Consider the following 57,671-nt stretch of genomic DNA (forward strand, 5'->3'; position numbering starts at 1 on the left):
TCCATTATTGGGGTCCCCACCAATTCTGCCTGCCTGCTTATTGAAAATTGTACCACTGGTAACCCCGTCCAGGCGTGAGAGGACATCCGTACTAACACTTCGGTTAAGTAGTTTGTTGTCGATATAGGTAAAGGAGCCGGTCGCCCGCTCTTTGGGAATTTTCTGATATCCTGTAGATACAATTTCTACTTCCTTTAACTCATTTGGATCGGTGGCAAGTGTGACTTGTATCTGGCTATTTCCATTGGTGGGTATTTCCTTGTTATAGTAGCCGGTAAAAGAAACTTGTATAATGGATTGGGGCGGTAGATTAGACAGTGTAAAGTTTCCGGAAGCATCTGAGGTTGTTCCCATATTTGATCCTTTGAGCTTAACGGTGGCCCCAGGTAAAGGTTCTCCTTTGGAGTCAGTTATCCTTCCTCTTAGAATTGTAGGGTCCAGGGTATCCTTATGTTCTGTTACTACAGGTCTGCTGGAGATGGGGTTCCCCCTGCTGCTGATTTTAATAAACTTTCCACTTTCATCTAAACGCCAGCTGTATTTTTTACTGTCTAATAATAAAGATAGTGCCTGTTCAATGGAGACATTATTTACTTTAATGGTTCTCTTTTCATCTACATTTAATAAATTATTACTGTAGAAGAATGTAAGCCCTGTCTGTTTTTGCATACTTTGGAAAATCTCCCGCAGTTCTACATTGATAAAGCTTAGTGAAACGAGTTTGGTTGATATTGCTTCTTTCTTTTGAAAGGCAAGTGTAGGTCCTGCCATAATGAAGCATACTATAGCAATAACGGCTATACGATATTGAGATCTGGACATAAGAGTTACATTGGGTGCTTGAAAAATTCCACCTGCATGTCAATTTGAAATATTTCAGTCAAGTTTGCTAATTGTGTTCACTTCTGGGGAAAAAAAGCTGAAATGGACAAATCTTTCTGTTATAACACTTGTATGTTATAATTCTTAAGTCAAAATGAAAGTACTTATATAAATTTGATATTCCTGTTTTGGAAAAATCGTTAATGGTGGCGAATTGAGAAGGGGAATCTCAGTTTGTTAACGGCTCGTTAATACCTAGTGGTTGATTAATCTTCCTGATTTTGGGATAACAGTTTCAGTGAATACTTATCTATGGTCTGGGCGGAAACCTTGATTAATACAGAACTTTTCAGAATTGTTATACTTTATAAATCCACTTGCTTTTTTTTCTCGTAAATACAATTTGAACGACTGTTTGTATTTGAAAAATAGTCAGCTTGTTTGCAATTAATCTCGTATTTTGGGGTGATTTATTTTAAGAATTATTGATACCTGAATTGGTTACCTTTTTTTGTTAGTTTACTGTCGATAACCTATTGGTCAGTCTGGCCAATGCTTTGCCTCCCTCAGAGTACCACTTACCGGCTTACCAAATTACTTGTGATGTAAGATTGTTATTTATAGAATATGCGAGAGGATAGTTTTGAGATTCAACCATTAGATGCGCAGGAAACAGACCTGAGAGCTTTTAAGATGCTTTACGAGAAATATCGTAAAGCACTGCTCGTGTATGCAATGAAATATATAAAAGATGAGTCAGTCTGTTTGGAGCTGGTACAGGATGCTTTTATTTACTTATGGGAAAAACGCTTGGATGTTAAGGACCAAAATATTGGTTCCTATCTCTACTTATTTATCAAATCCAGGTCGCTGAATTATCTTCGTGATAACATCCGGTACATTGATTTATCAAACTCCAAGGAACGGGTTGAACATCCAGACTATGAGTTATCTGAGCAGGCCGATAGCTCTAACTTACTAAAGGAAGCACTTGCCAATATTCCCGCTAAAGTAACCCGTCGTGTTTTAGAACTGCGCTTTCTGCATGAGATGTCCTACAAAGAAATAGCCCAGGCGATGTCTATTAGCCTTAATGCCACTTACGTACACGTTAATGCGGGCCTTAAAATCTTGCGGAAAAGATTTAAAAAGTAGCACACATCCTTAAGATTTAAAAGAATTATGTGTTATATGGATATGGAAGAATTAAATATTCCAGGGTTGGATGATCTGGAGTGGTATTTTGCCCAAAAGTTGGTTGGTTCACTTAACGATAAAGATCTACAATATATTGATACGTTAATTGAACACAATGAGCAGGTTGGTGACTGGTGGCATGCCTACTGCAAAGAATTCAATCCCGATGATATCAACAATCAGTTTGCCAGGCTAGACCAGGTATCCTGGAAGCCCATTGGGGAATCAAGGTCCTCTGTGAGGTTGCAGCCAAAGATAGGGATGTCCGGTAAGAAACGCCTGGCTATCTATATTGCAGCTGCAATCGCCTTGTCGATCTTTCTCATTAAAGACCCAGCAGGTCTATTAATACCCAAAAGAGTAAATCCATCCATTCGCAGTCAGCTGTTAGAAGACAGGGTTGTTTTAGAACTTGCTGAGGGTCGTGTCATCGACCTCAGCAAGTTTCCTGAAAGCGACCTTAAAGGCATAACCTATGACAGCTTGGAAAATGTACTCACCTTTAACGCTATTGGAGCTTACGGTGGGCAGAGCATCGTAAAAGTTCCAGCCACCAAAAGTTTAACGGTGCTTTTATCTGATGGCAGTAAAATGCTCATCAACTCCGGGAGTGAAGTTAAGTTTCCTGCGGTATTCCCAATTGGAAAGAGGGAAATGCATGTTAAAGGGGAGATTTATTTAAGTGTAGCTAAAGACGAAAAAAGACCTTTTAAAGTGATAACGGATGCTGGTGAAGTACAGGTTTTGGGAACTGAGTTTAACCTGAACTCTTATAATCCGGAAGAGATGAAAGTTTCCCTGGTGAAAGGATCAATAAGAGTAGTGACTGGAGATCAGCAGAAGGTTATTAAACCAGGCACAACGGCAATGGCGAGAAAGGATGCGATTGATGTTCAAGTGGATAGCGACGGACGCCAAATAAGTTGGAAGGAAGGTTTATATTATTTTCAGGAATCGGATTTAAATGAGCTGCAAAATCTATTGAAAAGATGGTATAATGTAACGGTATATATAGATAACCACGGTCTTTCCAATCAGAAGATTACCGGGGTCATCGATAGAAATAAAGCCCTTAATGTCTTTCTGGATAACTTAACCGAAGTTACAACGATCAAATATGCGATTGATGCTGACCACAATGTTCATTTGCGTTGATTTTAAATAATTATGCCCTTTTATTGTAGGTCGCCGTTGGTCATAAACATAATCAGTTATGATAGACAAGCAACTCCTATCCCTCCTGAGAAGCGTCAGTATCGAAGAAGCTGCCGATTTTCAGGTTCCGCCTGCGCTCATCGATGTAATTCTAGTAAAGCAGGTTTTTAAATCTAGTAAACGATGTCTGGTAGAAGACTACCTTCAAAGTGGTGCCTTGTTCAGGTTTTTGAAAAACACCTACGGCCCGTTTGCTGTGCTGACAGATTTGGATCAACCAACGGTATGTTTTTCCAATGGTAGTTATATTGGAAGCGAGTTCTGTGATATAAGAGTTAGGATATGCCGTTGGGATGGGCTTATTTATCGGTGCGTCCACGGGATGGTCCCGGGGTTTAGAGATAAGCTCACTAAGGTATTATCCGAACGAATTTTATCCATCCTTGAGCCTTGTTATGCTTAATATACTGCTTTAGCTTCCGTTTGTTACTAAATAGATCCGTCATGACTCTTGAAAATACCATTGCCACCTGTAAGCTGATTTGTTACGAAGAAGCTGATCACTTTAAAGTTCCTCCTGCCCTTATTGAAATTTACCTGGTCCGTCAGCTTTATGCCCGGAAAAAGAAACGATTTATTGTAGATCCATTTCTCAAAGATGGCCCTTTGTTTAAGCTTTTAATGCAATGGGGCGGGCCATTTGTGGTTTTACAGGATAGACGCCTTCCTACACTATTATTTGAGGATGGCAGTCTTGTGGAGGTGAGCGGCCGGAGAAATCGAAATCCGCAGTACAATTGGGATGACTTTATACAAAACAGTTATATGGTTGTTCAGACGGAAACCAAAAGGCAAATTGAAAACCAGCTAAAGAAAAGAATAGATTCCCTTGATTTTGCTGAACAGGAATAATGGAATAGGAAGGTAAACCTATCTTTTTTTGAGATAATATGTCAATGTGAGTAAAGCGAAGTACTTCAAGGCGGTTGTTTGCGTGTCTTCAATAAATGTGTCTCCAACACTTCTTATGGTATTAACATTGCGGTTTAACAGATCAAAGACCTGTATTTTAAGCTGCCCTCTTTCTTCTTTTAGGAAAGATTTTGCCAGCATGCTATTAAGAATAAGCATTTCAGTGTTATACCCTTGCCCTCTGCCGGAGAGCTTATTATAAGCTAAATAGGCCCCTATTTTAAAACCTAAAGGAAGATTTAAGGTTCCGCTTACTGAAAACGAGTAATCAAAGTACCCGTATCGGCTGCTTTGATATGAATAATACATGTTAGTGTAAGTAGCATCAGCCTGGGCCATCAGTTCAAATAAATCATTCCGGGTATAGTTAAAGCCTAAACTTTGACGGAATATTCGTTTATGTATGATACCTGCCTGGCCATTAGTGAGTGCTATATCCCGTGTCAAATTGATTGAAGAACTGGTATTAACTGCAGTTTTTAAAGGTTTTATAGGAAGGCTTGTACTGAGATAAAGGCTGGTATATCTTGTTCCATTGACGTTAATCGGGCGCGATATCTGTTTTCCGGTAGAATCAAAGCTAATATCCTGACCGATCTGATTATGGAGTAATCCCTGGCTGGCGTAAAGGTTCAAACTCAATAAAGTGGTAGGATTAAAATAAGTCATGCTGATATTGAAATAATCCTGGGAACTGGCCTTTAGACCGGGATTCCCTTGCCGTATTAATAAGGGATTGGAGTTATCAGGCAGTGGCAATAAAGCATTAGGATCAGGAGGCTGTACATTGTGGCTATAGTCAAAATGGAGTCTGAAATATTGAGCTATCTGATAGTTTAAGACTGCTGTAGGAAAGAAATTAAAGAGATTTCTCCTTAATTCGGAAGGGCCAGGATTGATATGTGTAAAAAGTTGATTTTGTATGATGCCAATACCAAAAGAATAGTCCATTTTTTGTTTTTGGGTACGAAAACTCAGGTTGCCATAATGTGATACGACAGAACTTTTATATCCCCCGGACAAGGTATCTATCAACTGGTTATAACTCTCTTTTGGATCGCGAGCCCCAAAAACATTTTTCTGTGTCTTATTCCCCGACCAGGTGTACACATAAGAAACATCAAGAAATCGGTCGGGAGATATAGGCTGGGCATAGTTGATGGTAAACTGAAATGTACCATTGTTATTATGCTGGTGTACGAGTTGATACATACTATCTTTATGCGCCAGTCCATTTACATTGTGATAATTCGTTAATGAGTTGTTATAAGCCATCTGTGGATCAGAACCCCGGCTATAGTTGAACCCAGTTGTTAGGATCTGCCCCGGCCTTTTAAACTTTCTGATATAGGTCCAGTTGGTTAAGGCGTACCAAGGTTTTTGATTATTCTGGTTATTGACAGTGCCTGAATTAATCAGCATACCTTGTGCTGAGGCAGTTAGGAAACCATTATCTAAGTCCTGGTCTTTGATACTATAGGAGATGCGGTTAAGTACTGCTATGCTTGAAACAGAGTCAATGGTATATTTCAGCCTGATATCCACTGTATGGACTGTAGCTTTAATTTTGGAGAAAGCAGACTGCTCATTGTTAAAAGAAGAGTCTTTTAAGAAATTTTGCCTAGTCGATGTTGTTTTTATTGTGGTATTCTCTCCGGATAATAGGTAGCTGGCGGATACAGAAAGTTTAGGGTTAATATCTAAGTTGTAATTAAGGCCACCATTCCAGGAGGTAGTTTGGTTATTCCCATTTAGGAGTCTTATATTTTGATCAAAACTGGTAATATTGTCGGCTCCGGCAATGAAGGAAATTTGCTGGTGAGGCTCAAACTTGTTTAAAGAGGTCCTGCCTGTGAAGCGGCCCGAAGTACCGTAACCGGCAGTAACGAAACCTGTAACGGAGCTGTATAAGTCCTTTTTCAAGCTAAGGTTAATGGCCTTTTGGCTGGCCTGGTAGCCGGTAGTACTAATTTCTTCAGGGTCTTTACGGTCAATGAGCTGGATTTTCTCAATGGCGCCAGCAAGGATATTGTTAATCTTTGTAAGATCATTTCCAAAATAGGGCTTTCCATCGATCATGATCTGTTTTACGGCTACACCATTTACCGATATGGCCCCTTCAGGAGTAATTTGAACACCTGGAATTTTCCTAAGCAGCTCGGTTACTGGAGAAGTAGCGTTAGTTTTGTAATATCCTGCACTAAATTCCGTAGTGTCCTTTTTTAGCGATACTGGGGACCTACTTTCAATAATTTCGACCTGGGAAAGTTCAATACTCTTCCTTTTAAGATAGATTTCGGGCCATCGGGTCCCTTCAACGGTAACCTTGCATACAGCAGAGGACAGGTACCTAGGGTATCCAAGGGCTACGACAAAGATTTTATAGTCTCTTCCCGTTTCGGCCATCATATGAAAATCCCCCATTTCGGTAGTAAAATCAATATAGGGGGTCTTTGAGGAATCCTGGGCTAAAATTAAACCAATGGTAGCCCCTTGAACAGGTTTATGGGTATCCACATCCAATACACGACCGTGAAGCATTGCTTTTTGCTGCGGCCAGGCGGTAACAGACCACAAAATGGCTATTAAGAGCGTTGACAAGGTTTTCATTCCGAGAGCTTAGTCTGTTAAGATCGGAAAAGTGGTTGCAGCAGCATAGCAGTGCTGCCCTTGTCTCTATGAAAAGAAAATTTAAACTAAGGAAGTTGCTGAACAGGGTAAATCAATGACTTTTTAATCGTTAGCCATACTACTTTCTAGCCTATACCCATCAATTTTTTGGGATACCCTGCCACCACATTAGATTTAACTCGTAGAATGCGGCTCTTCTCATTTTACCAGGGAAGTTAAAATTGGAATATATATCTACAAGTTTATCTCTGGCTTGGGTAGCAAGCATTGTTATTGGAATTAATCTGCGTATAGATTTTCTAGGGTTCTTTATCTTTCTTTTATAAAATTTCATGATATGATTTTCAGAGAAGTAATTTAGGGGATTATAAGGAAACAAAAAAATATGGCTTACTGTTAAAGTAAGCCATTGATGGAATTGTTATCCAGTAGTTCTACAGTGCTTCTATAGCCCGGATGATAAGAGGGAGTATATTTTATGTACCCGAATTCCTGGAGTTGCTTGAAGTATTTATGGTAAGTCGGAGAAGTTTCAATATGTGAGACTGCCATGAGTTTACTCCTGCTCACCCGGATTATTGTACTTTCATTCTGTGTATAGGCCAACTGAACCAGTGCATGTAAAAGTGCTAGGTGCCAGACATTGAGTCTTACGTCTTTGGTGATATGGTTTAGAAAAACCATCCACCTTTCTGTGTTATCGTTTCTCATCTTCAAAAAGTTTTACCAGGTCCTTTCTGTTGTAGTAGTATGATCCCATCACTTTTCGAAAACGAATTTTTCCAGAAACCCGAAGATTCTGAATAGTAGCCGGTGAGATATTCAGAATGTTTCGGATAGATTTACTTCTAAGCCATTCCTGCTGCAGTTCCTGTGGTTTATCATTGGACTGTATTTGAACTTTCTTTTCTATAAGCATTTCAATGTCGTGTAGTAATTGCATACTGAATTGCCGTAGATCATCTTTTGTAATTGGTTCCATTTCTAATTGTTTTAATTAGAATAAATGTAGTCGTAAGAAAAGGCGAATGAGGATATCGGTCCGGCTGTGTCGCGGAAAGGCAGTCTATGGCTAAGAATCGGTGTAATGAAGGCTAAAAACCAATACTATTAGGTATCACATTAGCGATTCGCTGATATTGGAGAAATGGATTGCTTACAAAGTAATTTATTAGTATTTTTGAAAGACGGCCCGGATTGTATAATCCAGGCTCTGAATTTTCCTTCTGCAAAGAAATAATTTAATAGTCTAAGAATCGATGAGTGGAGCAATAGGTGCTTTTGATACGATCGTAATTGTGGGTGTCATACAAGGAATAGTGGCAGCCGCTGTAGTCGGATTCCATCCCTCAGGATCGGCAGGTAAGAAATTATTATCCGCCATATTAATAACATTGGCACTATTAAATATCAAAATCTTACTGCATACTCTTGGTCTATGGCAATATCCAGGATGGCATTATTTCCCACTGGCTATTGATACGCTGGTTCAGCCCTTGTTTTACTTGTATACCTGCTCCCTTACCGTAAAGAATTTTTCAATCAACCGCAGGCAATTCTGGCATTTTGCACCGGTGATAGTGTTTCAACTCCACGCTGTTATAGTCTACATGATCAGCCTTTCACAGCCGGGTATTAAAGATCTTGGTTCTGAACGATACCTGTTTTATAATGCGGTTAAATGGATGGAAGATGTAGCCGCTCTTTTTTCTGCAGGTATTTATTGGTATCTGAGTTTCAAAAAAACGCAAACCTATCGCAGATGGTTATTTTCAAGTCAGTCCGCGACCCAATACTTAGAGCTTACGTGGCTTAGAAACCTTTTAATTGGCACTGGTATATTAGTAGCCGCATTATTCTTATCCTCACTGCCATCTAATATTCTGGGACGTACAGATTCATTTGCTTATCTGGAATTTTTCTACATCTATATTACCGTGCTGATTTATTTTCTTTCATTTCGTGGCTACAGGATTATATTGACTTCCGAAGTGCAGGTTGTAAGGCTTTCAGGGGAAGGAGTTGCAGAACAGAGAGAATCGGAAGACCTTCCCGATATCGTTGAAAAAGATATTGAAGTCGAAAAGGACTTTTCAGATATTCAGCAAGCATTAACAGAGGTCATGGAGAAGCAGCTTTTATTTCTGGAACCGGAGTTAAGTCTGAAGGACATTGCCAAAACAATAGGTTTTCCTGTAGGAGAGGTTTCCGCAGCCATCAATGCCGGATTCGGACTCAATTTCCGGACTTGGGTGAATGGTTATAGGGTGAGCGAAGTTAAAAAAAGGCTCGATGATCCGGAGTATAAACACCTTAGTCTTACCGGTATTGCTTTTGAATGCGGTTTTAATTCTGAAGCCAGCTTTTATCGTATTTTCAGACAACATACAGGCCACTCTCCTAAATCCTTCCTACAGGAAATTAAACGTAAGCATTAAAAAACTCTCAAAAGATGTTCTGAGTGGGTTTATTTGCACTCAATAATGTTCTGAGTGGGGCAGGCTTTGCGGATATTGTTTATTTGCACCCAATAAATAATATTCCTATGAAATTAATACCGTTATTATCCGCGATCTTTTTGATGATCTGTAATACAGGATATTCCCAGATTAGTGCAGAGCAAATTCCTGCGCAACAACCTGTGATGTTGAAAGCCTCCTTTTTACTGAAGACCAACTGGGACCAATGGGGGACTTATACCAAGTATACCCCGGAAAGACATGTTCTGGGCTGCTGGAGTACTGCCTTATCACAGATCCTTTATTACCACCGCTTAAAACCTTACGGCGTAGTTACCTATAGCTGCTCTAAAGGATATGTTATTAAAGATACATTATCAAGCTATCCACTTTCCTGGAAGAATTTTTCGCCCAGTATAGATGACCAAAGTCCTATGGAAACGATAGATGCCGTGGCTCGCTATTCTTATCTTACGGCTCTTGCTATTCGTAAGGATTTTGGCACTTCAAAATATTTGGAAATGGTGAACCCTGCTCCTTTTGTGACCAGGCACTTTGCCTGCAAGGCTACTTTCTATGGCAGCTTCACCGGGGATATTCCTTTTTCGGCGGAGCAAATGAAGGGTATTGCCCAAAAAGAACAAATAGAGCATCTCATTGGCAAAGACCGTATCATGCTTTTGATTCAAAATGAGATCAGAAATAAAAGACCAGTATATTTTCATATGGGAAATTTCACCAGCTATGGTCACTCGACGGTAATAGATGGATATTTGAAGAAAGATGATATATTTTATGTGCATATCAATTATGGTGCGGGTGGTTTCCGCACCGGCTGGTATAATTTGTTTAAGCCTATTGATGTGGAAGATGATATCCGTCTACGGGCATTCATAACGATTGAGCCACTGCAAAAGAAAAATACCTAAAAACAAAATGCATTGAACACCTGATTAAATTGAGTATTGCATTAGCTTTCATCTATAAAATAACAAAATGAAATGATCTTCACGGACCTATATACACATTATGCTTTGACTTAGATCCATAGATTCAGTGAAGATCTTTTTTCTCTCTTTTAGGTGGAGGAGGATGACTGTTTTAGCCTTATTCTTAGCTTTTTTTGGTTGAGATCGGATATTCTGTTAAATCTGGCACTAATAGAGTGAAAGATGACATAAATTAACCGATGCTATAATAATTGTCGGGGACAGAGGATATTAGAAGCGGCAAAAGATCTCTCGTACCAGCTCTGCTCAAAGATAGGCCCATAGAAATTGCATTTTATTAAATTCACTAGTATGTGAATAATTTATTTCAAAATGAAACATTAACAATAATAAATGACCCTATATGTTTGCATAACCCATTAAATTAAGATCCATGAAACCTATATTCAGAAATACGCTACAAACTTTGAAGGACGAAGAAGCTAGAATTACCTTAGCCCCTGAGCGCGTGGTAACGGAATCCAGGAGTATGGTTAGTATTCTGACCGAGCATCTTGAAAAGTTGAAAGAACATGTACTTAAACATGGTTTTGAGGAGCCTGGTGATGAAATTAAATTCTTCAGGAGTATTAAACCTTCGCTTTTGGGAAAACTGTTTTATTATAATAAGATCTTTAAGATTGAATCTGGCCGGCCAATCGAGGTGGGTAATGTTTCCCGGAAGTACTTTAAGAATAAACTAGAGAAATTGGAATCTTACTATATAGAGGAAGTTACAGGAACTGATTTTTATAAGTATTATCGCTCGGAGAGTTCAGAAAAAGACGGATTGTTCTTTGTGCGAGGGCAACTTGATTTGCTTCCAGGTACATGCAGTCGTTTCTTTGACGCTGACCATCGTTTTTCAACCTATTATGATTATCAGGCAGCTAGAATCATAGAATGTGAATTATTGTATGAATATCTCCATCTACGTTTTTCCGGGCTGTACGACCAATCTGGTAATCTACCGCCGGAAGGTCCTTGGGATAATAAAATTGTTTGGACTGAATCCAAGAATGCACTCATTGAGCTCATCTATGCTCTTCAGGCATCCCGCTCGGTCGGATATGGCAAAATTAGTATCCGTCAATTGGTATCAGTTTTTCAAATGTTATTTAATATTCAATTGGGGGATGCTCATCATGCCTTTCATCGTATGAAATTTCGCAGCGATAACACTTCGTATCTGGATCGTTTGAAATCAAGCTTTAAGTCCCAGTTAGATAAGGATTTATAATTGGAATATTCGATTTCTTGTGATGTCATCATTTTTCAGTGCTGTGCCTATCCTGTATATTCAATTGACATCCCATTCTGTTTCTTTCCCTTATTCTTTCCCAAATATTTTCTGTCAAACTTGTTATTGCGTTATATCAATACTGCTGTAGGAGATTTTTATTTTCAGTAATGATCTATGCATTACGTTTGACCATTCTTGACAACGAACTGTAGGAGATGTTGAGGGATGGTGAGAAATAAACCCTTTATTCATACCGATTTACAAGAAATGAAATTTAACATATAAAAAGAATGTACAATTAATAGGGTGTATATTCTGGCGGTACAGTTAAATTATTTTCTCCCATAACTTGGTCATTAAGTTGGGGTAAACTTGGTTTTAAACGGTATGGATTACTGGGAATTTTGCTATAAGTAAACCCCGTAATCATGAACATTGACAAAATGGAATTTGTAGCTTGGATGGAAAGGATTTTAACCCGCCTTGACATCCTGGCAGAGCAGCTAAGATCCTCTGATAAGCGGTACCATTTAATAGATGGCGAAGAGCTTTTGGATAATCAGGATGTACTTCAGATCCTTAAGATAAGCAGCCGGTCCTTGCAGCGCTACCGCGCTTCAGGCAAGCTTCCTTATTACAGAATGAGTGGCAAACCCTATTACAAGCTTTCCGATGTACACCAATTTATCAGAGATGGGCTTTCGCATTCTGTAGGAAAGGCTTCCACATGACTATAACTCCTGGACTGAATATTACGTTGCACATCATTTGAGAGATTGCTTTGTACCTATTCACCCTAACTAATATAAAGAACTTATGAAAAAAAAATCCCTACAAAAAGAGCTGAAGGCCATAGCGCAACAGCTGCAAGAAATACGTTTGGTACTTGAAAAAGGAGAAAAACCGACTGTAGTCGGGAATTCCCCCAAAGGTGCAAAAGATAATCGTTCTGAAAATCGGAAATATATCATCGATGATGAGCCTCTTTTGAATAATCAGGAAGCCTGCAATATTCTTCAGATCAGCGGGCGCTCATTACAACGGTACCGAATCTCCGGAAAGCTTATGTATTATATACTTGGCGGCAGCGCTTATTACAAGGTATCCGATGTGCAGCAGTTTATGAAACAGAGATACTCCCATAATAAAGAAGATTGTCCACCATCGACCCTTTAAGCGCCTTTTCCGGACAAAAGTAGACAACACATCTAAGGAGATCCTCATCCAGATTACATTCGTGTCAAAATCGTGAAATAATGGAAGACGAAAATTTAGAAGAAAGGACTCCGGATATATCCGGTCAATTAAATGAGATCCTTTTGGTTCTTGATAAAATTGAGAAAAAGATCTCAGCTGTTAAGGAAATAGACAAGGATGGTGGGCTGAAAAAAAGCAATGTGGAGAAGAAGAACCAGGCTGAATTTATGCGTGTGGATATGAACGGGGATGCATTCACCAATTTCTTTACAAACTTTTTGCGGCAGCTTAAAGACCCAACGCGTTTTTCCTTCTTAAAAGTTCCTTTGAACTCAGTTTTTGAAGTTGCGGAGAAATTACAGGCACATATTCATACTCCAACAAAAGAAGGAGAAGAGCTTTTCAATAAATATCAGGCGAAAGAAACACAGGAACATCAACAAAAAAAAGTCAATACAATGGAAACAACCACAACAACCACAACAGAAGCTAAAGTAACAGCCCCGGAACCAGGCGGATACCGCTATAAAGCCGAAGACATCGATTGGAGTTCACTCACGAATCTTGGCTGGACCAGGGAGGAACTGGAGGAAACTAATCTTCTGAATTCCCTTTTAAGGGGATACAAAACGAATGATCTGCTTCCGATAACCATAAAAGTCGGAGAGCATGAAATTGAGACTGACGCAAAGCTCTGGCTTGAAGCCAAAAATGATGGCCGGGCAGAATTTAAATTTCTTTGTAAGAAAAATGAAATCGACTTAGATACAAAGTTCTTGGGTCATGATTTCACGCAGGAAGACAAAGCGAATTTATTGGAAAGGGGAAATATGGGGAGGATCGTCAATTTATTAACAGAAGGCAATAAAGAAGTTCCTCATCTGATAAGCCTGGATGAGAAAACAAATCAGTTAGTCTCATTTCCTGTTTCCCATATACAAATTGATGATGTCATCAAAGGGGTAACCCTTTCAGCGGAGCAAAAAAATACTCTTTTAGAAGGAAAGCCAATTTACCTTGAGGGAATGATGTCAAAAAGAGATAACCTTTTCGATGGGGAAATTCAGTTTAACGCATTTAAAGGACATCTGGAATTTTTCTTTGACAAGAATCAGTCCCACAGAGAAAAGCAGGGAAATACTCAGGCTGATAATCAGCAAATTCCTAAGTCCTATAGAAGAAAAGAGTTTACCTATGACCAGTATAATAAACTTGCAGCCGGTCAGACCGTTTATATACCAGATTTTAAAGATGCTGGTGGCCAGGCATATCCTGGGTTTGTAAGTTTTAATAAAGAAACTGGACAAATGGATTTTTCATTTAAAGATCCCGATAAATTTAAACGTCAGGCAGCGACTAACAAGCTTCAGGAGCCGTTGAAACCGGGCCAGCAAACCCCTCAAGATGCAAACCAGAAGCAGGAAAAACCTGAAAAGAAATCCAGAGGTAGGAAGGTGTAATAACCCATTAAAGAGAAATTGTATGAAGGCAGTGATTGCGGAAAAGCCAAGTGTAGCCAGAGAGATTGCTGCACTTTTAGGGGCTACCGAAAAAAAAGAGGGTTATTTTGAAGGAGGGGGCTATCTGGTCACCTGGGCATTGGGGCACCTGGTCGCCCTGGGTATGCCGGAAGATTATGGGGTTACAGGTTTCAGGCAGGGATCTTTACCGATCCTGCCTGATCCTTTTGTACTGACCGTAAGGAAAGTAAGGAAGAATAAAGCCTATGAGCCGGATGGAGCAGCTTTAAAGCAGCTCAAGGTTATCGAAAAGGTGACTAAAAGCTGTGACAGTATTATTGTTGCCACGGATGCGGGAAGAGAAGGTGAGCTGATCTTTCGCTATATTTACCAGTATCTGAAATGCACCAAACCGTTTGAACGGCTTTGGATAAGTTCCTTGACGGAGAGAGCGATCAGACAGGGTTTTGAGAATCTTAAACCTGGTAGTGATTTCGATGGTCTTTATCATGCGGGACGAGCCAGAAGCCATGCCGATTGGCTTGTTGGGCTCAATGCTTCTCAGGCATTGACCATTGCGGCAGGCAGCGGAATATACTCATTAGGTCGGGTGCAGACACCAACCCTTGCCCTGATTTGTACTCGTTATCTGGAAAACAAAAATTTTCAGGTCCACAAATACTGGCAGCTTCAGCTGCTGCACCGCAAGGAGTTCATGGACTTTAAGAGCCTATCAGTTAATAAATGGGACGATGTAAAGAAGGCAGAAGATGTGCTGAAGGCAGTAATACGTAATGGAGTTGCAACGGTTAATAAAGTTGACAAGAAAACGGTCACTGAACAGCCTCCATTGCTTTTTGACCTTACCGGGCTCCAGAAGGAGGCTAATAAAATCCTGGGCCTTTCTGCTGAAGAAACCCTGAATATTGCGCAGGACCTGTATGAGAATAAATTCATCACTTATCCCCGTACCGGAAGTAAATATATTCCTGAAGACGTTTGGCCACAGATTCGTGCCATGATCAGAGCCCTGGAAGAAAAGCCAACCTTAAAAGAAGCCGTTAAAAAGGTCAATTGGGGAGCTTTTAATAAACGTATCGTAAATGATGTAAAAGTTACGGACCATCATGGGTTACTGGTTACGGAGAAAGTCCCTGTTGAGTTACCTGCAAAAGAGAATGCTATTTATGACCTGATTGCTCTTCGCTTGCTGGAAGCCATTGGTCAAAGCTGTCAGAAGGAAATAACCGATGTTACGCTGCAGGTGCTGCATTATGATTTTGCTGTGAAAGGCTGCCGGGTAACAGAACCAGGCTGGCGCAGCATTAAAGGGAGTTTTACAGATGAAGAAAATGATCCGATCGACCAGCTCCCGGAACTTCATATTGGGGACGAACTTAAAATCGGACGTGCCGGTGTGTTGGAAAAGAAAACAAAGCCACCTGTACTTTATACTGAATCAAGCCTGCTTTCGGCAATGGAGAATGCAGGCAGGGAAATAGAAAATGAAGATGAACGTAAGGCGCTACAAGGCATTGGTATTGGAACACCTGCCACCCGCGCAGCAATTATTGAAACGCTTTTTGATCGTGGATATATGGTTAGGGAAAAGAAGTCACTGATCCCGACAGATAAAGGTTTGCAGGTATATGGCTGGGTAAAGGACAAAAAAATTGCTGACGTTTCAATGACAGCGGAATGGGAATTGGTTTTGTCCAAGATTGAAAATAAAGAAGCCGATGGACAGGTTTTCGAAAAAGAGATGAAGACCTATGCCGGGACTATTACTGGTGAGCTGTTGGCTTTATCAGCTTCTATAGAAAAGCCATCGAATCTTCTGTGCCCCAAGTGTAAAAAAGAGCATCTTCTCGTGCGGGATCACCTGGTAAAATGTCCTGATGAATCCTGCAAATGGATTCAGTTCCGAAAGATCTGCGGGGTAGTAATATCTAACACAGATATTGAAAACCTCGTTACCAAAGGAAAAACAGGGCTGATTAAGGGGATGAAGAATAAGACAGGGAAAAAATTTGATGCGTATCTTGTCTTAAATGATAAAGGAGAATCTTCATTTGAGTTTGAAAAAAGAATGTCATAAAAAATGACATACGGCAGAATTGCCAAGAAAGACCAAAATAAATAGAAATGATAAAGGTTCTTAATCTCTATGCGGGCATCGGTGGTAACCGGAAGCTATGGAAGGATGTAGAAATTAAATGAGTCATTTATTCTCTCTTGAAATATAATTTTTCTTTATTCGAAGAAGAAATATATCTATATTAATATTCATTTTGGAGCCACCCTTATGGGTGGCTTTTCATTTTATTGAAAACTATCCATGTATCAGGATAAATAAAAATGCTCCCAATAAATTGTTAGGGAGCATTATATTACTTTGTCTTAGCTTCTTCCATTGATACTTTGCGGAAATCCTTCATCAGCTTTTCTAGTGACAGAGAAGCTTTACGCGCCCTCATACCTGCTGCCTTGTTTCCGTTTTCAGCTTGAGCTGTTGAATCCGTTTTAAATGCTTCAAACTCTGCATTGATTTTTCCGATTAATTCTTTCATGTAGAAAAATAATTATATGATTAGAGGGCTAATGTAAGATTTTCCCATCTATTGTACAATAGAAGTTCGCCAAATATTGCCTTTGGAGTACCAATTCGTGCCATCATTTCACTTCCCTTTTCTGGTCTCTATACATTGGTTAAAAAACTAAATAATAATGAATAGAACAGAAAAAGACTTATCCTATTAAGGAGGTAGATGTCACGGAAGGTAATTCTAAATTACCTATTGCAGATGAAGGACGTCTGTTGTTTTATCAACTATTGACTTTTATTTTATTAGCAGCTGTTGATGTATATATTGTTCCACCTGGACAAAAGTATGGAACCAGAAAATCTCCTGAGAGGTTGTTAAATGAGGAGAAATTCCCGTTTACTATTATAAATAGTAACTGGAATAAAATAAGTATTAACATAGAAGGATTTCCTGTGTGTGGTGAATCTGGTTTGGGCTTTCCTCGCAAACAGGCATGTGGCCCAGGTTGGAAAGATCGGAAGTTAATTTGGATTGAACCATACAATAAATCCGGATATGTGTTAGGGGCAAAAAAATAAAGGATTAGGAGAATTGATTAAAATTCATTTTGCAATAGGTAATAGACCCAACATGGGCTAATATTCCTTATAAATCTACAGATAAATTCTGGCTCAGGTAATGATTGATACTACGGATTACTGTTTGACCAAATGTTGTAAGCCTGGATCATTTTTAATCCGATCATTTTCTTTGTCAATAATCAATGTAATATCCAGTTTGACCTGCCTGTAGTTTTCCTGAATTTCCTTTTTCATGGTATCTTCTCCTTGAGCATTCAGAAAGGATGTGATTTGCGGCATTTTCTGATATGTTTTGGTTTCAGAGGCAACTTTGGCATTATCAACAACGATTTCGCTGTGGAATATCTTCTGGTCAATGCGCTCGTCAAAATTATCCGATACTGCGCCTACGAACATTCCCTGAGTCAAAGTAGAAATTTTGGAGGCTGGTATGAGGCTGTCTAATTGGGTTGATATGGAGGTTGATGTATCATTCCTATTAATAGAGATACTTTGTCGTTTCTGTAGAACTTTGCCAAAACGTTCGGATAGGTTTTTGGCTGTTTCGCCAACGACCTGGCCGCTGAAGATGTTACCTACTGTGTTTTGTATTACCTTGGCTTCTTTATCCCCATAATCTCTTGTAAGCTGGGAAAAATCCTGAAATCCCAGACAAACGGCTACCTTATTGCTGCGGGCGGTGGCAATAAGGTTATCCAGTCCCCTGAAGTAAATTGTTGGGAGCTCGTCAATAATAACAGAACTTTTCAGCTGCCCTTTTTTATTGATGAGTTTTACAATACGGGAATTGTATAGTCCTAGTGCTGCGGAGTAAATACTTTGACGATCTGGGTTATTTCCAACACAAAGGATCTTAGGCTCTTCGGGATTATTAATATCCAGGGAAAAGTCGTCACCGGTCATTACCCAATAGAGTTGGGGAGAGATCATCCTTGACAAGGGAATTTTGGCAGATGCGATTTGTCCCTGCAGCTGATCTTGGGCGCCTCCCTCCCATGCATCCATGAAGGGTGATAGATAATTTTCCAGTTCCGGATATGACGTAAGAATGGTAAAAACATCTGCGTACTTCTTATTCAGAAGTTCTATCGCATGGGGGAACGTGCAGTATCTACCGTTTTCATAGATTTTTAAAAACCAGATAATGGCTGCCAGTAAGATAATTGGCGAGTCCACGAAAAAATCACCTTGTTTGGTTATCCACGACTTGTTTAAGTTGAGCATGATGGTATACGCTGATTCGTAGGCATCAGAAATATCGGTCATGAAGTTTGGGTTGATAGGATTACAGCGGTGGCTGCGGCGGGGATCATCAAAGTTGATTACATAGAACTTGGGCTTTACTTTGTATTTATCAACATGCTTTAAGAGATGGTTGTAAGCAATGGTGGAAAGATCATCGAATTTGAAGTCATAGATATACATTGAAAATCCTTTTTCAATGTGCTGCTTTATGTAATTGTTGACAACCGCATAGGACTTTCCCGATCCTGGAGTGCCTAGTACAATGGTAGCCCTGAAGGGGTTTACCACATTAATCCAGCCATCGTTCCATTTTCCCTTATAGTAAAATCTTGTAGGAAGATTAACTGAAAATTCGTTTTGCATCAACCTCGTTTCCTGCTGGAAGCTTTCATTTTCATTATTGAAAACATCCTCCATCAGGCTATTTTTGAGCAGTCGGCTCATCCACAGGCCAGAAACCATCAGGGCGATATAACCCACTGCAGTGGTCAGGATGTACAATAGTGTTGCCTGAGCGGTAGAAAGTTTCAGTAATGGGGTGTTCAGAAAGAAAAACAGAAGACCAATTGTAAGAACCATTAAAATTCTGCGCCAGTTGATCTTTTCATTCTTCACTCCTTTGGTTCCCAAACAGCTGAGGGCAAGGAGTACCAGGGCAAATGCTTTAGTGTAGAATGGAGTGGCAAATAAGCTGGCCGTTCTATTGAAATTGATAAGGATCTTTCCTATAACCTCCAACGTCCACCCATGCTCGACAAAGAATTCATAACAGAACCAATAAAAGTGCATCAGTACCAAAAGGATACTTACTGCCCGCATAAAGGCCATGATCTTGGCCAATCCTCTCAAATCATCTTCTCCTTGCATATTTTTAGCATTTATTTTCAGGAGAAGAAATTAGATGGTATCAGTACTGATGCTATTGTAATGGCTAGGGATGTCTAGCTGTGGCAGCTTTTTGCAAGCGTTAAGCGAAAATTTATGCTCGTAAAAAATTCATTACTTTTCCATGGAGGATGGATCTTTTAACTTGTAGAGAGTGTAAGGCGAGTATTATCCATGTGGAATACCTAAGATATATTGTATGAAATGTAGAAAAGGTGGTATTTTATTATACTTTTCCTTCAGATATCAAATCAGGATGTTGTTTTTCCTAAGAAGTATATAAAGCAGTAGGCATTTTGAGCAGTATCTGTCATGCTTTCCTTTAAAACTATGACTGATTCAAGATAAGAATATTAGAAATATCAGTATATTTATATCGTTACTAAGCCTTTGAAAAGCATACGTGCTGATCAATGGCTTTTTTTGCCTCTAACCCGATGCTTTATAAATTTTTATAAAGCATGAGACAATATATTAAAATTACGATCCTGCATAATAGCAGGGAATATAAGCTTCATATCCTCCAAACGACTGATGTGCGGGGAGATTTTATAACGTATAAGGTTCTTGAATCTTCCATGGCCTCTGAATTGCGTCTTCCCTGGGGTATGGAGATCTACCAGGTTAAAAAGACTCAGGAAATCCAGTTGGATTATAACTGCAGAAAGGTCTACCAGATTGCATTAACGCTGAAAATTTTTGAAGCCATACAGCAGGAACTGCGAAAAATTGGAAAGGAACCTCTGGTAGAATGCCAGGTTACGTTAAGCTCGTCAATTCCTACTGTTACCCAAATAAAAGGTAATAGTGAGCGTAGAAGCACTATAATTTGTAATTTATATAAAAATCCACTTTATGTGCTACGACAACTCCCTAAAAAAGACAGTTAAGCAAATTGAAGGTGCTGTCCCTTTTCCGTTAATTGTAAAAGAGAGTATATCCTGGGAGCCGACATTCCACAAAATTGGAATGTCTTATCCTGCCTGGCCGGTTATTTTTAATCACCATGGTGCGCGCTTAGAGGATTTTATATGGGGTCCAATACCCGAATCACTGGACACGATCGAAAAGATAAAAAATGAACGTCAGTTTTTCCTTAATGCCCGTAGTGAGAAGGTTCTAAAGAAAGGTACGCTTTGGAATGACATTAAACATCAACGCTGCCTTATTCCATCAGCCGCTTTTTTCGAATATCGATATCCTTTTAAAGATAAACCCAAGGAAGGATACTGCTATGCTATTAATCAGGGCGCCGACAAGATCTTTTTTATAGCCGGGCTTTGGAGCCTATCAAATTCCTGGGATGTAGATAAACCAGAGCCCATACCTACCTTTACGCTCCTTACACGGGATGCAAACAAAATCATGAGACAGATTCATAATGGAGGGAAAAACCCATTTCGGATGCCATTAATGCTTGCAGAGGATATGCTGGAACAGTGGCTGCAACCTGATCTGTCAGATGATAAGTTAAAAGAATTCCTCGATTTTTCCTTCCCGTCCGAAAGGCTGGAATACTGGCCGGTGAGTTCTGTACGGAAGCGCCATGAGGATAATGAAAGTGTATTGGAAAAGGTTGAATATTTAGGATTGCCTCCCATAGAAGCTTAAAGCTAGTGATCCGTGTGTCTTACCCAATGACTAATTATGAGCTTAGTTGTAGCCATTAACAGAAGATTCCAGTCCTATAAAGAGTACTGTTGTATTTTATGTTTTTTATGTTTTTGATTATCAGTTATTAATGTGTATTTTTTATTAATATTTAAAATATTTTTTCTAAATTTATAGTAGTGAAAATCATTTGCTTATCTCATTTGTTTGAGTAATCAACATTAAAAAAGCAGTGCTATGGACTGGAATAATCCCGATGCTTTCCCTGGGGAAAGTGAAGAAGAATATAATGCCCGGATAAGAGAAGAAAGTAAATCGGCCATGGGATTAATGTTTGTGATCTTAGGTATTTTTGTTTTTCTCTTAAAGATAGCATCCATTTTTGGGGTGTTCTTTTATGCCGGATTTTTACTGTCGCAAAGCTTTTGGGGTGAAGAAGCGGACAAAATTAAAATTTGGTCTTTTTCCATATTGTTTACCTACCTCATCTTCTGCATCATCTATTTCTTTAAAGGAACCATCATTGGGCTGCGGGCAAGAGAGCGGAAATTGTGGATATTTCCATGGACAGTCTGCGTGTTAATATGCTGTATTATTCCTGCATTTATAGTAAAATCGTTGATATCTGGACTGTTCAGTGTAACAGAAAGGTTCGGTGTATGGTGTATAGTACTTAGCTGGGGTGCATTTATACTTTTTTCATTGTACACCTATGGCCTGTATCAATTCAAAACACCTGCTGCACCAAAGATCCTGTACTGGAGCTATGCTTTGGGACTAAAAATATCCTTGTAATTGGGAGTCTTTAATAAAGGAGATGCCAAGAAAGGGACCAATGTATTCAGGTTAATCTACCCAAAAAGCTGAAATCGACATATTGCTAAATTCAATATTGCTTCCGGCTGTAAGGCATAAATTCAGTTTTCCGATTGCTTTAAATAATCAAGCATTTATACTATTATTGTAATTAAACCTTTTACATGGAGGTACTATTAGCTTTATACAACATACAAACAGTTCGATTTATTGATAATAGTGAGATTGAGCGCCATTATTTCTTTGACGACAAAATGCTGGCAGAAAATATTTTTATAGAATACTATGCAGCTGATCCGGTGGATACAGATGAAGATGAAATTATAGGGGGTAATATATCAAGCGATTTTCAAGGACGTGAGAATGGTAGTCTGTTATCTGTCGTAATGAAATACCAGGATACGTATCAGAACAAATATTACGATCTTGTAATGTATCGCAATGCTGTTGAGATAGGTACCCCTGTTTTGCTTATACAGACAATTATTTTCCTGGTTAAATTGATCGGAGATTCGCAGCCACTTAAAATTGTTGAATATTTGACCAGTATTGCAACTGATCCATTAATACCCCATCAAATAGAAGATATGGAATTTCGAGAGAGTGCGTATGAAATGATTAGGCTGAAACTTCAGATAATCCAGAATTTAATTAGTACCCATAAGGCCGGACGAAACTAAAAACCAGTAGAGTATGGCCTTTATTTCTTACATTAATTAGATTTTTGCTAAAGTAAAAACACATTTTGGGCTTATGAAATGTGAATTGAGGTTACCGAAGAATTTTAGAGAATTTTCCAGTGAGCCGATTATCTCGAATTTTGATAATTTAATTGATGCTGAAATAGAAATGGCAATAAAGGGAAAACTATTGTTTTCGCGTTATTCTACCGGAATTTTAACGGCCTCATTTGGTGGGATGACACCATAGGGTATTGGTGTGGTGAAATTTGGGTGCTCCGCAAGTATACTGTATCATTCTTTGCTGAACTTTGGAAGAATTAGCTGAGAAAATGAATTTTGAGTATGGGGAAGGAGAATGATTCCTTCAAAGAAAGATATGGCGATGAAAAAATTTGACTTAGTATTTTCGTGAATATTAGATAGGTTTATAGCATATCAAAAGATATTTATTGAGCTTTTTGTCACTCATCTATCTATTTCAATAAAACTCCCAAAAATGGACTACAAACAAAAATTAATTGAAATCCTTACTGCTCCTGAAGCAAGAAACTATTTAACCGAGGAGCAATTCCGGATTGTACGAAAGATTGACGATGGTATTAACTATGCCTGGGGCAATTGGGATGAGAAATTGCTAAGGAGTTATTACGCCGGCAATGTAAAGCCTGGTGATATTCCCGATGCTTTTGTAAAGGAATGGATTGAGAATGAAGATTTCGAGGCTGATGGTTATGATGTGAGGGGGTTGCAGGAAATTTTTAATTAAACACTTTTAATCGTACCAGCCACCTCATAAGGTGGCAGTGGAATTCAACGTGACTTGCAAACAAAATTAGAGGCTGCCGGTAAGATGTCGGTTTTTCAAGTAAGAATTGAATATTTGAAAGGGAAGGTAAAGAGATTTTTAGTTTTGTTTTCCACGTCTGCGTTTCTTTTTTTTCTTCTTCAATGATTCAGCATATTCCCATTCCTGCTGATCTATCCCCTGTGCTTCGGGCAATAATCCCCCTATAATCTCAATAAAACCGGGCTCACTAACCAATAATCCAGTTTCGGATTTATTCAGGAAGTCAAATAAACCAGTTGAACTTGTAGGTACCGAATGATCTTCTGATAGCACGTTGCCAGAAGTCGATTCTTTATCCCTTTTCATCCATAAATCAGTCCCATGGTCAGCTTTCCATAATTCATTAAAGACATTCGCTGAGAACTCTTTTCCCAGGCGAGAGCCGTTGTAAACGGTTTTGGAATTATGGTCTACGAACGTAACTCCGTAGATCCGTCCGGTGTCATTACGGCGAACAACGGTATTAATACCTTGTGAAGCTAAAAGCTTCTTAAAATCCTGCTCATTCCCTGCAGATTTCATTGCTGTGGCAATGATTTCGATAAGAGCAGGTTTAGCTTCATTTTTCTTCAGAAGTTCATTGCATTTGGTGAGATGCTTGTCCAGGGCCTGATAACCTGCGGCTTTACCGAAAAGAGATGCTTTGAACGGAGGGCTGGCTTTTTCTCCTCTAGAATCAAGGGCAAAATAAACCAGTCCTTTTTTGGCCTCTCCGTGCTGCTCTCCCTCTATTTTTTCGGTCGTTATATTGAAGAGGGAAAGCAGTGCGTTGTATTCACCCAACGTCTGATATTGATAATACTGGGGTAAATGCCTGACGACAGAAGCAATCTGACTCTTGATATTTCCATTTTCATAATTAACGGGACGGAATACTAAACCGCTATCATTTTTTTCTTCTTTCTCAGCCAGTGGCAATAGTCCATATTGGTTTTCAAGGTTACGGCAAACCTTCATGGATCGTACCTTCTCAAACTTATCAGAAATTTTCTTGCCCTCTTCATCCACGCAAACCGAAACAATATGAATGTGGGTGCGCTCTACATCGGTATGCTTAAAAATGACGAAGGGCTGGTCACCATAACCCATTTCTTGCATGTACTGCTGGGCCAGTTGCTTGAATTTTTCATCACTAACTGTATCCTTGGGATCAGGATTGAGCGAGATATGCAAGACCGGCTTTTCAGTGTTGCGGTTTGCTACCAAATAGGGTTCAAAGGAACGTGCTAATTGAGAAACGGTATATGATCCGTTAGGTGTTTCGAGCATCTTATGGGTGTACAAAATTTCTCCTTTCTCCTTATCCACTTTGAGCTGATTGTAGGATAGTGCCCCGTAGAGGCTACTGCCTCTGCCAATTTTTGCAATCATTTTCCTTCTTCTTTACCGATAAACTTCTGCTCAAACTCAGTGGTCAGTTCGATAATTTTCTTGCATAGGACCGCCATTTCCTTAGTCTCTTTTTCCAGTTTAAAGAGAAATGCTGCTGCTTTTTTCTCTGAAAAGTGACGGTATAATATCTTCACGACCTGGTTATAATTAACCCCTACAGATCTGAATTGCCCGTATAATGTGGTCAGTCTCATATAATAATCCATCGCCGCCTTATCGATTTTTACCGTCTTAATAGTCTTCTGAAAAATACAGGCGGTTATAAAGTGCGCCATAATTTTCATTCCTGACTTTTCAAAGAGGGAAAGGAAATGTGCATTTTCTTCTGCTGTAAGGCTGATGGAATAGCGGAAAATCGCAGGGTTATCTTTCGGTTTCCGTCCACCTTTCTTTTTCTCTTGATTCTTCATCTCATCCATAACTGTCCATTTTAATTAGTAAGAAACATCCGACTTCGGAGGATGTTTTAAGCCCCCGGCAGGGCAAGTGGTATTGAGCAGCGGAGAGAGTTTCGAGCAGCTCAATACACAACTTGCTGTTACCGGGTGGTAACAAAATCCGCCCTTCGGGACGGATTGATTATAGCTGGGAACAACCTATTTATGTTGTTTACATTCTTATCCACTATGCCGGATTGTTTTTGCATTATCCCTAGGGAAATATATTGATACAAAGTAAAAATTAATTGAAGAGAATACGGGTATGTGATACCCGGTCAAACACCTCCTTTGCGCGTCAAAGGCGGCCATGCAGGTGAGGGTCTGTACATATGTACATTCCTTTGTCCCTGAAAGCGGATGCAGAGATATACGGATGTTGGTACATAGATACCTGATTACGTGCATGGCTACAAGTGTAACTAGGTAGATAGAAGCATGAGCAGGCAGCTATGAGAGTATATGGGTATATGATTCCCTATTTCCATAGAGAGATATCAGCATACCTATATCTGTATTCAGGTAGATATGAACGTAGGTAGGTAAAAAATGACAGATGGGCATATCTGAATAAGTAAACAGGTATCTATATGCGGATACATTTAAAGAGGTAGGTAGTGAGGTATGTATACATTTCAGTACCTACTAAGTTGCAGGGATTTACTAGAAGCTAATTGTTATGAGTGAGCATAAGGGTGGGAAAATGAAGGAATGCTATAGGCTTGGTGAATGTTTACTGTATTATGGTGACTGTCTTTCTGAAATGAATAAGATCAGGGATGGAAGTGTTGACATGGTATTATGTGATCTGCCTTACGGAACCACGCAGTGTAAGTGGGATGTCAGGCTGCCTTTTGAGCAGCTGTGGAAGCAGTACCTAAGAGTTGTTAAAGAAAATGGAGCCATTGTTCTCTTTGGCACCGAACCTTTCAGCTCTCTGCTGAGATTGAGCAATTTAAAGCTGTTTAAATACGACTGGATCTGGGATAAAGTGAAAGGAACGGGCTTTTTAAATGCAAAGAAACAGCCCTTGCGTAATCATGAGATCATCAGTGTTTTCTATAAGAAACAATGTCATTACCATCCCCAGAAAACTACGGGACACCAAAAGAAGAAAAGCTTTAGGGCAAAACATCATCAAAGTGAAGTGTACGGAAAAATGACTGGTGAGAGCGTCTATGAAAGCACTGAAAGATATCCTCGGAGTATCCAGCGGGTATCCAGTGATACCCAAATAAGCAGCCTTCATCCGACGCAGAAGCCTATCCAGCTACTTGAGTATCTGATCAGGACCTATACGGATTTGGGTCAGACTGTTCTTGATAATTGTATGGGTTCCGGCTCAACGGGAGTAGCGTGCCAAAATACCGGACGCAAATTCATTGGCATAGAGAAAGATAAGAAGTATTTCAACATAGCGATAAACAGAATCACCGGAGTAATTAACAGCCGGGATTATTAACGAAAAATAGAAGAATTTATGAGAACAAAACAAAGACCTTTATTCATTGCTTTTTCATCTCAAAAAGGAGGTGTTGGCAAAAGTACTTTTACTGTGCTGGCAGCAGGGATACTGCATTACCGCCTGGGCTATAATGTAGCCGTTTTTGATGCTGATTTTCCCCAGCACAGTCTGATGAAAATGAAAGAACGTGATCTGGGCATGGTCATGGAGAATGAAATATTGAAGAAGCTTGCCTACAAGCAGTTTACGACAATTAACAAGAAGGCTTATCCCATTATTCAGCACAGAGCAGACGGGGTTCTGGAAGCTGCGCATGATTTCTCCGATTCTTCTGCAGTGCCACTGGATGTAATTTTTTTTGACCTTCCGGGTACAGTAAATACCCCGGGTATCCTTAAGGCATTGGCGGGGATGCACAACATCTTTACTCCTATAACGGCGGATCGCATTGTGATGGAAAGTACCCTGGTTTTTACCCAGCTGTTGCAGGATGTGATTATGAAGAATACGGAAACTTCCATTAAAACCATCAATTTATTTTGGAACCAGGTTGATGGCAGGGAAAGTACTCCTTTGTACGATGCTTACATCCGGGTGATTGATGAACTTGGTCTGAGTCTTATGAGAAGCCAGGTCAGAAGCAGCACCCGTTTTCGTAAAGAAAGTGAAGCCGGCGCTAAAACGGTGTTCCGAAGTACATTGATGCCCGCTGACGAGCGTTTAATGAAAACCTGCGGGTTGGATCTCTTTATGAATGAATTTTTGAGAATCACTGAATTGTAGGGTTATGGAAAAAGAAACTTCAAAAAAAGGAACCTCTGATATCAATGAAGAACTGATGATGAGTCTTATGGCTGGCGGTATACAAAAGGATGGGCTACAGCTTCCAACTCAGGCGCCAAAGGCAGGTCAAGATTCGGCAGTAGAAAAGTCTGCTGGCAGAGAAAAAATAAAAGTAAAAAAGCAATTAGACGCTGATTATGAAAGCCTGTTTTTCAAAAAAACGGATACGAATGCCAGGGATGGGAAAACGGTCTATATCCAGCCTGATTTCCACGAAAAATTATCCCGCATTGTCCAGGTTATCGGCGAGGATAAGCTGACCATATACACGTACCTGAATAATGTACTGGAGTATCATTTTCAGGAGTTTGGTGAACAGATCACCAAAAGTTTTAACGAGAAGTATAAACCTATTTTATAGCCATGGAAACTATGATACTGATATGCCTGGTGATTGTGATCCTTTTGTTATTGCATGATAAAATTGCTGTCAGAAAGGCTGTGTATAAAAAGGAACCGGAAGAAAGACCTTCCGTAGTGCCTGACATTTTGGGCAGAACCAAAAGTATTTCCCGCCATTCGTTGCCTGTGGTGGACAAAGCCGGCCAAAAGGAAAAAGGTGAAGGGTCTGCTGCTACCTTTGAATCAGAAACCGGCGGGAAACCTGCCGGGATTGAAATTCCGCAGGAAGAGCAGGAGGAAGTTTTCAGGGTGATGCCTGATTTTGAAGAAGAAGAGGAAGAATGGAGAATAGAGGGACTTCCGGGAGACAGCCAAGGTTTTGCTACAGGGGTTACCTTTGAGGAACTAAGCGCAGTTGGGATGCTGTTACAGAACGAGCAACCGGCAGCATCTGAAATTGAAAAAGCAGCGGGTATAGTTCTAAGGATACAGGGAACCGAGTTGCTGAGTCTCTTGGAAAGTTCAATGCACGGAGCATCGGAGAAGATTGCAAGGTTACTGGACCAAAGTATGGCCAGGGAAACGGCTTCCGGTTCTTCAACCATGCGGAATGGAGATCTGGGTCAATTTGACATCGGGGAGTTTGTCTGAAAGACAGCTCCCTTTTTAACTTTTAAAGAATTTTAGCATGGAACACAAGAAGCCTGTAAGGGTAATTGAAGACACTGAGTTTATAGTAAACATCGATAGATTGCAACTGGAAGAAAAAGCTAATCCTTATAATATCATCCTGTTTTCAAATATGAAGGAAACTGAAAATGGATACGAATTTGAATACTGCCGTTATGACAAAAACATTCCCCATTTTTTTCATTCCGATAATTCTGTTACTGTGCATTTACCTCCATTGAAAGAGTTGGACCCTGAAGGCATGGCCAGAAGGTATGATCTATCGGTGGATGACTTAAAAAGGAAGACTGATTTTGAAATTATGGTTGACCAGGCCGCCTACCACAAAAGGGTGGTAATGGGAATGCTTCCGACCTTTGATATCCGTGGACATCACTTTTTCGTAGACATCCGTATGGATATGCTGCGTCCTAAAGATGATTTTTTGTCGAAAGGAATTGTATTTTCTGAAGTAGAGGGGTATTATTTAGAGGAAAGCGAGAAATATTTAATTCCTTACAATCCCAAGACGCACGAGTTCCAGGCCCCTGTTTATGATGCCATAACAGAGTTTCCAAAGGATCTCATCGCCGTTGAAATTCCCTTGGAGCGTTACCTTGATCCCATAGGCTGGAACCGAATGTATGGGTTAGGGCAAAACACAGATTTAAAATGGCTGGATTTAAAATCACACCATACCGCGGTCATCGTTCCGTGGAAAGATACATTCCTGTCACCCATTGTAGAGGCTAATCTTCGCCGCGAACAAAGGCAGAAACCAAAGGAAGATCAGCCGTCTCTAAAGCCTAAAAGAAAAGGCCGAGGAATGTAGTACATGCCTCAGCAGTACTATCCCTGGGGTGACACCTGACTTAGGAACGAAATTTTATTCCCAGTCTCGCTATCACAACGAATATTGAACAGATTATTACGAAAATTGACAGCGTTTGCCGTCAGTAGGAATTAATAAATAGCTTTGCTTGCTGATTGTAGTATTAATGGGAATAACTATTAAAAGAACAGATTTTGTATTATATTAGGGTAATTGACAGCTCCTTTATCGCTCAGTTACTTTAACCCAGCTTACCACTGAGAAAACCCAAAGGAGACAAGAAACCTTATTTATTGGGCTTATTCTCATGAAAGCCCTGTATATCTGTAGACATTTACTTATGACGCGACTGATGCTCTGGGTACTTATTGCAGGAGTAGCCCTATTCGTATATTTTCCCGGCTGCCATATTTCTGATGATGATGGGCAATCGGCTAGGGAGCTATCAGGAGATAGTCTCCTCTCCTTTATTATAGGCAGGGAAGCGTTATCTCACGATACCATAGCAAAAGGAGCTCTGAGACGAGATTTGGCTTTATTTGAAGGTACAGGCCATAAAAAAAGACATCCTCTTTATTGTTATCTGAAAGGTTTGTGGTATGAACACTCAAAGGATAGGGACAGTGCCCTGTATTTCTACAATACAATGGCTTTCGACAGTCTAAATGTTGACCTGTACAGCTTACAGCAGTTTGCCATTTTCAAATTGTCTATTAGTGGAGATGGTGTTGTAAGTTCGGATGTACTCAGCAGTCTCCTTGGAGTGTGCAGAAGGGTTGAGAAAGGGAAAGGTATATTTCTTTATCGCCTTTATGATCTTCTAGCTCAAGCGTATTATTATAATGGGGATATTGCCCGATCAGTAGAATATACAGATCTTTATTTTCAAAACCATCCTTACAGAAACCAACCAGCTACCCGCCAAAGGTATTACGACATCTCCTTTATGCTGGCTGCCAAACTAGAGAATACTAAGTCCATGCAGAAACATCTTGACAGTGCCAGACATTATGCTGTCATTATTAATAACAATATGGCTCTTGCTCGTACCTATGATTTTGAATCGCAGCTGAATTCAATTTTAGGAAAAAGCGCGTTGGCATTAGAAAGCAGCAGAAAATTCATAGATTTTTTAAAATCGTCCAACAGCATGCGTACTTATGCACTGAACAACCTTGCTACCTGTTTTGTCCGTGATGGTCAGCCCGATTCGGCAATATGGTATTTTAAGCAGGCTATTTTATGGGCGCCGAAAGAACCTGGTGTAGACCTGTTTCCTGAATATCAGGGTCTACGGGAAGCCTATAAGAAAAAAGGAGATTATAAGAATGCTTTATTAATGGTGGATTCGGCCCTCGCCATTTTCAGGCGTAATACTGAGTTTATTCAGCATACCAAAATAGAGGAACTCCGGTCCAGGTACCAGGCAGAAAAAAAGGACCAGGCGATAGCGTCATTAAGGGTAAACAACTCCCTGAATGAGATGATTATTTCACAGCAGCGATGGATCTTCTTAGGCGCTTTTTTGCTTTTGCTTACCCTGGCACTTTATCTCTACACGACCTACAGAAGGAAGCTGCTCCGCGAAAAGAACGACCGTTTAATCATCCGGAACAAAAAACTGCAGATGGAACAGAAAGCCTTGCAGTTGCAGCTCAATCCCCATTTTGTGTACAATTGTATTGCTAACCTGCAGGGGCTTATCAGTAATGATAAGAAAAAAGAAGCCGATGTTTACCTGGTTACTTTTTCACATTTAATGCGCAATATGCTGGAGCTGAACCGACGTGATTATATTTCCCTCAAAGAGGAAACCGATGTTCTGGAAAATTATATTCTCCTTCAGCAGATGCGTTTCAAAGATACTTTTGAGTACCGTATTGATTTGGGAACTACAGATGTTGAGAATATACTCATCCCGCCAATGCTTTTGCAGCCTTTTGCTGAGAATTCCATAGAACATGGATTTAAGAACATTTCCTACAAAGGCATGCTGGAAATTATAATAGAAGAAACCGAGGGAAAACTGCACGTCAGAATATTGGATAATGGTTTTGGAATTGTTCCGCGGACCCATCCTGGCAAAAAATCATTGTCACGTACCATCATTCAGGAGCGGTTGAATGTCCTGTTTAATCAAAACAGCCGCTCCGCCTATTTTGAGGTAACAGAGAATCTGATTGATAAAAGGAAAGGCTATCAGGTTGACTTGTATATTCCATTATTAACTGTTTAATGATAAAACCATGACTGTTTATTTGCTGGAAGATGAAACCAATGTTTTAAAGCATCTCATGGCGCTGGTTGCCGACGTTCCTTATCTTAAGCTTATAGGATGGAGTGACACGGTGGAAAAGGGCAGACGGGAGATTGCCAGTTTTCAACCGGAACTTATACTTGCAGATATAGAACTGAAGGATGGCAACAGCTTTGAGGTATTTGGTAATTTAGATATTTCCGCAGATATTATTTTTATTACCGCTTATGACCGGTATGCTATTGACGCACTTAATATGGGAGCATTGGGATATTTGTTAAAACCCATTGATGCCAAGAATTTTACAGACACCATTGACAGGTGCTTCCGAAAGTCTGAAGCGTATAAATTCGATAAACGGCAGGTGGAGCTTTCGCTTACCCATTATTACGGTAAAAGTACCCTTCAGAGATTAGCGTTAAAAAGTACGGGACATACGCTGATTGTTAATATCGCTGATATTTTGTATTGTCATAGCGATAAGGGATATACCACTTTTTATTTGAGAAATGAGAAACCTTATATGGTTTCCAAGGTAATTAAGGAATATGAAGGACTGCTTCCTGTGGAAACATTTCTGCGTTGCCACCAGTCCTATCTGGTCAATGTGGCTTACATCAGCAAATATTATAAAGAAGGATACATTGTGATGACTAGTGGTGTTAAAATACCGGTATCTGCAAGAAAGAAAAGTTTTATCCAGGATTTCATAGAAAAAATGCGATGACACCTTAATTTTCCCAAGCAGAAGATTTCTTATCGCTTCAGAAGCGATACAACTACTTTTAATCTGGCGGGCTTTGCCCGCCTTTTTTTGTTCTTACTCCAAAGGTGTTTTTTCACCATCTTATTCCCCCTTATTAAAAACCGGCCAACATCCTCCTGGGTATTCCAGTGTTTTCAATGCTGTTTACTTCGTGTCTTGCGCACATCGATAGATTTTCCTCTGTTTACATTTTTTTTTTAGTGTATTGAACCGGACAATTCCGGACAAAGCTATCCTCTGATAGACGCTACGGCAGCGGTTCCTGGTTTCCATGGCATTTTTGTCGTGACAACTGCAAAGCGCAGTATTCGCAAACGAAAAAGCATTTTAAACATGGAAAAACTAAGAAAAAAAAAGCTGCTCACAGGGCTCATGCTCTTAGCCGCAGCTACAACCTATGCGCAGGGAAATGGGTCTGCTGGCATCAATGAAGCGACGCAAATGGTCACCTCCTATTTTGATCCTGCAACAAAACTCATCTACGCCATTGGCGCGGTGGTGGGGTTGATCGGTGGTGTTAAGGTGTACAATAAATTCAGCAGCGGAGACCCCGATACATCAAAGACTGCCGCCAGTTGGTTTGGCGCCTGTATCTTTTTGATTGTGGCTGCTACCATTCTAAGATCCTTCTTCCTTTAAGCTCGTCACCATGTCAGAGTTTAAAATAAATAAAGGAATCGGCAGAACGGTGGAGCTGTATGGACTGAAGGCCCAATACCTGTTTGTCTTTGCTGGTGGGCTATTAGCAGCACTTATTCTGGTGATGGTATTGTACATGGCAGGGGTATCACCTTATGTCTGTATAGGAACAGGAGCTGTTAGCTGTAGCTTGATTGTGTGGCAGACTTTCCATTTGAATAGAAAATACGGGCAGCATGGAATTATGAAGCTTGGCGCCAGAAAAAAGCACCCCAAATATATTCTCTCCCGCAAAGCCATCATCCGGTATTTCCACTCAACACAGAAAAGTTAACCCAATGAAAAACACATTAAAATCAGCGACCCTGGAAAGCATGTTTCCATTGCTGGCTTTTGAGCAGGGATTTTTAATCTCTAAGGAAGCAGATATTACCGCCTGTTTTAAAGTTCGGCTTCCTGAGATTTTTACCGTCGGTACTGAGGAGTATGAAACGATCCATTCTACCTGGCATAAGGCTGTTAAGACACTGCCTGATTATACGGTAGTCTGCAAGCAGGATTGGTTTATCAAAGAGGACTACCAACCTGAACTTGATCGTGAAGACCAAAGTTTTTTGGGTCGCAGCTATCAGTTGCATTTTAACGAGCGCCCTTTCTTAAATCACTATTGTTATCTCTACCTCACAGCAACCACCAGGGATAGGATGCGCAAGCAAAGCAACTTTTCATCGCTTTGCCGTGGATCACTGGTCCCGAAAGTACGCCTGGATAGTGAAACCCTATATCGTTTTGCGGAAGCTGTCAGCCAGTTTGAGCGAATTATTAATGACAGTGGCCTATTGTCCATGGTAAGAATGGGTGAGCAGGAATTGCTGGGTGATGGAAAAGAGCAGGGACTCTTATCTAAATACCTGACTTTATCAACTGGCAGTACGGGTGTACTACAGGACTTGTATCTGGGTGGGGAAGAAATGCGGGTTGGCAATAAGCGGCTATGCTTACATACTTTGTCTGATACCGACGATTTACCGGCATCGGTAAGCTCCGAAAGACGGCATGAAAAATTATCCACTGATCGTAGTGACAGCATGTTATCCTTTGCGGCGCCGGTTGGACTTCTTTTGAGCTGCAACCATATCTATAACCAATATCTTTTTATAGATAACAGTGAAGATAACCTTCAGAAGTTTGAGAAGACCGCCCGTAATATGCACTCCCTTGGCAGGTATAGCCGGAGTAACCAGATTAACCGGGAGTGGATAGAAAACTATCTTAACGAGGCTCACTCCTATGGGCTGCCTTCCATCCGTGCCCATTTCAATGTGATGTGCTGGGCTGAGGATGCACTTGAGCTCAAGCAGGCAAAGAATGATACTGGAAGCGCCCTGGTACAGATGGACTGTGTACCGCGGCATAATACCAGTGATGTAGCAACGCTATACTGGGCCGGTATTCCCGGCAATGCCGGGGATTTTCCCAGTGAGGAAAGCTTCTACACGTTCATGGAACCAGCGTTATGCCTGTTCAGTGGTGAAACCAATTACAGGGATTCTCCCTCTCCCTTTGGGATCAAGATGTCTGATCGGCTGACCGGAAAGCCTGTTCATGTTGACCTTTCGGATTGGCCCATGAAAAAAGGGATCATTACCAACCGCAACAAATTTGTGCTGGGTCCCTCGGGCAGCGGGAAGTCTTTTTTCACCAATCATATGGTGGAGCAGTACTACCAGCAGGGCGCCCATGTCCTTCTGGTAGATACCGGAAACTCCTACCAGGGGCTATGTGAGCTTATCAAAGGAAAAACGAAAGGGAAGGATGGTGTTTATTTCACCTATACGGAAGATAATCCCATCTCCTTTAATCCTTTTCATACCGACGATCGGGTATTTGATATTGAAAAAAAAGAGAGTATTAAAACCCTTATCCTCACGCTATGGAAGCGGGATGACGAGCCGCCGACCCGCTCGGAGGAAGTGGCATTATCGAACGCGGTTAACCTCTACATTGATTACCTGAAAAAAGATCCTGCCCATCTACCGTCTTTTAATGGCTTCTATCAGTATGTGCGGGATGTGTACAGTCAAATCCTGGAAGAGAAAAAAGTGAGGGAAAAGGATTTTGACCTGGTTAATTTCCTGAATGTTTTGGAACCCTATTATAAAGGGGGCGAATATGACTATCTCCTCAACTCTGATAAGCAATTAGACCTTCTTTCCAAACGCTTCATTGTTTTTGAAATTGATGCGATTCGCGAGCATAGAATTCTGCTGCCTATTGTAACGATTATCATTATGGAGGTCTTCATTAATAAGATGAGAAGACTCAAAGGAATCCGTAAGATGATTTTAATTGAGGAAGCCTGGAAAGCTATTGCCAAAGAGGGTATGGCGGAATATATAAAGTACCTTTTTAAAACGGTCAGGAAGTATTTTGGAGAAGCCATTATTGTTACCCAGGAGGTTGATGATATTATCCACTCTCCAATTGTTAAGGAATCCATTATCAATAATTCTGATTGCAAGATCCTTCTGGATCAGCGCAAATACATGAATAAGTTCGACGACATCCAAAAAATGTTGGGCTTGACGGAAAAACAAAGAGGGCAGATTTTGTCGATTAATCAGAACAATGATCCTTCCCGCTTATATAAAGAAGTATGGATTGGGCTTGGAGGAACCCACTCCGCCGTCTATGCCACAGAAGTTAGCGCAGAGCAGTATTTAGCCTTTACCACAGAGGAAACGGAAAAACTTGAAGTCATGCAGCTTGCCGCGCAGCTTGGAGGCGACGTTGAAGCGGCTATTCGCCAGATTGCCGCTTCAAAGAAAGAAAACAACAGTTAAAAATTCAAACAAAAATTTATTCAATGAAAAAGTTAATCCTGATGCTTTGTGCCATCATCTTTTTGGGCACGACATCACTTAAAGCGCAGTTCGTCGTAACGGACCCCGGTAACCTGTTTTCAGGTATTATCAACAGTGCTAACGAGATTATTCAGACCTCTTCGACGGTATCTAATGTTCTGAAAAATTTTAAGGAGGTAGAGAAGGTATATAGCCAGGGAAAGGAGTATTATGACAAATTAAAGAAGATCAATAACCTGGTGAAAGATGCCCGCAAAGTACAGCAGACAGTTCTGATGGTTGGTGATATTTCGGAAATGTATGTGACCAATTTTGGGAAGATGATTAATGATCCCCATTTCAGCCCGCAGGAGATCACTGCTATTGCTTTTGGATACTCTCAGCTTTTGAAAGAGAGTTCCGGGCTTTTAAAAGATCTCAAACAGATTGTGGGTAATACCGGGCTTGAAATGAATGATAAGGAACGTATGGACCTCATTGACAAGGTATACAACGAAGTCCGTGAGTATTATAAGCTTGTACGCTATTATACCAATAAGAATGTATCGGTGAGCTACCTGAGAGCTAAGAAAGAGAATGACGGCGCCAGGGTATTACAGCTCTATGGTACAGATAAATTGAGATACTGGTAAACTTCAGCCTTATGTTACTACAAATAGAATTTGAGAGCCTGCACGAAGTGCTTCGCGCTCTATATGACGAGATGATGCCGCTATGTTCGCAAATGTCGGGAGTGGCAAGAGGTATTGCAGGATTGGGAGCATTGTTTTATGTGGCCTTTAGGGTGTGGCAGGCACTTGCCCGCGCCGAACCGATCGACGTATATCCACTGCTGCGTCCTTTTGCTGTCGGTATCTGTGTGATGTTTTTCCCTGTGATCGTTCTGGGTACAATAAACAGTGTTCTGAGTCCTATCGTCACAGGTACGCATGGAATGCTCGAAGGCCAAACCCTGGATCTCCATAAGCTACAGTCCCAAAAGGACCAGCTGGAAAAGGAAGCACTGCTGCGGAACCCTGAAACGGCTTTTCTTTCTTCCAATGAAGAATTTGATAAGAAGCTGGATGAGCTGGGATGGTCACCTTCGGATATAGCAGCTATGGCAGGGATGTATATCGAGCGGGCTTCCTACAACCTTGAAAAGCAGATACGGGACTGGTTCCGTGAGCTGGTGGAGATTCTCTTTGAGGCGGCTGCCCTGGTGATTGATACCATACGGACATTTTTCCTGATTGTGCTATCGATTCTCGGACCCATTGCATTTGCGATATCGGTATGGGATGGTTTCCAATCCAATCTTACCCAGTGGATATCGAGGTATATCGGGGTGTATTTATGGCTCCCTGTTGCCGATCTTTTTAGCACCATGCTCGCAAAGATACAGGGACTGATGATCGAAAAGGATATCGAGCAGCTTGCTGATCCCAATTTTATTCCTGATGGTTCGAGCGTTGTCTACATCATCTTCATGCTCATTGGCATTGTCGGCTACTTTACGATTCCAACGGTTACGAGCTGGATTATTCAGTCGGGAGGTATGGGAAGTTTCGGTCGGAATATGAGCCAATCTGCACGCAAGGCGGGTAGTGTGGCCGGTGCGGGTGCCGGAGCTGTTGCAGGAAATATTGCAGGACAAGCAGGTCAGGTTAAAGGTGAACTCTTAAGCAAGAAGTAGCCACTCGCCTCAATATGTAAGGACGGCCGGAAGGGTTACTAATGCTTTATTCCAGGAAATATACCTTCTCTATACCTGAAGTGGTATCAATCCCTGCGGATGAATCAAGTACCCCAACCGGCCTTTTTAATCTTAAACAACGATACTATGGAATTCAAAATATTAAGAAACATTGAAAACAGCTTTAAACAGATCAGACTGTTTTCTTTCCTGTTTGCGGGATTGTGTTTAGCAGTGACGGCTTTTGTTATCTGGAAATCCTATGAATTCGCTGAGAAGCAGCGTCAGAAGATCTACGTACTGGATAATGGAAAATCCCTGATGTTAGCGCTCTCACAGGATGCGAAGATCAACAGGCCGGTAGAGGCGCGTGAGCACATCAGAAGATTTCACGAGCTTTTTTTTACCCTGGCGCCCGATAAAAGTGCTATAGAAAATAATATGAAGCGTGCCTTCCTGTTATCCGATAAAAGCACGTTCAACTACTACAAAGACCTTTCGGAAAAAGGTTACTATAATCAAATCATTTCAGGAAATGTGATTCAGCGGTTAGAAATAGACAGTATCCGCTGCAACTTTGATCACTATCCCTACGCGGTCCAAACATATGCTAGACAGTATATTACCAGAAGCAGTAGTATCACGGAAAGAAGTTTAGTTACTTCCTGTATCCTGATCAATTCGGTCAGGTCTGATACCAATCCACAAGGCTTCATTATCGAAAAATTTACGGTTTTGGCTAATAAAGACTTGCAGGTAGTAGACCGCTAATCTATTCAACTAAAAAATAGGAATACCATGAAGAGTTTAAGAAATAGGGTGGACACCTGGCAGGCAGGTATACAAAGCTACTGCAATAGCCTAACCCACCGCCAGCGACGCAGATTCATCCTGATTATATCCGTTATATATCTGTTAATGGCCATCGCTACGATGGTGTGGATTTATCTGGATGCCCAAAGTGGGAAGAAAGCGGGAGGCGAGATTGATCATATTGTCAATCCGCTGCAGAAAAGTAAAAAAGTAGCCTTTATGACTACCGGTTATAACAGAAAAACAGATCATTATTATGGAAAAGGAAAAGAAAAACACGGTACTCATCCATGAGACGGGTGATCAAAATAGCATAAAGGCAGAGAGAACCGGCGGGAAGAAACCGGATTTTAAGAAAGTCACGGTCTACGCCCTTCTTGCAATTGCTTGTGCAGGATGTTTATACCTTATTTTCCGGCCTGCCGAAAATAAAGCCATTGCTGAAGTGGGGTTGAATAATGCTGTTCCGCAGGCCAATGATGCCGGTTTACTCGGTGATAAGGAGAAAGCGTATGAACAGGAGCTTCTTGAAAAAAAGCAGAATGAAAGGAAGAATGCCATGCTGGCATTGTCGGATTACCTGAATAAACAAGACAGTACTGCTCCTGAAAGTCCATTGATGGGGCAAGGTAGCGTTCCCCGTGCCAATCCTGCTCTCAGTGGCAGGCAGAATTATGACGAGATACAAAATACCCTGGGAAGCTTCTACCATGACGACAATCAGAATGAAGCACTACGAAAGGAAATCCGGGAATTGAAAAGAGAAAAAGCCAATGCTCTTTCCTCTCCGGACCCAGTAGTCAATGACCCTATTGCCATGATGGAGAAATCCTATCAGATGGCTGCCAAGTATCTGCCGCAGGTTATGCCTCAGCAAAAAATACCTGCCCCGGATACAATAAGGCAACAAACTATTCCTAAACGGTATATTGAACCTGTCTATACTACGGAGAAGAATGTCGTGTCCTCGCTGACCCAAAAGGGCGAGCAGACGGATCAGGAATTTGAGGCTTCGGTATTGAATGGACAGCAGGAACGCTTTTTCAATGGCCATTCTGTAAATAGGGTTGCCCCCACTAAAATGGTGTCCAATAGCATTCATGCCTGTATTCACCGGACACAAACTATTACAGCAGGCAGCAGTGTGGCTCTGCGTCTTTTACAAGGGATACGGATTGGCGGGATAGGCATACCACCTGGTACACTTCTTACCGCAAGAGCAGGGATCAGAGATGGAAGGCTGGGACTGGAAATAAGTTCAGTGGAGTATAAAGGCAATATCCTTCCCGTGGAAATTTCCGCCTATGACCTGGATGGGCAATTGGGGCTTAACCTGCCTTATACACCGGATGTTAATGCGATGAAGGAAATCGCATCGGGTATGAGCAGTTCCGCCGGAACCAACATCGTGCTAAGCAGCTCCACAGGGCAGCAGCTCATCTCTGATCTCACGAAAGGAGTAGTACAGGGAACTACGGGATATCTGGCCAAAAGGATCGGTACCCCTAAGATTACGGTAAAAGCAGGATACCTTCTTTTTCTGCTCCCTAAAAACAATAAGAACAACTAGAACCAACCATTAAAAAACAATTATGAAATATATTTTTTTGAAAATGGCTGTCATTTTCCTGTTAGCCATGATCCCGCACTATGCGAGGGCACAGGTACAGCCAGCAGAAATACCCGCTGATACTGCGAAAGCCGTAAAGAGCCTCCCTCCGGAAGTGCCTTATACGACAATAGCTCCTTTTGAATTAAGGGTGACTTATGATAAAACCACCCATCTGATCTTTCCCTCGGCTATACGCTATATGGATTTGGGAAATGAACATATTACCGCTGAGAAAGTGGAAAATGTGGACAATGTGCTGAGGATAAAGGCATCTGTGAAGGATTTTACAGAAGAAACCAATTCTTCTGTTATTACCGAAGACGGGAAGTTTTACAATTTCAACATCCGGTATAGTGACTACCCTGGTGCTCTTGTGATTAACTTATCAAGAGAAAGGAGAGCTGGTAAAGATAGTATAACTGCAACCGGCGAAGGGGAAGCCCTCTTTAAAGAGCTGGGATCAGATGCTCCGGCATTATCCCGGCTGGTAATGGAAACCATCTATAAACGGGATAAGCGATTTGTTCATCATATAGCGTCAGAAAGTTTTGGAATACGGGTGCAGCTCAAGGGGATCTATACCCTGAATGGAAAGCTTTTCTTCTATATGCAGGTCAGTAATGCCACGAATATTCCTTTTAGCATTGATTTTATCAGCTTTAAGGTGGTGGATAAAAAGGTCAGTAAGCGTACCGTGATTCAGGAACGTACCATAGAGCCTCTTGGGGAATATTTGGAGCTGAGCGAGGTAGCTGGAACAAGTTCTGAAAGGAATGTTTACCTCTTGGAACAGCTCACTATTCCTGATGATAAGGTCCTGGTTATTGAAATCTTTGAAAAGAATGGCGGCCGGCACCAGGTATTGAATATCGAGAACGAAGATCTCATCAAAGCCAGACTGGTAAAGGACATGCATCTTAATTTCTAATCAACTCCCTAAAATCTTCAAACAATGAAAAATATAGTTTTGATACTTGTTATGTTTCTGGCAGGTTTTAGCCTGGCTAAGGCTCAAAGGCTGATGCAGGGAAAGAAAGGAATAGAGCTTTCGGCGGGCATAGCCTGGGGAAAAGATTTTTTACCTACTCCGTACTATATACAGGCAGGAATGACAATGACCAGGAAAAAAGGCAACTACCTGTTGTGGGCACTTGATTATTCAAGGAGAAAGTATGCTTTTGAAGGAACTGAAATCCCGGTAGAGAGCTTTGCCGGTGAAGGAAGTTACAACCTGTATGTACTGGGAGACTGGTCAAGGACGGTTTCACTTTACGTTGGACTGGGTGCTGTGGCGGGGTATGAAACCATTAATGAAAGCAAAAAGATACTTCCTTCCGGTGCTGTTATTCTTAATGAGGACCATTTTATGTATGGAGGTGCTGTACGTCTTTCATTAGAGACTTACCTGGGAAACAGAGTAGTGCTGTTAGTCCAGGGGAAAACCCGGTATGTGATGGGAACAACCTTGGAACGCCTCCGTCCGTGGGCGGGTGTGGGAATACGTTTTATTTTTTAATATTAAACCCAATTATTATGAAATATTTTATCATCTACCCATCTTTAATGAAGGGTATCATGAAAAAGCGAAATCTATTGAGCGTCCTTTTGATAGGCTGTTTTATGCTTATCTCCTGCTCTAAAGAGTTGGATATCCAGACCAATTTTCCGTTTACGCTGGAAATTATGCCTGTTCCTTCCAAAGTAATTTCCGGAGAGATTGTAGAAATTCCGTGTCATATCAAAAGGGAAGGCTTCTATCAGGCAACCGAGTACTCGATCCGTTATTTTCAACACGAAGGTTTGGGCAGCCTGATGCTTCAGGTGGATAAGCCTTTGAAGCCTAACAAACAGTATAAAATTCCGCTTGACTCTTTCAAACTTTACTACCGACCGAAATCTAAGGAGAGTCATAAGTTTCAAATATGGGTGTCGGATCAGTTCGGAAACGAGAAAACAGCTGAATTTGATTTTAACTGATATTCATCACTTGAGGGGTTAATATGTATGAAGATGAGACAGCCGGGGTTTTTACCCTGGCTTTTTAAGTTTAATAATAAAATCGAAAAAAATTCTTCTTCTATTTTAATACGACACGTTTTGGCGCTGTGCGGGTATAGCTTTGCCATATGATATAAAGCATTGAACAGCAATATACATATGTTACGAAAAATTAATAAAAATATGGGGTTTTTACGGATGACATATGCTAATTATTAATAATATTTTTAACCCGTTAAATACACAAGCGTATGAAGAAATTTTATTTCTGTGCTTTAACCTTATGCACAGTCTTGGGATCAGCCCAGGAATTAATGTGGCAACGAGACATCAAATCCTCTACTCAGGATTTTTTGAGTCAGGTTACCACAACAATTGATCAGCAGTATCTGATCACGGGAAGCTCGATTCAGAAGGGCACATTACAGCAAGCGAGCAAACAAAACAATGGCTACGATTTCCACTTGGTCAAACTGAACCAGCAGGGAGAAGATGTTTGGGAAAAATACTTTTCCGGGCAGAATCATGATTATCTCTCAGCTGCTGTTACCACACAGGATGGCGGGTTTTTAATTGCGGGTACCTCTTATTCAGGAAAGGGTCTGGATAAAAAAGAGGCTTCTAAAGGAGGTTCAGACATCTGGTTAATCCGAATCAATGAATTTGGGGATGAACTATGGCAGAAAACGTTAGGAACTGCTGCAGATGAAGAAGCAAGAGCTGCTATTCAAACTATGGATTTAGGATTCTTTGTTGCTGGCAACGTAGAGAATGCTGCAAAAGGTTATGGTTCTAAAGATGTTTTAATTGCCAGATTAGACAAAGACGGAAAAGAACTATCCCAGCTTGTTTTAGGAGGAAAAGGCTTAGATGAAGTAGAAAAAATGATTCCCACGAAAGACGGTGGAGCCTTACTTGGAATATACTCCCGAAGCAATGCTGGAGGAACAAAGAAAACTGAAAATTATGGAGAAGGAGATTTTTGGGTAGTAAAACTTTCTAAAGATAATAAAGTGGAATGGGAAAAGAACTTTGGAGGAAAAGGAGATGATCATGTAAGAACATTGGCTTTAACATCAACTGGATTTGTCATTGGTGGAGAATCCAGGTCAGAGAGAACAGGAAATAAAACCGTAGGTCTTGAAGAAGGAACAGACCTGTGGCTTATTTCTTTAAATGAAAGAGGGGATGAAGAGTGGCAGAAATCTTACAATTTCAAAAACCGTGATATTTTGATGGGAATGAGCGTGCTTCATTCGGCAGACGACAAATCTACTAAAGGCATTCTACTAGGTGGTTATACCCAAGCTGAGGGGAGAATACAAACCGATGATGAAACGTTCTGGATGCTATACCTTGATCAAAATGGAAATGAGCAGTGGCGAAAGCATATAACAGGAGAGTCCAGACAAAAAAAAGAAAGACTTTCAGACTTGAAGCTGAATAGAGATGGTTCCATTATTCTGGCTGGAACCAGTGCAGAAGAATTGGGCAAAGAAAACTGGAAGATTGTGAAACTGGGAGATAAGCAGGTTGATCAGCTCATTGAAAAATATGACATCAAAATCTATCCAAATCCAGTATCAGATTATGCGTATGTAGAAATAGGTTCCCAGTTCACGGAAGCTGATATTTTGTTGTACGATATGAGTGGAAGACAACTCCAAAGTCTTAAAACCAAAAACAAAGTCACTAAGATTAATACCCAGGCTTTAGTTCAGGGAGCGTATCTGGTGACTATCAAAACCGATACGAATAAAACTGCTAACGCCAAATTAATTAAGAAATAAAAACGTAATGAAAAGAAATATTACAAGCTTATTCTTTTGCTTGTCTATGGGTGTGGCTCTCGCGCAAACTACCGGCAGCAAACAGTCAACACTACCCAATATTATTCCTCCATCTGCTGAATCCTACAAATTGGGAGCATTTGGAAATCTTCCGGTAAGCCTTTTCACAGGGAATGCCAATGTAGATATTCCTGTAACATCTTTTGCAACTGAGAATATTAATATTCCCATCAGGCTTAATTATTTTTCTAATGGAATCAAAGTAGACGACATGAACGGTTCTATAGGACTTGGTTGGAACCTTGTTTCCGGAGGGGTAATCACAAGGGTGATAAGAGATTTACCTGATGAGGATAATCAATCCAATATAAATATCCCAACCAATATTGGAGATTTGGGTGCTAATACAACGGCTGCTATGCAGTTTTTCCAGGATGCCTCCTTCGATGATATAGATACAGAGCAGGATTTGTATATGGCCAGTTTTGGAGGGATGCAGATTAAATTTGTCTTTGACAAAAAAGGAATTCCTGTCATTTATTCCCAAAAAGATGTAGTGATTGAGGGAACCAGTGGAGGAAATTCTTTTACTATAACGGTAGATAATGGAACCAAATACTATTTTACAGATAAAGAGACGACATCTAACCGTACCGCTGGTGCAGGACATTCTCTCATATCCATTTCTACCACAGCCTGGTATCTGACAAAAATTGAGGATATTACCAGCGGAGAAACTGTATTTATTGAGAATGTAGATGGTGGGTATACTGGTACTATGAGCCAATCACAGACCTTATCATATACTACTCCTAATGATGGTCCTATGACATCGGGTTGCGGAAACCCGGCATTTATCAGATACCCTCAAGTAAGTGAACTGATCAGCCATAACCAGACTGTTACCGGAAAACAGATTAAAAGAATTTATAGTAACAATCCTTCTTATGGAGAGATTATTTTTGATTACCTGCAATCGGGAGGCAGTGGAGACTATAAGAGATTACAGAAAGTTACCAAAAAAGTTAATGGCAGTATAATTAATGATGTTACTCTCAATTACAACCTTACCGCTAATAACCGTCTGTTCCTTACTTCGGTAGTGGATGGTGTTTTAAATACTACCTATGGATTTGAGTACAACTTACCGGATGTATTTCCTCCAAGATTGGCCTTTAGCAGGGACAGCTGGGGATATTATAATGGCAATACCTCCAACACTAATCTGGTTCCTTACAAAGAGAAGGTATCTATGTGGAGTTCATACAATGGAGCATCACAGTCGGTCGTTCCTCAGCACACGGCTATTGGGATACTTCAAAAGGTAATTTATCCTACAAAAGGATCTACCGAGTTTACCTATGAAAACCATACTGCAATTGAGCAAAATGTAATGCTCAGTCCATCGGAAAGAACAGGAACTCAGATTAAAGCCACGGCAGATGATAATAATGGTCATGTTGAAAATACAGTGGCTTTTACTCCACTTCGAACAGAAGATATCACTCTGGGAGGAAGTGCCCAGTTTAATAGTTCATGTGATCCTGCCGAGCAGGTTACCGGGAAACACAGGGCAATTGTGAGCCTCTTAAAGTCCAATGGTCAGGCTGTTCCATTATTTTTTAAAACTCCTGCTGGAGTGGTTACAGATGCGGGTAATTCGGTTACTTTTCCTACCAATAATGGAGCAGGCCTTTTTGCCCATGTTCAGAAAGATGAACCTTTAACTCTTAAAGTTTGGACGCTATTTGTTTGTACCCGTTCCACGGCATCTGCAAGTTATACAACCAAGGAGGCAGTTTATGGAGATAAAGAAGGACCAATTGGTGGGCTACGAATTGCTAAGATTGTAGATACTTCGGAAAATGGGGTAGCCAATACAAGAAAATTTGTTTACCGTGATTTGAATGAGCAAAACACCGAGGCTGTTGTATTAAGAACTCCCGCATTTGAGGAGCAGCTCTTTTATACAAGAACCTGTAGTACTGTAAACCCGAACCTTCCAAGTGGGTCAGTCCCTACAGGAGTAGAAAGGTTTCCCTATACGATGGTAACATCTTCCAATATTAATCAGCTATTTGCTACCCATCCCAATGTTTTTTATAAAACAGTACAGGAAATTGTAGAAGGCAAATCTAATATCATTCATAAATACTCTACTAGTTCAGATGATTTTGGTAAAGTAATTTATGGGAACAATATTCGAAACTCTGTCTGGACGAATTTTGGATGGAATAATGGACGCGAAATTTTGACGAAATATCTGGATGCAGGAGGTAACCTGGTACGCACCGTAGAGATGAATTATGAAGAAGATAACAGCAGAAAATATCAGGTGGATGGCTTTTCGATCAGAAAAAATTATGACAATCCTGTCACTAAGAATGAGACCAAACTCTGTACGGCAGAAGACGTGATAAAAACCATATCGTATACCTATTGTACTGCCAATCATTCTCACAAATACAATGCGGTAGACGGATATAAAAACTGCCAGGCAACAGGTGCTCAAAATACCACTCAAACGTATAATGATGTCTGTTTTGGAAAGCCTGTAGGCCTGATTACCTATGAAGATAAGCTGGATAATCTTGATATTGTACAATACAAAAATATTTCACATTTCGAGTACCTGAAATCACAGAAAACAACAGACTATCTGAATGGTAATGCAATGAAAACTGAAACCCAGTATTTCTATAATAATCCAAAACATACCCAGATAACCTCGCAGAAAACTATTTTTCCGGATTTGTCTACTACAGAAAAGACGTATCAGTACGCCCATGAGAAAAACAATCAGTTAATGATTGATAAAAATATGGTTGGTATTGCGTTGGAAACAAAATCACAGCAAACGGTAGATAATATTACCAAAGTGACATCAAGGGAAGAAACTATTTATCCAACAGCGCTGCCTCATGCAATTACCGGAAATTTAGTGCTTCCACTGTCTGAATATTCTTATGACACCCTTAATCCAGCTATTTCTTCTAAGGATGTTACTTACGAAAAATATGATGAAAAAGGGAATATTCTCCAGTACAGAGAGAAAGACGGTACTCCTGTAAGTATTGTCTGGGGCTATAACAAGACCAGACCGATTGCAAAAATTGTGGGAGCATTGTATAGTCAGGTGGAAGGAATGGTAAGTACGATTGTGACGAAATCCAATGAAGATGCCACTGATCCAACCAAAGAAGCTGAACTTCTACTGGCTCTTGATGCCTTTCAGCCCGTTGGGATGACAACCAAGTATACTTATGATCCTTTGGTGGGAGTAACAACCATTACACCACCTTCAGGAGTTAGAGAACTCTATGTGTATGACAATGCCAACCGCTTGAAGCAGGTTCAGGTAAGGGAAAGAGATAATGCAGGAAGCTACAGCTTTAAGGTAGTCAAGGAATTTAAGTATAACTATAAACAGTAAGCACAAATGAAAAAAATACAATTATTAGGTCTGCTGTTTACGGCGATGACGACCTATGCACAGAGTACAACAGAAAATTTTGTACAATCTAAAACATGTCTGAGCGGTGACTGTACTAAGAAAACAGAGGCGATCACTTATTTTGATGGATTGGGAAGACTCAAGCAGATTGTTAATGTAAAAGCTACCACTACAGGGAAAGATTTAGTTACCCCTATCACTTATGACGGGTTTGGGAGACAAGTCAAGGATATTCTTCCTGTTCCGGCTAATACTCTCAATTCAGCGATCCATACAGGGATTGTCAATGAGACTGCGGCTAATTCCTACTATGGTGTAGCCAATGCCTATACAGAAAAGGAAATTGAAAACTCTCCATTGGACAGGGTATTGCAAGTGGCCCAGCCCGGTGATCCCTGGAAGATGGCAAGCGGACATACTCAAAAATATAAATATGAGGTAAACCTAGGTACAGAGGTTAAGAAATTTATCACCAATACAACCACCAGTACGGCAGGAACAGATAATAAAACTATTTCTTCGGTATCCATAGCAACAGGCAGTGGCTTTTATGATGCCGGGACTTTATACAAAAATACAGTAACCGATGAAGACGGAACTCCTGTAACAGAGTTTCAGAATGGCCGTGGTGAGACTGTACTGATACGACGTACAGACGGGTCACAGAATATTGATACTTATTATGTCTATAATGAATACGGGCAAAAGGCATTTGTGATTCCTGCGCTGGCGCTCAAAAAAATTGAACAAAATAGCAATACTGTTACCACGGATATTTTGAACACCTATTGTTACCAGTACAGGTATGATGGTTTGGATAGACAGGTAGAGAAAAGACTGCCGGGAAGAGATGATTGGGAATCTGTGGTGTATGATGCGTCTGACCGCCCTGTGCTTTCTCAGGATGTGAACCTGAAAAATAAAGGACAATGGCTGCTCACCAAATATGATGCCTTTGGCCGTGTTGCCTATACCGGACTCATTAACGGGGGAAGCCGTGCAGATCTACAGGGGCAGATTAACAGTCTTGTGATCAGCGAAATACCTACTGCTACAGGTTTTAGCAAAAATGGGATTGTAGTATATTACACCAATACTCTTTTTACTAATTTTCAGACTCTTCTTTCTGTTAATTACTATGACTCTTATCCAAGGGATGCCAAAGAGTTTCCCCCTGCGAAAATCCTTGATCAATTTGTAGTCAACGAAGATAAAACGCTAAATGGAGGTGCCAATACCCAAGGTCTGCCAACTGCATCTTATGTAAAAAACATTGAAGACGATAACTGGACGAAAACCTATTTCTATTACAATACCAAAGGTGGAAAGGTCGCTGAAAAAAGTTGGAACCATTTAGGCGGATATACTAAAAAGGAATTCAAGCTTGATTTCTCCGGTGCTGTGGATGAAAGCTATACCTATCACAAAAAAGGGAGTGCAGATGCAGAAGTGGCTATCAAAGAAAGATTTGTATATGATGACCAGAAAAGGCTGCTGAAACACTATCATCAGGTGAACAGCCAGACGGAGGAATTGTTGGCAGAAAACACATACAACGATCTCGGACAACTTATCAATAAAAAGACAGGTAATACCACAGGTATACCGTTGCAGTCAATAGACCAGACTTACAACATCCGAGGATGGCTTACGAAAGTAAATGATCCGACGAGCTTAAACGGGAAGCTTTTTGCCTATGAGCTTAAATACCACAATCCTGCTTATTCGACAGTTTCTACCGGGAAATACAATGGAAATATTGCAGAGATAGACTGGTCAAGCGCTGATAATGGAACGTTTAGAAGGTATAATTACCAGTATGATGGATTAGACAGATTGAAAAATGGTATCTATTCTGAGCCCGATGCCACAGTTCCTCATAATAATTATTACAATGAAGCATTGACCTATGATGTAAACGGGAATATTCAGACCCTTAGAAGAAACAGGTTATTGCAAAATTTTGGAGCACAGCAGATTGATGATCTCACTTATACTTACACCGGGAATAGGATTAATACAGTAAGTGATGCTTCAGGGAATTATGCTGGGTATCCGGCTTCTGTATCAACTGCAATTCCGTATGATGGTAATGGAAATATGATAAGCCATGAGGATAGAGGAATATTGCAGATTGACTATAATTACCTTAATCTTCCCAATTACATAAAATTTAACAAATTATATAATAGTCATGACTTTTTAAATACCTATAACGTCAACACAAAGTACTTGTATAATGCTGCTGGAACCAAACTAAGAAAAGTCTACACATATGCAACAGGCAGAGCACAGATGGAAGCTGTCAGCAAGACAGACTATCTGGATGGATTTCAATATACTGATGACATATTAAGCTTCGTTCCTACAGCAGAAGGGTATTATGACTTTGTTAAAAATCTGTATATTTACAATTATACAGATCAGGTCGGAAATATCAGACTGGCGTATTACAAGGATGCTTCCGGAAACCTGAAAATTGACAGAACCAACCATTACTATCCTTTCGGGCTTGAATTTGGCGGAGATTTGAGTATTAATGGTACAGTAACCCCAAGCTATAGATACTCTACTCAAGGACAGGAAAACCAGATTGATACCAAATGGAGTTCTTATAGATGGAGGAACTATGATGCCGGGATGGCGAGGTTCTTTAATGTTGACCCATTAAGTGAAAAATATGCTTATCAGTCACATTATAATTTCTCTGAGAACAGAGTTGTTGATGGTAGAGAACTGGAGGGTCTTGAGTTTGTGCCACTACCAGTATATGCACCTGGAGTTGTAGCACCTCCGCCTGGATATTCGGTAAAACCGGGAGCAGGATCAGCGGTGTATGAGCAGATGAAGAGTAATGCCATTAATAACTATAATGGCTTAATGCGAGGCTTAGCTGCTCAAATAACCGCCGTTGCAGCAGTGGGTACCACGGGCTTAATAATTGCTAACCGTGTACTTAATAACGATTCTGATAAAAAAGGAGATAGTAAAGCTGAAAATAAGGAAAGTGATACAAAATCTGATGGAGAAGGTGTTGTCTATAAAAGAAAAGATAAAAATGGAGAAGAAAAGGACTATGTAGGGCAGGCAAAAAATGAAGGCAGATATGAAAAAAGAAAAAAAGAGCATCAAAGAAAAAATCCAGATGCAGATTATGATTTCGAAGTTTTAGAGCGAGGAAAACCAGGTAAAGATCTTGATAGAAAGGAGCAAAAACATATAGATGAAGGAGGAGGTCCAACTAATAAATCCAATCCTAACGGAGGATTACAAAACAAAAGGAATCAAATAAAACCAAAAGGTCTAAATACAATTAATAATGGCTAAGAGATTTAAATTAAATGTGGGAGATGTCTTCACAATTCCTATTGAAAACAATGAATTTGGAATAGGGCAAATTGTTTATATGCCAAGTCACAAGCATAATTTTATAATGATCGTTTTCGATAAAAAGTATAATTCAAAAGAAGAAGTCGATTTAAACGGTTTAAAAGATTTAAATATATTATTCCTCGGTTATACTGTTGACGCAAAACTGTATCATAAACATTGGGAAATAATAGGAAATAATTTGTCTAATCTATCATCAGTCAAGTTTCCTTGCTACAAATTAGGCTTGCCTAATAATGATTATCCTGATGGCGCAAGATTGATTGACCACAAAGGAAATGTTTTGGCAAATATTGATAAAGATATATTTGACAATCTTTCATATCAAAATGAAGTCGGTCCAATTCGATTTCAAAATGCACTAAAAGCGCATTTTGGATTACAGGAATGGATTCCTGAGGATTATGATAAAATTTTGTATGAGAAAACGTTAGAATCCGTGAGAATTGCTGAAGAAGTATTAAATAATGGGTAATTTCTAAATTTTATTATTAAAGAATTAGGGTATTGAAAATAATACCCTAATTCTTTAGAACTAATACAAACTACCAAATATTAATGAAAGGGGTGGGATAGATAAATTGGATAATAAAAGAAATGAAATGAACCCAGAACGTTATAATAAGGTAAAAGCAAAATATGAAAGAAAAGGAATTCAATAATTTTTGGAATTGGATTAAAATTGATATCGAATATTTAGCTCCAAAAAAAATTACAACAGAGTATGTGAATCTATTAGATGCAGAGATTGAAAGGATTGGTGATTTCTCTTGGGAAATTGGTTTTGATAATAGAGTAAATAAGAATTTTTTAACAATCTCACCAGAAGGGGATGCGGAATTATTGGAGCTTTCAAGAAAAATAATAAATGAAGCTCCGTTTATCAAAGACTGGATTTTTTATTCTGCCAAACCACCTAAACAATGGAAGCTAATATTTAATCTGTTAATAAATGACGAAAAAATTCAATTTAATGCCTCAGAATGGAAATATATTCTTTATAAATATCCTGATAATGTCTACGATATCGTAATTAAAGTTCCCAAATCTTATTTGCCTTACGCTGAATATTTTTATCAAATAGGTGATATTGCCGTTACTGGTGAGCTAGGAGAAGCTTTTGTAATTGAGTATATTAATGAAATTGAGCTAGTATATGAATTCGATGAGGGTGAAATAGGTAAGGGAAAAGATTTTGTCCACTTAAAAACTGAAATATTAATTTAGGACAATAAATACAGAATACAACTAACAAAACATCAAGATGATAGATAAGGGATACCTCAAATTACAAGAGGAGATTTGTGAAAAATATGCACAAGATAAAGACTTGGTAAGTCTTGATTCACTAATTGCTTTAGGGAAAAGTTTTAATCCTTCTCTACAAATAAACGGATTAAGGCATCCACGTACAGAAGTGTTGAATGGTTGGTATATATGGTCAGGCGAAGACTTTAACCCCGAAGAATTCGAGTTTTTTAGACCCTCACATACTCATCACTTATTAGATAATGCTCCGTTTGTAGTCAAATATTTGGGACTACCACCAGGAAACAGATTTCTGATAGATAGTAAAGGGTATGAAGATGTATGGTTTGATGAAAGTTTATTAATAGAAGATTAGGTATAGAAAAGGATATCACGTGTTTATGAAAATTATAGCACGGGTTTATTATCCGTGCTATTTTATTAGAGTAGTATATCTACAACTATACAGATCAGGTAGGAAACATCGGACTGGCGTATTATAAAGATGCTTCCGGAAACCTGAGGCTAAACAGAACTACACATTATGACGGATAATCCATATTGGACTTTCAAAAACGATGAACTTGCGAAATCAAAAGTATTAGCTAAAGAACTGAATATTGGAGAAACAGATTTCAGTAATATTCAACATTGGTTTGACTTATTACTGTTGAAGCATGAAGAGGCGACTAGCGATAGGGAAGAACAATTAAGCATTGAAAAAGAATTGGAAACCAAATTTAACGAACTGATTTCATCAGAAATTGCCAGGAAAAGTTATAAGTATATTCTTCCAAAATTGTTGAACTATAATAATGTTTTCAATGATTCTTTTTTAAGGTCATTGTATGTATCAAGGATTGGTGCGTTGCTTAGAGATAATTTGATTCCGCAACTTGTTAAGGATAGAATGATTGTTTATTCTCCCGAAGATTTTTTACACGTTACTATGTATCTTAGAGAGAACTATTTTATTTCCCCTAACAGTAATTTTTTGGAGGACATTCTCAAAATAGAAACTGTTCGTGGTATTATTAAGGAGGCTTCTGTCAGTATTAAGTTTGAAGTCTTGAGAAATATATTGCACATAATATATCAGAAAAGCTTTCACCATGACATTATCTGCTTTAAAAAAATTCTGAAGTTGGTTTCATTGGCAGATGTTGAGTTAATTGACTATTTGAAGGGATTTCGAGTAGAGAATAAGCAGGGCTGCTATAAGATTATTAATGATCTCTTGAATTTGAAGATTACCGAAGATATCTGGAACGACTTTGAAATTAAAGTTCAGTTGATTAATTTTTTCGATGCGGCTAGAAGTGCTAACCCTAGCCCTGCCTGGAATAGAAAATTTCAGGAAGTGTTAGCTACAATAGAGGAAAATAAGCTTTTACAAGTTGTACAGACTGTTTTTGAAAATGAAAATTGTAAGACCTATGAGTTCGATTATGGAGCGGAATGGGGCGACGATGTATCAAAGCGATTTTTGAAATCAGCGAAATGGATAAAAGAAGGAATCCAAAATTAAACCATAGCTTTTTTCTTCCATGTTAGAAGTTATAAGAAAGAAAATTCCGTAAAAAAGGCTGTATCGTGTGGTACAGTCTTTTTTATGGAATTTTATCGAGTATTTAAGAATAATGCAATTTCGGAACTTTGATAGTTCCGACAAATATGCTGTAGCCGGTCAGGTATAACGTGGTGTTGATATGTGGAGAGGGCGAGTTCTACCAGACGGGCTACGCCATTTCGGACGCAAAAATGCGGTCCCTCCGTTTGGGAAGGGACGGCATTTTTGCCGCCGGATTTTGGATTATCAGACGGGAATAGGCTCAGAACGAAAATCCTTTAAATTAAGGAAGAATCCTCTGTATGGGGTCATACCATTGCGGAATAGTCCCCATAGCAAAGAACATCCCATTGGCGCTAATGCTGAATTTATATACAGGTCTTGTTTCTCCAGTGCTTCAGCCAGTGAACAGCTTGGGGTATCGTCTGACATTTCAGATTGCTGTAGCAGATCACCATATTCATCGGTCATAAACGGCAGAGTGGCTACCGTTTTATATTTTTCGGATTGCGGTTGTCTGATTTCGCCAATGGTAGAGAGGAAAACCTGACCTGTAAATTTCCCGTTCCCAAAATCCAGCAGGTATGCGGGGCGATCCCCGTAGTTCCTGTAGGAACTAAGTTCTTTAAGGATTTCAGTAGTTTCAAACCTAGCTTTTACGGTATCAACACAGGATATATAAATTGTTGCTTTGGCGCTTGTAGGTATTCTTCCCAAACTATTTTTCTCAAAATTCTTAGTTTCAGATTTCCAATTCGTGCCTGCCCAACGGTTGGTACGGTTGATAAGGGCAACGGATTTATAAAGTCCTATTTCACATTCGGCAAAGCGTTGCCTTCCTATATTGGGATCGGCAATCTTATCGCTATCCCATAGACGTATACATAGTCCGGGATGGCCTAGTGCAATCAGACTGTGGTCTAATTCCCAAAGGCAGGTAAGCACTTTTGAACCTGTCCCCCCTGCCCCAATAAGATTCACGGTTATGGGGTTGGTGGGACTCAGAAGCTCTTTATCTGTGAAATGCATTCTTTGTTTTTCAGTATTCATTTTATAAGGTCTTTTAGGGTTATATTGGATTTTTTAAGTACATCAAGAGGAAACTTTTCTCCCGTTGAAACGAGATTCTTCCATAGACTCACACAGTTCCCTTTAATCGGGTTATGTCCTGTCATTAAGTGACTGAAGTAACTATTAAAAAAATAGTCTTCCCAGGCTTTGGTAAATTCTTCCAGCGTTGCTGTTTTCATAATTCTTACATCAACGCTACCCATACATACCTTTCCGTCTTCATAAACATTAAAGAATGGGGCATAATAAAGGGGGGTATTTTTGGCGGGTCTGCGGTTTGTGGTCAGTGCAAAAACTGTGAGACTTTTCCTGTCTGCCATCCACAACATATGGGGTACATGGGCTTTACCATTGGGCAAATCAAGGTTTTCGGTAAAGCAAAGCTGCCTTTGCATAGATTTCGTGAACCATACGGCCTTGCCTTTTAAAGGATCAATGTGCAATATATGGCTCCCTAAGATGCCAGAAGATTGCAGGCAGTCAACTTTATTGTCAGTTATGCGAAGCGCTTTTGTCAGTGCTGTAGCTTCCCTTACTGTCAGGCGGTGGGCATTGAGAAGCATTCCGGTATCATCCATATCAAAATGCTCCACATAACCATCAGGGTTGTTTCCCTCTTTGAGATAGAAGACAAGTGCGGATTGCGGAAAATACAATGGCTCAAATTCTTGGGTAATATCATTAAGTTCTTTCATTTCTTTCATTTCTTTATGGGGTTATAGTGGTACAATAAGTAGCAGAGGTCATCCAACAGCGGAAAAAGGCGATTTTCAAAATCAAGGCTTGGTTGAATTGACCTCTTGTTGTCAAAATGTTTGGTTATAATGGGTTCTTCCATCTGCCCATATTCCTGCAGTTCGTTATTAACAGACTGTTCAATATTTTCACTCAGCCACCCGTGATCATTGGCACAGAACGAAATATATCTGTCCATCGGTATGATATTGTCCATATCATATTCATTAGCATCTCCATTGGGGAGGGCATTTTGGAAGATATTCTTTTCCGGATACTGCTGATAAATATGTAAAACTTCATAAGCCAGTCGCTGACAATCTTTGTCGAAGGTATCATTGATTGCACAAGAATATAAGCGGTTTTCAAATAGCTCCAAATTCTTATGGTTGAAAATCTTTTGTTCCATACGGTCGCCTATCTGCTCTGCCTGCGTAAACTCAACCATACATTCTTTGACATCTTCTCCTTCATCTTCAATCAACCAGTCTTTTTGCATTTCATATTGCCAATACAAATAGGAGTCTTGCTGACGGTAGTAGGGAATACCCGCCACATGATAGAGGTAAGAGAAAACCGACAAAAACAGAAGGGCTGTTTTTTTTCGTCGGGGATCTTTAAGCATCCGGTGGAGTGGTATAACGGGAATATAGTAAAGGCTTCCCCCTGTGCTGTATCTTTCAGTACAGGTAAGGGAAATTTTCCTAGAGTATTGTATCAAACGTATTTCCTCCCAATTTTCAACATTTGCTTTAAGCTGTTTTTTAATATCCCACATTGCCAGTGAAATATTGTACGGATAGCCAAAAGATTGTGTAGGCATGGGTTCTAAACCATAATGCTTTGCTAGGTAAGAAAGGGACTTATAAAAATCCCTTTCTTTTTTTTCCGTTTCTTTACATGCCTGTGTGGTTTTTGATTCTTTAAGTTTGGGTAGGAATACGGGTCTCAGAAAATTACAGGAAGCATCGTAGCCGGAACAGGCTGTAGCTTGTCCTTTTTTATTTCGCTTGCATCTTTGGGGTTTTTCATCCAAATTGCGAATTCGGTTAACTGTCTGTGAAGTTTCTGTTGCTTTGGGTCTTGAGGTAGTTTGATTTTCCCCGATATAATTTGTGGTTGCATAAATCATTGTTTTGTTATTTATTGGGTTATCCTTTTGTGCCGATTACAGATTCAAAACGGTATTGTACCGCATCGTCTTTGATAACGGGACCTGACACTTTTGCGGTGGTCAGGATGGGGTATGTATTGGAATAAAAGTTAAGGACTGCCTGAACATTCCATTTGGGTTCTGGATCAGTGAGTTTAATTTCCTGTCCTTTATCAGTAAGTAGGAATACTCTTTCTAATTGTGTTGCTAGTAGCATGTTTTTGCATTTTAGGGTTAACAAAAATTATTCTTCGTCCTGTGCTATAATATCTTGCGGTGTTTCCTCCGCATTGAAAAGGTCGGGGGCGAAATGACGGGCGAAATCATTCTGACGTTTCCGAATGACATCTGCATATTCGGGGTAGTCGGAAGTCTTGGGTAAAGCCGTCCAAGCATCCCGATACCGCTGGTCTTTTTCAAAGGTGTCCGCTTTCAGCATTGCATTACGGTACTTTTTCTCGCTTGCTTCTTTTTCCAGCTTCTCTTTATCTGTTTTCTCCTTTTCCATAGCAGATTTTCTGCGGGCTTCCTCCAATTGCTTTGTAAACACTTCCATGTTGTCTACTAAACCCGAAGCGGTTTGCAAAGGCGTTGTGGCTTTTTCAAAGTACCCCATATCAAGTTCCTCCGGAGTTCCCCTGAGATTGTAGGGAGGTATAATATCTTTTGCCTGATCTGAACATGTATTGTTTTGAAGAAATGATGAAACAATAAAAATGTTATCTTCTTTGGCTATGGTAATAACTAAGTTTCCATTGATATTCATTTGGGCGATCTGCCTGAAAAAATTTGCATCCATGATATTGTTATTTTGAAGTGTTTTGTAATTGCTTTCTGATTTCCATCAGCTTATTGTATATATCCGTCCAATAGGCTTTGTTTCTCTTATCGAAGTCGGAAAAGATTTTATCTTTGTGTTGGAAGCCTTTGAACGTTTTGGCTTGGTTTATTGCTTTGGTGAGGTTTGTAACTTCGATTGAGTGACCGTTTAAATCTGTTATTGTCATTAGCGTTGTGTTATTTTTGTTTATTTGATTTTTAATCGTTTTCCCTGATGTAGGTAGCACTCACAGAAAATGGGTCTTTACCTTCTGTTAGTCGAATCTCTGCTTTGAACTTTATAGAAAGATTGTGTGCATAATGTATTGCTGATGCTTTTTTACGATAAGTTTTGAAAAAGAATTCTATCTGTTCCCAATCCCGATTATCATTATGCGGTTTGATTTGAAAATTATATTGCTTTTTCATCGTTGTTTGTTTGAGGGAGGTTTGTTATCAGGTATTGGTAAATCTTTTGTAGGTCAGCTTTTAGAAAAC

General features: G+C 40.0%; 57 protein-coding genes (2 of these 57 only partly in view). 41 read left to right on the forward strand and 16 right to left on the reverse strand.

The features are described 5' to 3' along the window. On the reverse strand, positions 1 to 822 hold the 5' portion of the coding sequence (locus tag ACTJIP_RS08605) for a SusC/RagA family TonB-linked outer membrane protein (protein ID WP_440704377.1). Its footprint begins 2,697 nt before the window's first position; 822 of the gene's 3,519 nt are visible here — the first part of the coding sequence; its start codon is at positions 820 to 822; its stop codon lies beyond the left edge, outside the window. Positions 823 to 1,449: 627 nt separating this feature from the next. Between ACTJIP_RS08605 and ACTJIP_RS08610 the strand changes: the two genes are divergently transcribed. The 4 genes from ACTJIP_RS08610 to ACTJIP_RS08625 are packed head-to-tail and all read left to right on the forward strand — an operon-like array spanning position 1,450 to position 4,086. Further along, complete coding sequence (locus tag ACTJIP_RS08610; RefSeq protein ID WP_440704378.1) at positions 1,450 to 1,977, forward strand: sigma-70 family RNA polymerase sigma factor; 528 nt, start codon at positions 1,450 to 1,452, stop codon at positions 1,975 to 1,977. A gap of 36 nt (positions 1,978 to 2,013) precedes the next feature. Continuing rightward, on the forward strand, positions 2,014 to 3,174 hold the full coding sequence (locus ACTJIP_RS08615) for a FecR family protein (protein WP_440704379.1): 1,161 nt from the start codon (positions 2,014 to 2,016) through the stop codon (positions 3,172 to 3,174). A 58-nt stretch (positions 3,175 to 3,232) separates the two neighbouring features. Beyond that, positions 3,233 to 3,637, forward strand: a complete 405-nt coding sequence (locus ACTJIP_RS08620) for a hypothetical protein (protein WP_440704380.1) — start codon at positions 3,233 to 3,235, stop codon at positions 3,635 to 3,637. 41 nt (positions 3,638 to 3,678) lie between these two features. Then, positions 3,679 to 4,086, forward strand: a complete 408-nt coding sequence (locus ACTJIP_RS08625) for a hypothetical protein (RefSeq protein ID WP_440704381.1) — start codon at positions 3,679 to 3,681, stop codon at positions 4,084 to 4,086. An 18-nt stretch (positions 4,087 to 4,104) separates the two neighbouring features. Here the strand turns inward: ACTJIP_RS08625 and ACTJIP_RS08630 are convergent, their stop codons facing one another. The 3 genes from ACTJIP_RS08630 to ACTJIP_RS08640 all read right to left on the reverse strand — a co-directional run bounded on the left by ACTJIP_RS08630 (position 4,105) and on the right by ACTJIP_RS08640 (position 7,759). Next, entirely contained in the window at positions 4,105 to 6,756 is a 2,652-nt protein-coding gene (locus ACTJIP_RS08630; protein WP_440704382.1) for an outer membrane beta-barrel protein, read from the reverse strand. A gap of 417 nt (positions 6,757 to 7,173) precedes the next feature. Further along, positions 7,174 to 7,488: a hypothetical protein gene (locus ACTJIP_RS08635; protein WP_440704383.1), complete on the reverse strand. Its 315-nt coding sequence runs from the start codon at positions 7,486 to 7,488 to the stop codon at positions 7,174 to 7,176. Next, positions 7,475 to 7,759, reverse strand: coding sequence for a helix-turn-helix domain-containing protein (locus tag ACTJIP_RS08640; RefSeq protein ID WP_440704384.1), 285 nt, complete (start codon positions 7,757 to 7,759; stop codon positions 7,475 to 7,477). Before ACTJIP_RS08640 ends, ACTJIP_RS08635 begins: the two co-directional genes overlap by 14 nt. 277 nt (positions 7,760 to 8,036) lie before the next feature. Here ACTJIP_RS08640 and ACTJIP_RS08645 point away from each other — a divergent pair, with 277 nt between their 5' ends. The 7 genes from ACTJIP_RS08645 (at position 8,037) to topB (ending at position 16,223) form a co-directional block, all read left to right on the forward strand. Further along, a complete protein-coding gene (locus tag ACTJIP_RS08645) occupies positions 8,037 to 9,215 on the forward strand; it encodes a helix-turn-helix domain-containing protein (protein WP_440704385.1) in 1,179 nt (392 codons plus the stop codon). Between the two features lie 206 nt (positions 9,216 to 9,421). Continuing rightward, on the forward strand, positions 9,422 to 10,165 hold the full coding sequence (locus ACTJIP_RS08650) for a C10 family peptidase (RefSeq protein WP_440704386.1): 744 nt from the start codon (positions 9,422 to 9,424) through the stop codon (positions 10,163 to 10,165). A 454-nt stretch (positions 10,166 to 10,619) separates the two neighbouring features. Beyond that, on the forward strand, positions 10,620 to 11,465 hold the full coding sequence (locus tag ACTJIP_RS08655; protein WP_440704387.1) for an RteC domain-containing protein: 846 nt from the start codon (positions 10,620 to 10,622) through the stop codon (positions 11,463 to 11,465). A gap of 431 nt (positions 11,466 to 11,896) precedes the next feature. Beyond that, positions 11,897 to 12,199 (forward strand): helix-turn-helix domain-containing protein, encoded by a 303-nt coding sequence (locus tag ACTJIP_RS08660; RefSeq protein ID WP_440704388.1) that lies wholly within the window; start codon positions 11,897 to 11,899, stop codon positions 12,197 to 12,199. 85 nt (positions 12,200 to 12,284) lie between these two features. Continuing rightward, entirely contained in the window at positions 12,285 to 12,644 is a 360-nt protein-coding gene (locus tag ACTJIP_RS08665; protein ID WP_440704389.1) for a helix-turn-helix domain-containing protein, read from the forward strand. Between the two features lie 80 nt (positions 12,645 to 12,724). Continuing rightward, positions 12,725 to 14,125 carry a DUF3945 domain-containing protein gene (locus ACTJIP_RS08670; RefSeq protein ID WP_440704390.1) on the forward strand — a complete coding sequence of 467 codons (1,401 nt, stop codon included), beginning with the start codon at positions 12,725 to 12,727 and terminating at the stop codon, positions 14,123 to 14,125. Positions 14,126 to 14,147: 22 nt separating this feature from the next. Further along, positions 14,148 to 16,223 (forward strand): DNA topoisomerase III, encoded by a 2,076-nt coding sequence (topB, locus tag ACTJIP_RS08675; protein WP_440704557.1) that lies wholly within the window; start codon positions 14,148 to 14,150, stop codon positions 16,221 to 16,223. Positions 16,224 to 16,515: 292 nt separating this feature from the next. Here the strand turns inward: topB and ACTJIP_RS08680 are convergent, their stop codons facing one another. Together ACTJIP_RS08680 and mobC are read right to left on the reverse strand one after the other, a co-directional pair. Then, on the reverse strand, positions 16,516 to 16,695 hold the full coding sequence (locus ACTJIP_RS08680; protein WP_440704391.1) for a histone H1: 180 nt from the start codon (positions 16,693 to 16,695) through the stop codon (positions 16,516 to 16,518). 671 nt (positions 16,696 to 17,366) lie between these two features. Then, on the reverse strand, positions 17,367 to 19,364 hold the full coding sequence (gene mobC, locus ACTJIP_RS08685; RefSeq protein ID WP_440704392.1) for a conjugal transfer protein MobC: 1,998 nt from the start codon (positions 19,362 to 19,364) through the stop codon (positions 17,367 to 17,369). Positions 19,365 to 19,843: 479 nt separating this feature from the next. Here mobC and ACTJIP_RS08690 point away from each other — a divergent pair, with 479 nt between their 5' ends. From ACTJIP_RS08690 to ACTJIP_RS08710, 5 genes are all read left to right on the forward strand, one after another. After that, complete coding sequence (locus ACTJIP_RS08690) at positions 19,844 to 20,272, forward strand: hypothetical protein (RefSeq protein ID WP_440704393.1); 429 nt, start codon at positions 19,844 to 19,846, stop codon at positions 20,270 to 20,272. Next, positions 20,238 to 20,993: an SOS response-associated peptidase gene (locus tag ACTJIP_RS08695; protein WP_440704394.1), complete on the forward strand. Its 756-nt coding sequence runs from the start codon at positions 20,238 to 20,240 to the stop codon at positions 20,991 to 20,993. The genes ACTJIP_RS08690 and ACTJIP_RS08695 overlap by 35 nt, the downstream gene beginning before the upstream one ends. Positions 20,994 to 21,230: 237 nt before the next feature. Further along, positions 21,231 to 21,788, forward strand: a complete 558-nt coding sequence (locus ACTJIP_RS08700) for a hypothetical protein (protein WP_440704395.1) — start codon at positions 21,231 to 21,233, stop codon at positions 21,786 to 21,788. Between the two features lie 185 nt (positions 21,789 to 21,973). After that, complete coding sequence (locus ACTJIP_RS08705) at positions 21,974 to 22,489, forward strand: hypothetical protein (protein WP_440704396.1); 516 nt, start codon at positions 21,974 to 21,976, stop codon at positions 22,487 to 22,489. 499 nt (positions 22,490 to 22,988) lie between these two features. Further along, the gene (locus ACTJIP_RS08710; protein ID WP_440704397.1) at positions 22,989 to 23,258 is read left to right on the forward strand and encodes a hypothetical protein; all 270 of its coding nucleotides are present in this window, start codon (positions 22,989 to 22,991) and stop codon (positions 23,256 to 23,258) included. Between the two features lie 138 nt (positions 23,259 to 23,396). Here ACTJIP_RS08710 and mobB read toward each other — a convergent pair whose 3' ends face one another. After that, complete coding sequence (gene mobB, locus ACTJIP_RS08715) at positions 23,397 to 24,710, reverse strand: conjugal transfer protein MobB (RefSeq protein WP_440704398.1); 1,314 nt, start codon at positions 24,708 to 24,710, stop codon at positions 23,397 to 23,399. Continuing rightward, on the reverse strand, positions 24,707 to 25,150 hold the full coding sequence (gene mobA, locus ACTJIP_RS08720; protein ID WP_440704399.1) for a conjugal transfer protein MobA: 444 nt from the start codon (positions 25,148 to 25,150) through the stop codon (positions 24,707 to 24,709). The genes mobB and mobA overlap by 4 nt, the downstream gene beginning before the upstream one ends. 697 nt (positions 25,151 to 25,847) lie before the next feature. Here mobA and ACTJIP_RS08725 point away from each other — a divergent pair. From ACTJIP_RS08725 to ACTJIP_RS08845, 25 genes are all read left to right on the forward strand, one after another. After that, entirely contained in the window at positions 25,848 to 26,630 is a 783-nt protein-coding gene (locus tag ACTJIP_RS08725) for a DNA-methyltransferase (protein WP_440704400.1), read from the forward strand. A gap of 18 nt (positions 26,631 to 26,648) precedes the next feature. Then, positions 26,649 to 27,416 carry a ParA family protein gene (locus ACTJIP_RS08730; protein ID WP_440704401.1) on the forward strand — a complete coding sequence of 256 codons (768 nt, stop codon included), beginning with the start codon at positions 26,649 to 26,651 and terminating at the stop codon, positions 27,414 to 27,416. Positions 27,417 to 27,420: 4 nt separating this feature from the next. Continuing rightward, the gene (locus tag ACTJIP_RS08735; RefSeq protein WP_440704402.1) at positions 27,421 to 27,837 is read left to right on the forward strand and encodes a DUF3408 domain-containing protein; all 417 of its coding nucleotides are present in this window, start codon (positions 27,421 to 27,423) and stop codon (positions 27,835 to 27,837) included. A 2-nt stretch (positions 27,838 to 27,839) separates the two neighbouring features. After that, the gene (locus ACTJIP_RS08740; RefSeq protein WP_440704403.1) at positions 27,840 to 28,469 is read left to right on the forward strand and encodes a conjugal transfer protein TraD; all 630 of its coding nucleotides are present in this window, start codon (positions 27,840 to 27,842) and stop codon (positions 28,467 to 28,469) included. 37 nt (positions 28,470 to 28,506) lie between these two features. Beyond that, the gene (locus ACTJIP_RS08745) at positions 28,507 to 29,319 is read left to right on the forward strand and encodes a hypothetical protein (protein ID WP_440704404.1); all 813 of its coding nucleotides are present in this window, start codon (positions 28,507 to 28,509) and stop codon (positions 29,317 to 29,319) included. 340 nt (positions 29,320 to 29,659) lie between these two features. Beyond that, a complete protein-coding gene (locus tag ACTJIP_RS08750; protein ID WP_440704405.1) occupies positions 29,660 to 31,555 on the forward strand; it encodes a histidine kinase in 1,896 nt (631 codons plus the stop codon). A gap of 10 nt (positions 31,556 to 31,565) precedes the next feature. After that, positions 31,566 to 32,303, forward strand: a complete 738-nt coding sequence (locus ACTJIP_RS08755; protein ID WP_440704406.1) for a LytR/AlgR family response regulator transcription factor — start codon at positions 31,566 to 31,568, stop codon at positions 32,301 to 32,303. A gap of 372 nt (positions 32,304 to 32,675) precedes the next feature. Continuing rightward, positions 32,676 to 32,981 (forward strand): DUF4134 domain-containing protein, encoded by a 306-nt coding sequence (locus ACTJIP_RS08760; protein WP_440704407.1) that lies wholly within the window; start codon positions 32,676 to 32,678, stop codon positions 32,979 to 32,981. 10 nt (positions 32,982 to 32,991) lie between these two features. Further along, positions 32,992 to 33,315 (forward strand): DUF4133 domain-containing protein, encoded by a 324-nt coding sequence (locus tag ACTJIP_RS08765; RefSeq protein WP_440704408.1) that lies wholly within the window; start codon positions 32,992 to 32,994, stop codon positions 33,313 to 33,315. Positions 33,316 to 33,319: 4 nt separating this feature from the next. Next, positions 33,320 to 35,824: a TraG family conjugative transposon ATPase gene (locus ACTJIP_RS08770; RefSeq protein WP_440704409.1), complete on the forward strand. Its 2,505-nt coding sequence runs from the start codon at positions 33,320 to 33,322 to the stop codon at positions 35,822 to 35,824. Positions 35,825 to 35,847: 23 nt separating this feature from the next. Next, positions 35,848 to 36,477, forward strand: a complete 630-nt coding sequence (locus ACTJIP_RS08775) for a DUF4141 domain-containing protein (RefSeq protein ID WP_440704410.1) — start codon at positions 35,848 to 35,850, stop codon at positions 36,475 to 36,477. Positions 36,478 to 36,500: 23 nt separating this feature from the next. Beyond that, positions 36,501 to 37,520, forward strand: a complete 1,020-nt coding sequence (traJ, locus tag ACTJIP_RS08780; protein WP_440704558.1) for a conjugative transposon protein TraJ — start codon at positions 36,501 to 36,503, stop codon at positions 37,518 to 37,520. Between the two features lie 147 nt (positions 37,521 to 37,667). Further along, positions 37,668 to 38,291, forward strand: a complete 624-nt coding sequence (gene traK, locus ACTJIP_RS08785; protein ID WP_440704411.1) for a conjugative transposon protein TraK — start codon at positions 37,668 to 37,670, stop codon at positions 38,289 to 38,291. Between the two features lie 27 nt (positions 38,292 to 38,318). Continuing rightward, complete coding sequence (locus tag ACTJIP_RS08790; protein WP_440704412.1) at positions 38,319 to 38,627, forward strand: hypothetical protein; 309 nt, start codon at positions 38,319 to 38,321, stop codon at positions 38,625 to 38,627. Continuing rightward, on the forward strand, positions 38,590 to 39,903 hold the full coding sequence (traM, locus tag ACTJIP_RS08795; protein ID WP_440704413.1) for a conjugative transposon protein TraM: 1,314 nt from the start codon (positions 38,590 to 38,592) through the stop codon (positions 39,901 to 39,903). Before ACTJIP_RS08790 ends, traM begins: the two co-directional genes overlap by 38 nt. Positions 39,904 to 39,946: 43 nt before the next feature. Beyond that, the gene (gene traN, locus ACTJIP_RS08800; RefSeq protein ID WP_440704559.1) at positions 39,947 to 40,873 is read left to right on the forward strand and encodes a conjugative transposon protein TraN; all 927 of its coding nucleotides are present in this window, start codon (positions 39,947 to 39,949) and stop codon (positions 40,871 to 40,873) included. A 24-nt stretch (positions 40,874 to 40,897) separates the two neighbouring features. Beyond that, positions 40,898 to 41,461 carry a conjugal transfer protein TraO gene (locus ACTJIP_RS08805; RefSeq protein ID WP_440704414.1) on the forward strand — a complete coding sequence of 188 codons (564 nt, stop codon included), beginning with the start codon at positions 40,898 to 40,900 and terminating at the stop codon, positions 41,459 to 41,461. Between the two features lie 17 nt (positions 41,462 to 41,478). After that, on the forward strand, positions 41,479 to 41,922 hold the full coding sequence (locus ACTJIP_RS08810) for a TraQ conjugal transfer family protein (RefSeq protein WP_440704415.1): 444 nt from the start codon (positions 41,479 to 41,481) through the stop codon (positions 41,920 to 41,922). Positions 41,923 to 42,194: 272 nt separating this feature from the next. Beyond that, on the forward strand, positions 42,195 to 43,733 hold the full coding sequence (locus ACTJIP_RS08815) for a T9SS type A sorting domain-containing protein (RefSeq protein ID WP_440704416.1): 1,539 nt from the start codon (positions 42,195 to 42,197) through the stop codon (positions 43,731 to 43,733). A gap of 7 nt (positions 43,734 to 43,740) precedes the next feature. Continuing rightward, positions 43,741 to 47,166 (forward strand): hypothetical protein, encoded by a 3,426-nt coding sequence (locus ACTJIP_RS08820; protein ID WP_440704417.1) that lies wholly within the window; start codon positions 43,741 to 43,743, stop codon positions 47,164 to 47,166. Positions 47,167 to 47,172: 6 nt separating this feature from the next. Next, entirely contained in the window at positions 47,173 to 50,514 is a 3,342-nt protein-coding gene (locus ACTJIP_RS08825; protein WP_440704418.1) for a DUF6443 domain-containing protein, read from the forward strand. Next, entirely contained in the window at positions 50,507 to 51,052 is a 546-nt protein-coding gene (locus tag ACTJIP_RS08830; protein ID WP_440704419.1) for an Imm26 family immunity protein, read from the forward strand. The genes ACTJIP_RS08825 and ACTJIP_RS08830 overlap by 8 nt, the downstream gene beginning before the upstream one ends. A 164-nt stretch (positions 51,053 to 51,216) precedes the next feature. Further along, positions 51,217 to 51,804 (forward strand): hypothetical protein, encoded by a 588-nt coding sequence (locus ACTJIP_RS08835; RefSeq protein WP_440704420.1) that lies wholly within the window; start codon positions 51,217 to 51,219, stop codon positions 51,802 to 51,804. Between the two features lie 37 nt (positions 51,805 to 51,841). Beyond that, positions 51,842 to 52,201: an immunity protein Imm33 domain-containing protein gene (locus tag ACTJIP_RS08840; protein WP_440704421.1), complete on the forward strand. Its 360-nt coding sequence runs from the start codon at positions 51,842 to 51,844 to the stop codon at positions 52,199 to 52,201. A 168-nt stretch (positions 52,202 to 52,369) separates the two neighbouring features. Then, complete coding sequence (locus ACTJIP_RS08845; RefSeq protein WP_440704422.1) at positions 52,370 to 53,353, forward strand: hypothetical protein; 984 nt, start codon at positions 52,370 to 52,372, stop codon at positions 53,351 to 53,353. A 288-nt stretch (positions 53,354 to 53,641) separates the two neighbouring features. Here ACTJIP_RS08845 and ACTJIP_RS08850 read toward each other — a convergent pair whose 3' ends face one another. The 8 genes in view from ACTJIP_RS08850 to ACTJIP_RS08885 are tightly spaced (at most 31 nt apart) and all read right to left on the reverse strand, a layout consistent with a single transcriptional unit that may run on beyond the window. Next, positions 53,642 to 54,445: a PRTRC system ThiF family protein gene (locus ACTJIP_RS08850; RefSeq protein WP_440704423.1), complete on the reverse strand. Its 804-nt coding sequence runs from the start codon at positions 54,443 to 54,445 to the stop codon at positions 53,642 to 53,644. Further along, the gene (locus ACTJIP_RS08855; protein ID WP_440704424.1) at positions 54,442 to 55,170 is read right to left on the reverse strand and encodes a PRTRC system protein B; all 729 of its coding nucleotides are present in this window, start codon (positions 55,168 to 55,170) and stop codon (positions 54,442 to 54,444) included. The genes ACTJIP_RS08850 and ACTJIP_RS08855 overlap by 4 nt, the downstream gene beginning before the upstream one ends. Continuing rightward, positions 55,167 to 56,333 (reverse strand): hypothetical protein, encoded by a 1,167-nt coding sequence (locus ACTJIP_RS08860; RefSeq protein WP_440704425.1) that lies wholly within the window; start codon positions 56,331 to 56,333, stop codon positions 55,167 to 55,169. The genes ACTJIP_RS08855 and ACTJIP_RS08860 overlap by 4 nt, the downstream gene beginning before the upstream one ends. Before the next feature lie 19 nt (positions 56,334 to 56,352). Continuing rightward, positions 56,353 to 56,571 (reverse strand): PRTRC system protein C, encoded by a 219-nt coding sequence (locus ACTJIP_RS08865; protein WP_440704426.1) that lies wholly within the window; start codon positions 56,569 to 56,571, stop codon positions 56,353 to 56,355. Positions 56,572 to 56,598: 27 nt separating this feature from the next. Further along, on the reverse strand, positions 56,599 to 57,153 hold the full coding sequence (locus ACTJIP_RS08870; RefSeq protein WP_440704427.1) for a prtrc system protein e: 555 nt from the start codon (positions 57,151 to 57,153) through the stop codon (positions 56,599 to 56,601). A 7-nt stretch (positions 57,154 to 57,160) separates the two neighbouring features. Beyond that, positions 57,161 to 57,361 carry a hypothetical protein gene (locus tag ACTJIP_RS08875; RefSeq protein ID WP_440704428.1) on the reverse strand — a complete coding sequence of 67 codons (201 nt, stop codon included), beginning with the start codon at positions 57,359 to 57,361 and terminating at the stop codon, positions 57,161 to 57,163. Between the two features lie 31 nt (positions 57,362 to 57,392). Then, complete coding sequence (locus ACTJIP_RS08880) at positions 57,393 to 57,602, reverse strand: addiction module toxin RelE (RefSeq protein ID WP_440704429.1); 210 nt, start codon at positions 57,600 to 57,602, stop codon at positions 57,393 to 57,395. Next, on the reverse strand, positions 57,586 to 57,671 hold the end of the coding sequence (locus ACTJIP_RS08885) for a hypothetical protein (RefSeq protein ID WP_440704430.1). Its footprint extends 250 nt past the window's final position; the window shows 86 of its 336 coding nt (coding positions 251-336); its start codon lies beyond the right edge, outside the window — the gene reads right to left on this strand; its stop codon occupies positions 57,586 to 57,588. The genes ACTJIP_RS08880 and ACTJIP_RS08885 overlap by 17 nt, the downstream gene beginning before the upstream one ends.

The organism is Chryseobacterium sp. 22543 (assembly GCF_052044565.1).
GTDB lineage: Bacteria > Bacteroidota > Bacteroidia > Flavobacteriales > Weeksellaceae > Chryseobacterium.

Bases quoted from the DNA above. Each gene is read 5' to 3' on its own strand.
- ACTJIP_RS08750 (WP_440704405.1), top strand. From the start codon at position 29,660: ATGACGCGACTGATGCTCTGGGTACTTATTGCAGGAGTAGCCCTATTC.
- ACTJIP_RS08700 (WP_440704395.1), top strand. From the start codon at position 21,231: ATGGACTGGAATAATCCCGATGCTTTCCCTGGGGAAAGTGAAGAAGAA.
- ACTJIP_RS08710 (WP_440704397.1), top strand. From the start codon at position 22,989: ATGGACTACAAACAAAAATTAATTGAAATCCTTACTGCTCCTGAAGCA.
- ACTJIP_RS08825 (WP_440704418.1), top strand. From the start codon at position 47,173: ATGAAAAAAATACAATTATTAGGTCTGCTGTTTACGGCGATGACGACC.
- mobB (WP_440704398.1), bottom strand. From the start codon at position 24,710: ATGATTGCAAAAATTGGCAGAGGCAGTAGCCTCTACGGGGCACTATCC.
- ACTJIP_RS08665 (WP_440704389.1), top strand. From the start codon at position 12,285: ATGAAAAAAAAATCCCTACAAAAAGAGCTGAAGGCCATAGCGCAACAG.
- ACTJIP_RS08730 (WP_440704401.1), top strand. From the start codon at position 26,649: ATGAGAACAAAACAAAGACCTTTATTCATTGCTTTTTCATCTCAAAAA.
- ACTJIP_RS08845 (WP_440704422.1), top strand. From the start codon at position 52,370: ATGACGGATAATCCATATTGGACTTTCAAAAACGATGAACTTGCGAAA.
- ACTJIP_RS08740 (WP_440704403.1), top strand. From the start codon at position 27,840: ATGGAAACTATGATACTGATATGCCTGGTGATTGTGATCCTTTTGTTA.
- ACTJIP_RS08670 (WP_440704390.1), top strand. From the start codon at position 12,725: ATGGAAGACGAAAATTTAGAAGAAAGGACTCCGGATATATCCGGTCAA.
- ACTJIP_RS08770 (WP_440704409.1), top strand. From the start codon at position 33,320: ATGAAAAACACATTAAAATCAGCGACCCTGGAAAGCATGTTTCCATTG.
- ACTJIP_RS08620 (WP_440704380.1), top strand. From the start codon at position 3,233: ATGATAGACAAGCAACTCCTATCCCTCCTGAGAAGCGTCAGTATCGAA.
- ACTJIP_RS08860 (WP_440704425.1), bottom strand. From the start codon at position 56,333: ATGATTTATGCAACCACAAATTATATCGGGGAAAATCAAACTACCTCA.
- ACTJIP_RS08705 (WP_440704396.1), top strand. From the start codon at position 21,974: ATGGAGGTACTATTAGCTTTATACAACATACAAACAGTTCGATTTATT.
- ACTJIP_RS08810 (WP_440704415.1), top strand. From the start codon at position 41,479: ATGAAATATTTTATCATCTACCCATCTTTAATGAAGGGTATCATGAAA.
- ACTJIP_RS08865 (WP_440704426.1), bottom strand. From the start codon at position 56,571: ATGCTACTAGCAACACAATTAGAAAGAGTATTCCTACTTACTGATAAA.
- ACTJIP_RS08840 (WP_440704421.1), top strand. From the start codon at position 51,842: ATGATAGATAAGGGATACCTCAAATTACAAGAGGAGATTTGTGAAAAA.
- ACTJIP_RS08690 (WP_440704393.1), top strand. From the start codon at position 19,844: ATGAGACAATATATTAAAATTACGATCCTGCATAATAGCAGGGAATAT.
- ACTJIP_RS08790 (WP_440704412.1), top strand. From the start codon at position 38,319: ATGAAGAGTTTAAGAAATAGGGTGGACACCTGGCAGGCAGGTATACAA.
- ACTJIP_RS08815 (WP_440704416.1), top strand. From the start codon at position 42,195: ATGAAGAAATTTTATTTCTGTGCTTTAACCTTATGCACAGTCTTGGGA.
- ACTJIP_RS08680 (WP_440704391.1), bottom strand. From the start codon at position 16,695: ATGAAAGAATTAATCGGAAAAATCAATGCAGAGTTTGAAGCATTTAAA.
- ACTJIP_RS08640 (WP_440704384.1), bottom strand. From the start codon at position 7,759: ATGGAACCAATTACAAAAGATGATCTACGGCAATTCAGTATGCAATTA.
- ACTJIP_RS08880 (WP_440704429.1), bottom strand. From the start codon at position 57,602: ATGAAAAAGCAATATAATTTTCAAATCAAACCGCATAATGATAATCGG.
- ACTJIP_RS08765 (WP_440704408.1), top strand. From the start codon at position 32,992: ATGTCAGAGTTTAAAATAAATAAAGGAATCGGCAGAACGGTGGAGCTG.
- ACTJIP_RS08630 (WP_440704382.1), bottom strand. From the start codon at position 6,756: ATGAAAACCTTGTCAACGCTCTTAATAGCCATTTTGTGGTCTGTTACC.
- ACTJIP_RS08850 (WP_440704423.1), bottom strand. From the start codon at position 54,445: ATGAATACTGAAAAACAAAGAATGCATTTCACAGATAAAGAGCTTCTG.
- ACTJIP_RS08820 (WP_440704417.1), top strand. From the start codon at position 43,741: ATGAAAAGAAATATTACAAGCTTATTCTTTTGCTTGTCTATGGGTGTG.
- ACTJIP_RS08755 (WP_440704406.1), top strand. From the start codon at position 31,566: ATGACTGTTTATTTGCTGGAAGATGAAACCAATGTTTTAAAGCATCTC.
- ACTJIP_RS08870 (WP_440704427.1), bottom strand. From the start codon at position 57,153: ATGGATGCAAATTTTTTCAGGCAGATCGCCCAAATGAATATCAATGGA.
- ACTJIP_RS08655 (WP_440704387.1), top strand. From the start codon at position 10,620: ATGAAACCTATATTCAGAAATACGCTACAAACTTTGAAGGACGAAGAA.
- ACTJIP_RS08725 (WP_440704400.1), top strand. From the start codon at position 25,848: ATGAGTGAGCATAAGGGTGGGAAAATGAAGGAATGCTATAGGCTTGGT.
- ACTJIP_RS08760 (WP_440704407.1), top strand. From the start codon at position 32,676: ATGGAAAAACTAAGAAAAAAAAAGCTGCTCACAGGGCTCATGCTCTTA.
- ACTJIP_RS08635 (WP_440704383.1), bottom strand. From the start codon at position 7,488: ATGAGAAACGATAACACAGAAAGGTGGATGGTTTTTCTAAACCATATC.
- ACTJIP_RS08650 (WP_440704386.1), top strand. From the start codon at position 9,422: ATGTTGAAAGCCTCCTTTTTACTGAAGACCAACTGGGACCAATGGGGG.
- mobC (WP_440704392.1), bottom strand. From the start codon at position 19,364: ATGCAAGGAGAAGATGATTTGAGAGGATTGGCCAAGATCATGGCCTTT.
- traK (WP_440704411.1), top strand. From the start codon at position 37,668: ATGGAATTCAAAATATTAAGAAACATTGAAAACAGCTTTAAACAGATC.
- ACTJIP_RS08830 (WP_440704419.1), top strand. From the start codon at position 50,507: ATGGCTAAGAGATTTAAATTAAATGTGGGAGATGTCTTCACAATTCCT.
- ACTJIP_RS08615 (WP_440704379.1), top strand. From the start codon at position 2,014: ATGGATATGGAAGAATTAAATATTCCAGGGTTGGATGATCTGGAGTGG.
- ACTJIP_RS08805 (WP_440704414.1), top strand. From the start codon at position 40,898: ATGAAAAATATAGTTTTGATACTTGTTATGTTTCTGGCAGGTTTTAGC.
- ACTJIP_RS08735 (WP_440704402.1), top strand. From the start codon at position 27,421: ATGGAAAAAGAAACTTCAAAAAAAGGAACCTCTGATATCAATGAAGAA.
- ACTJIP_RS08660 (WP_440704388.1), top strand. From the start codon at position 11,897: ATGAACATTGACAAAATGGAATTTGTAGCTTGGATGGAAAGGATTTTA.
- traN (WP_440704559.1), top strand. From the start codon at position 39,947: ATGGCTGTCATTTTCCTGTTAGCCATGATCCCGCACTATGCGAGGGCA.
- traM (WP_440704413.1), top strand. From the start codon at position 38,590: ATGGAAAAGGAAAAGAAAAACACGGTACTCATCCATGAGACGGGTGAT.
- ACTJIP_RS08745 (WP_440704404.1), top strand. From the start codon at position 28,507: ATGGAACACAAGAAGCCTGTAAGGGTAATTGAAGACACTGAGTTTATA.
- ACTJIP_RS08695 (WP_440704394.1), top strand. From the start codon at position 20,238: ATGTGCTACGACAACTCCCTAAAAAAGACAGTTAAGCAAATTGAAGGT.
- ACTJIP_RS08625 (WP_440704381.1), top strand. From the start codon at position 3,679: ATGACTCTTGAAAATACCATTGCCACCTGTAAGCTGATTTGTTACGAA.
- ACTJIP_RS08775 (WP_440704410.1), top strand. From the start codon at position 35,848: ATGAAAAAGTTAATCCTGATGCTTTGTGCCATCATCTTTTTGGGCACG.
- ACTJIP_RS08875 (WP_440704428.1), bottom strand. From the start codon at position 57,361: ATGACAATAACAGATTTAAACGGTCACTCAATCGAAGTTACAAACCTC.
- ACTJIP_RS08610 (WP_440704378.1), top strand. From the start codon at position 1,450: ATGCGAGAGGATAGTTTTGAGATTCAACCATTAGATGCGCAGGAAACA.
- mobA (WP_440704399.1), bottom strand. From the start codon at position 25,150: ATGGATGAGATGAAGAATCAAGAGAAAAAGAAAGGTGGACGGAAACCG.
- topB (WP_440704557.1), top strand. From the start codon at position 14,148: ATGAAGGCAGTGATTGCGGAAAAGCCAAGTGTAGCCAGAGAGATTGCT.
- ACTJIP_RS08835 (WP_440704420.1), top strand. From the start codon at position 51,217: ATGAAAGAAAAGGAATTCAATAATTTTTGGAATTGGATTAAAATTGAT.
- ACTJIP_RS08645 (WP_440704385.1), top strand. From the start codon at position 8,037: ATGAGTGGAGCAATAGGTGCTTTTGATACGATCGTAATTGTGGGTGTC.
- ACTJIP_RS08855 (WP_440704424.1), bottom strand. From the start codon at position 55,170: ATGAAAGAAATGAAAGAACTTAATGATATTACCCAAGAATTTGAGCCA.